We start from the raw sequence: 54300 nt of genomic DNA, 5'->3' as shown, positions 1-54300 counted from the left end.
GAATGCCCCGCCTACGTACTGTGCGAGCTGGCGCACCGTGAGTTTGTCACTCCGCGCCATGTCGACCAGCTTCTGGCGCGAGGTGTGGCTCGCGTTGGTCGGCGGCAGGTCGTCCGGCAGCGGGCCGTCGAGGTCGAGCTTTGACACGTCAAAACCCAGCTGAACCGACAGCGTGCCGATGCCGCTGGCGGGGTTGACCAGGCTGTCGAGCTTCATTTTTTTGGCGCGCGCCTCGGCGGCGGTGTCACCGACCACCACGAACGCGCCCGGCATGATCACCAGGTGATCCGGATTGCGGCCCGCGTCCTGCGCGCGGCCCTTGATGTCGGCGTACACCCGCTGCGCCGTTTCAAGATCGCTCACGCCCGAGAACACCATCTCGGCGGTCTCGGCGGCGAGCTGCCGGCCGGCGTCGGACTGGCCGGCCTGCACGATCACCGGCCAGCCCTGCACCGGCCGGGCGACGTTGAGCGGCCCGCGGCTCTCGAAGAACTCGCCGTGGAAGTCGAGCACGTGCATCTTGTCGGGGTCCGAGAACACGCCGCTGTCCACGTCGCGGATGAAGGCGTCGTCGGCCCAGCTGTCCCACAGGCCGGTCACCACCTCGTAGAACTCGCGCGCGCGGCGGTAACGCAGGTCGTGTTCGAGGTGCTCCTTGATGCCGAAGTTGAGGGCTTCGTTGGGGTTGGTGGAGGTGACGATGTTCCAGGCCGCGCGCCCGCCGCTCAGGTGATCCAGGGACGCGAACAACCGCGCCACGTGGTAGGGCGCGTTGTAGGTCGTCGACATGGTGGCGATCAGACCAATGCGCTCGGTGACGGCGGCCAGCGCCGGCAGCAGCGTCATCGGCGCGAACGACGTGACCGTGGCGCTACGCTTGAGCGCGTCCGGCGGCATGTTCGGCACGGCAAGATGGTCGGCCATGAAGAACGCGTCGAACTTGCCGTGTTCGAGCTTCTGCGTGAGGCGCTTCAGCAGCGGCCAGTTGAAGTTGCCGTCCGGCGTGCCGCCCGGGTAGCGCCAGGCGGCGGTGTGGATGCTGATCGGGCGCATGAAGGCGCCGAGGTGCAACTGACGCGATGCGCTCATGACCGTCTCCGTCAGGGTGTAGGCGCCGCCGGCGCCAACGTGACGCCGGCAGCGAGCTGCGCCAGCGCGGCGAGATAAATGCTCATGCCACGGCGCAGGTCCGCGACGGCGAGTTTTTCGTTGTCCGCGTGCGCCAGCATCGGCCCGCCTGGAAAGCCCATGCCAAACGCGACGAAGTTGGGGAAGGCCTTGGCATAGGTCGTCCCGCCGATGGCGAGCGGGGCGGTGTCGTCGTCAGTGAACTGCCGGTAGATGCCGAGCAGCGTCTGCACCAGCGGCGTCGCGGGATCGACCCACAGCGCCTCCTTGCCTTCCACAAGCTTGATGCGGCCCTGGTAGGGCGCCGCGGCATCAGCCAGGCGCGTCTGCTGGGTGGCCAGATCGAGCCCCGGCGGCACGCGCACGTTGAGCTGCGCCCGAAGGCCGGTGTCGGTCGGTAGCAGCAGGCCAAGATTCACGGTGGACGGCTCGAAGCCCGGCGCGGTGTGGCGCAGGCCGAGCGTGGCGCCGTCTGTTTCGAGCCCGATGCGCTCGGCGATGAAGGCGATGGTCCGACCTTGTGCCGAGTCTGCATCGATGCCGAGCGCCCCCCGTGCACCGAACAGCAACTGTGCGAGATGCGTCACCGCATTGATGCCGGCCTGCGGACGGGCGCCGTGCGCGGCCTTGCCGCGGGCGGTGATCTCGACGCCATCGGCGGTGCGGTTGAGGGTGAACGTTGAAGGGTTCGAGCCGCCGTCATACGCGGCGATGGCGGGCTGCAACGTCGTGGTGAGCGCGTTCGGGTCACCAACCAGCGTCGCGGTGGCCGACTCCGGTACGGCATTGGGCACAACGCCGCCGCCGAATGCGCGCAGCATGGGATCGGCCGTCCCGTCGAACAGCACGGACACGTCGAGATAGCTCTTCTCGGCGTGGATGACCGGGAAACCCGCGTCGGCCGCCCAGCCTTCGGTCGGCACAAGACCGGCTTGCCGGACGGCGTCGAGCTCCCGCCAGTCCATGTTCTCTTCACTGCTGCCGACGATCAGCCGCACCGGGCGCGTCAACGGCAGGCCGGCGTCGTTCAGCGCCGCCATCGCGTACAGACTCGCCACCAGCGGCCCCTTGTCGTCGAGGCTGCCGCGACCCCAAACGGCGCCGTCTACGAGGTCGCCGCTGAACGGTGGGTGCGTCCAGCGGGTGGCGTCGCCCGGCGGCACGACGTCCCCATGCACCAGGATGCCGAGCACGTTGTCGCCGCGGCCGAGGTCCACGACCGCCACCTGCTCGCCGGGAAGCAACCGCGCGGTGAGACCGAGCGCCTTGGCGCGCGCCACCACCGCCCGCAGCAGCGCCGTCTTGTCGGCGCGGTGCGGGTCGCCTTCGGCAGTGATGGAGGGGATGCGCACCCAGGCCTGCACGTCGGTCACGGCGGCATCGATACGCTCGGCAACGGCGGCGTCGATGGCCGCGCGATCGAAGGCGGCCTGGGCGAAAGCCCACCTCGGCGCCGCCGCGATCAGCAGCAGCGCGGCGGCGAGTAGCGGCTTACACCACGATTTGCAGTTCATCGCGGGCCGTCGCCGCACGCAGCTGTTTGGCGCCGTCGCTGCGCGCCTGGCCGATGTGTTCGAGGTAGGGCTGGTCCACGTCGCCGGTCACGTACAGCCCATCGAAGCATGAGGCGTCAAACTCGCGGATGTCGGGGTTGCCCTCGCGGGCGGCGTCCTTCAGATCGTCGAGATCCTGGTAGATCAGCCAGTCGGCGCCGATCGACTCGCAGATTTCCTGCTCGCTGCGGCCGTGCGCGATCAGCTCCTGCGGGTTCGGGATGTCGATGCCGTACACGTTGGCGTAGCGCACCGGCGGCGCCGCCGAGGCGAAGTACACCTTGCGGGCGCCGGCGTCGCGCGCCAGCTGCACGATCTGCTGCGAGGTGGTGCCGCGCACGATGGAGTCGTCCACCAGCAGCACGTTCTTGCCCTCAAACTCGAGCTCGATGGGATTGAGCTTCTGGCGCACCGAGCGCTTGCGCTCGCCCTGGCCCGGCATGATGAAGGTGCGCGCGATGTAGCGGTTCTTGATGAAGCCCTCGCGGTACTTCACGCCGAGTTCGGTCGCCATCTGCATGGCCGCGGTGCGGCTCGTGTCCGGAATCGGGATCACCACGTCGATGTCGTGGTCCGGCCACACGCGGTGCAGCTTGTGCGCCAGCTTCTCGCCAAGGCGCATGCGGCACTTGTGCACCGAGATGTCGTCCAGGATCGAATCCGGGCGCGCGAAGTACACCAGTTCGAACAGGCACGGCGTCAGCTGCGGCGTATCGGCGCACTGGCGCGTGTGCAGCACGCCGGCGCTGTCGATGATCACCGCCTCGCCGGGCGCCACGTCGCGCAGCACCTTGAAGCCGAGGCTCGCCACCGCCACGCTCTCGGAGGCCAGGATGTACTCGTTGCCGAGCAGGTTCTCGCGCACGCCGATCACGAGTGGGCGGATGCCGTAGGGGTCGCGGAAGCCGACCACGCCGTAGTCGGTGATCATCGCCACCACCGCGTAGGCGCCACGGCAGCGGCGGTGCACCGCGCGCACGGCGGCGAACACGTCCTCGTGCGTCACGCGCACCCGGCCGATGCGCTGCAGCTCACCGGCGAACACGTTCAGCAGCACCTCGGAGTCGGAGTCGGTGTTCAGGTGCCGCAGCTCGTCCTCGGTCAGTGCCTGACGCAGCGCGTCGGTGTTGGTGAGGTTGCCGTTATGGGCGAGCGTGATGCCGTAGGGGGAATTCACGTAGAACGGCTGCGATTCGGCCGAGGCGGAGCTGCCGGCGGTCGGGTAGCGCACGTGGCCGATGCCCATGTTGCCGCGCAGGCGCTCCATGTGCTGCTGGCCGAACACGTCGCGCACCATGCCGTTGTCCTTGCGCATGAACAGCCGCCCGTTATCGGCGGTGACCATGCCGGCGGCGTCCTGGCCGCGGTGTTGCAGTACCGTGAGGCCATCGTAGATGGCCTGGTTGACCGGTGTCTGGGCGACGATGCCGATGATTCCGCACATGGCCTTACCTCGCTCAAGCCGCCGTGGGCGCCTGAAATTGCTCCAAACCCCATTCGACCGTGCTTCGCAGCCAATGTGCCGACAGGCGCGCCTGCGGCACCAGCGCCGACCCCTGCCACCACAGCGATTTTTGCAGCGGCGTGGCCTCGACCAGCAGGACGGCAGCGCCGATCAGTACCAGGCCGCGCAGCGCGCCGAACACGGCACCCAGCGCGCGGTCGGTGCCCCGCAGCGGGCTGCGCTTGAGCAGGCTCACCAGCAGGTGCGACAGCAGCGCCAGGCCGATCAGGGCGCCGATGAACACCAGCAGCAGCGCCGCCGCCTGGCGCGCCCCCGGGCTTGCGATCGCGCTGGCAAGCGGCGGCATCAGCAGGCCATGAAAACGCCACGCCACGTAAGCCGCCACCAGCCACGACAGCAGCGACAGCAGCTCGCGCAGCAGCCCACGCCAGACGCCCACCAGCAGCGACACGGCTGCCACCAACACGAACAGCACGTCGACAAGGTTCATGGCGCGCGGTGGGAAACGGTCACGGGTACGCCATCACGATGCCGTCGTGGCCGGTCTCCCGCGCCAGCCGGTCGCGCAGCGCCTGCGCCGCGGCGCGGTCCAGATCGGGGCCGACGCGCACGCGCAGCGCCTTGCCGTGCGGCGTCGCCACCTCTTCGGTGAACGCGCTGTGCCCGGCCTTGCGAAGCCGCTCGCGCAGGTCGATCGCGGTCTTGAGGTTGCCGTAGACACCCAGCTGGACCACCCAGGCCTGCTGCGTGGCGGGGGCGGTCACCGGCGCGGCAGGGGAGGGTGCCGGTGGCTTGGCTGTGGGGCTGGGCGCCGGGGCCGGGGCGCCCGTCGGCGCTGCCTTCACCACGGGGCTGGGCTTGGCCGGGGCCGCCACCGGCGGTTTGGGTGCCGGCACGGGTTTGGCTACCGGGGTGGCTGGGGCGGCAGGCGCGGCCGGTACCGGCTTTGCCGCGGGTGGCGCAGCCGGCTTGGGCGGAGCAGGTTTGGGCAGAACAGCTTTTGGCGTGGGGACCGGCGCGGGCTTGGCGGGTTCCGGATCGGCCGCCGGGGCGGGCGGCTCGGGTGGGCTGAATAGCTCAGCCGGGGCGGCGCCGTCCATGTCCGGCGCGGGGTCTTCCTCGGTGAGCGGCGGCGCCGGCAGCGGTTCCGGCACGTCCTGCGGCTGCGGGGCCACGTCGTGCGGCGTCACTCCATCCGTCGGCACCTGCGCGGTGAGTCCGTCAGCGGGCTCGGCCGGAATATCGATCGCCTGCGGGCCCTGCGGCAGTGGCTGGCGCACGTCGTTCAGGACGGGCACCAGAATGGCCAGCAAGGCCAGCAGCACGACGCCGCCCACGATCCGGTATCTGAGCTTGCCCTGGTCCATCGATGCTCCGGAAAGTCAGCAGCAGACGCGAATTATAGCGTCGCGGGCGGGGCTTCCGCCGGCAGCAGGTGGCTACGCAGCGCCTGCTCGACGGTGTGAAACGAGCCGAACACCAGCACGCGGTCGCCGGCGCCCGCCGACCGCTGCGCCGCGTGGCAGGCGGCGGCGACGTCGTCATGGCTGTGCAGCGCGGTGACACCGAGCGCGGTGAGCGAGGCCGCCAACTGCTGCGCGGTGGCACCCCGTGGGCCGTCAAGGCTGGCCAGGTGCCAGGCATCGATAAGCCTGGCCAGCGGCGCCAGCACGCCGGCAGCGTCCTTGTCGGCCAGCATGCCGAGCACGGCGATGGTGCGGCCGGGCAGGGGATGCGCGCGGAGGTTCTCGGCGAGGTTACGCGCGGCCTCGGGGTTGTGGGCGACGTCGAGCACCCACTCGGGATCGCGGCCGCGGCGCTCGAAGCGCGCGCCGACGCTGGCCTGTCGCACGCCTTGCGCCAACGCCGCGTCGTCGATCGGCAGGCGCGGCGCCAGCAGGCGCGCTGCCAGCACGGCGCTCGCGGCGTTGCGCCGCTGCACCGCGCCGGCCAAGCCGGGCATGGGCAGCGCGAGGTGGGCATCGCCACAGGCCCACGTCCACCCGTCGGTACCGGACGCGGTCGCGGCGTAATCGACGCCATACCGCCACAGCCGCGCCCCGGAGCGGGCGGCGTGATCGACCACGCTCGCCGGCGGGCCGGGATCGGTCACGATCAGCGGCTTTCCGGTGCGCGCGATGGCGGCCTTCTCGGCGCCGATCGCGTCCCGCGTGTCGCCGAGGAACTGCTGGTGGTCGAGATCGACGGACGTCAGGATGGCGACGTCCGCGTCCACGGCGTTGACGGCGTCGAGCCGCCCGCCGAGGCCGACTTCCAGAATCAGCACCTCGCAGCCGGCGGCAGCAAAGACATCGAGCGCCGCGAGCGTGCCCCACTCGAAGTAGGTCAGCGAGACCTCGCCGCGGGCGGCGTCGATGCGCTCGAAGGCCGCGCACAGCGCGTCATCGTCGGCGTCCCGCCCGGCCACGCGCACGCGCTCGTTGTAGTGCAGCAAATGCGGCGAGGTGTACACGCCGGTGCGATAGCCGGCGGCGCGGTAGATGGCGTCGAGAAACGCCACCGTCGAGCCCTTGCCGTTGGTGCCGGCCACCGTGATGACCGGCACGCCGGCGAGCGGCGGGGCGAGTGCCGCGAGCACGTGGCGCACCCGATCCAGGCTGAGATCGATCTTGACCGGGTGGGCCGTCTCCTGCCAGGCGAGCCAGTCGTCGAGGCGGCTGAAACGGGCGCTCACGCGGCGGCGGCGCGCCCTTGCAGCAGGCCCAGCAGCCGGGCCACGTGCTCGCGCATCTGCCGGCGGTCGACGATCTGGTCGATGGCGCCGTGGCTGAGCAGGAACTCGCTGCGCTGGAAGCCCGGCGGCAGCACCTCGCGCACGGTCTGCTCGATGACGCGCGGGCCGGCAAAGCCGATCAGCGCGTTTGGCTCGGCGATGATCACGTCGCCCAGCATGGCCAGACTCGCCGACACCCCGCCGGTGGTGGGGTCGGTCAGCACCGAGATGAACGGCAGGCCGGCCTCGCCCATGCAGGCCAGCATGGCGGACGTCTTGGCCATCTGCAGCAGCGAGAACAGACCCTCCTGCATGCGCGCGCCGCCCGAGGACGAGAAGCACACCAGCGGCAGGTGATGATCGAGACAGGCCTGCGCGCCGCGCGTGAAGCGCTCGCCGACCACCGAGCCCATCGAGCCGCCCATGAAGCGGAACTCGAACGCCGCCGCCACCACGCCGTGGCCCATCAGCGCGCCTTCGATGACCACCAGCGCGTCGCGTTCGCCGGTTTCCTTCTGCGTGGCGAGCAGACGATCGCGGTAGCGCTTGGTGTCCTTGAACTTGTGCACGTCGATGGCTTCGAGCTCGGCGCCGATTTCGGTGCGCGGCTCGGCATCCAGAAACGCGTCGAGCCGCGCCCGCGCGCCAATGCGAAGGTGGTGATTGCAGCGCGGGCAGACCTCCAGGTTGTGTTCGAGCTCGGTGCGGTACAGCACCGCCTTGCACTCCGGGCACTTGGCCCACAGGCCCTCGGGCACCTTCTTGGACGCAGTGCCGGTGCGCGTGCGGATGCGCTCCGGCACCAGCCGGGTCAACCAGTTCATCGCCCTTTCCCTCCCGCAGTCTCGATGCCGGCGCGCAGCGCGCGCACCAGCTCCACGGCACCGCGCAGCGCGTCCGGGCCACTCGTGCCGGCAGCGGTGGCGGCTTCGATCTGTTCGATCACGGCGCTGCCGACCACCACGGCGTCGGCAAAGCCGGCGATCTGCGCCGCCGCCTGGGGCGTGCGCACGCCAAAGCCGACGCCGACCGGCAGCGCGGTGTGCGCTTTCAGCGCCTGCACCTGCGCCTCGACGTCGGCGAGATCGACACTGCCGGCGCCGGTCACGCCGCGCACCGACACGTAGTACAGGAACCCGCTCGCCTGCGCGGCGACGGCGCGCGCCCGTTCGGGGCCGCTGGTCGGCGCCAGCAGGAAGATGCTGTCGAGGCCCGCAGAGCGGAGCGCCGCCGCGTGCGCGGGCTCCTCGTCGAAGGGCAGGTCGACGGTGAGCGCGCCGTCCACGCCGGCCGCCGCGGCGGCATCGGCGAAGCGCTCGACGCCCATCTGCTCGATGGGGTTCAGGTACCCCATCAGCACCACGGGGGTGGTGGTGTCGGTCTGCCGGAACGCGCGTACCTGCTCCAGCACGCGGCGCAGGTCCATGCCCTGCGCCAGCGCGCGCTCGGAGGCACGCTGGATCACCGGCCCGTCGGCCATCGGGTCCGAGAACGGCACGCCGAGCTCCAGCACGTCGGCGCCAGCCGCGACCAGCGCGTGCATGAGGTCGACGGTCTGGTCCGGGTGCGGGTCACCCGCCGTGACGAAGATCACGAGGCCCGCCCGCCGGGCCGCGCGCAGCTCGGCAAATCGCGTCGCCAGGCGGCTCATACGTGGATGCCCTCGATCGTCGCCACGGTATGGATGTCCTTGTCGCCGCGCCCGGACAGGCACACCACGACACTCTGCTCGGGCCGCATGGACGACGCGAGCTTGCCGGCGTAGGCCAGCGCGTGCGAGGACTCGAGCGCCGGGATGATGCCCTCGGTGCGCGTCAGGTGATGAAACGCCGCCAGCGCCTCGTCGTCGCCGACCGTCACGTAGCGCGCGCGGCCGATGTCGTTGAGCCAGGCGTGCTCGGGGCCGACGCCTGGGTAATCCAGACCGGCCGAGATGGAATGCGTGCTGCCGATCTGACCGTCCTCGTCCTGGATCAGGTACGTGCGGTTGCCGTGCAGCACGCCGGGTTTGCCGGCGCTGATGGAGGCCGCGTGGCGACCGGTGGCCAGACCATACCCGGCCGCCTCGACGCCATATAGCGCAACGTCGGCATCGCCGATGAACGGGTGGAACATGCCGATCGCGTTCGAGCCACCGCCCACGCAGGCCACCACCGCATCCGGCAGTCGGCCCGTGCGCTCCAGCATCTGGGCGCGCGTCTCGCGGCCGATGATGGCCTGAAAGTCGCGCACCATCTGCGGGTACGGGTGCGGTCCGGCCACGGTGCCGATGATGTAGAAGGTGTTGTCGACGTTGGCCACCCAGTCGCGCAGCGCCTCGTTCAGCGCGTCCTTCAGCGTGCGGGAACCGCTTTCCACCGCCCGCACCTCGGCGCCCAGCAGGCGCATGCGGTACACGTTGGCGGTCTGGCGCTGGATGTCCTCGGCGCCCATGTACACCACGCACTCCACGCCCAGGCGCGCCGCCACGGTGGCGGTGGCCACGCCGTGCTGGCCGGCGCCGGTCTCGGCGATGACGCGCGTCTTGCCCATGCGCCGCGCCAGCAGGATCTGCCCGACGGTGTTGTTGATCTTGTGCGCGCCGGTGTGGTTCAGGTCCTCGCGCTTGAGGTAGATGCGCGCACCGCCCGCCTCGCGCGTCCAGCGCTCGGCCAGATACAGCGCCGACGGCCGGCCGACGTAGTCGCGAAGGTCCTGATCGAGCTCGGCCTGGAAGGCCGGGTCGGTCTGCGCGTGGCGATACGCGGCTTCGAGCTCCTGCAGCGGCTGCATCAGCGTTTCGGCCACGAAACGCCCGCCGTAGCGCCCGAAATACCCGTGCGCATCCGGCAAGGGCGCGCTGCTGTCCACCTCAACCCTGCTCATCGTCCACCTGTCGCACCGCCTGCATGAAAGCTTCAATCCGCCCCGCATCCTTGATGCCGGGCGCCGACTCGACCCCGCTGCTCACGTCCACCGCCCACGGCCGCACGCGCCGGAGCGCCGCCGCCACGTTGCCGGCGTCGAGCCCGCCCGCCAGCAGCAGCGGCCGCGGCAGACCGGCCGGCACGGCAGCCCAGTCGAACGTGCGCCCGCTGCCCCCCGGCACACCGGGCACGAAGGCATCCAGCAGCAGCCCGGCGGCATCGTGATATGCGGCCGCCTGTGCGGCCAGGTCCACGCCGTCCCGCACGTGCAGCGCCTTCAGGTACCGCCGGCCGTAGCCGCGGCATTCGCCTGCCGGTTCTGCGCCGTGGAACTGGATGACATCCAGCGGTACTTGCGCCAGCACATCGGCGATCTGCTCCCGCCCGGCGTCCACGAACAGGCCGACCACGCTCACCAGCGGCGGCAGCGCCGCCACGATGACCTGCGCCTGCGCCACGCTGACGTAGCGGGAACTTGCGGGATGGAACACGAGCCCGATGGCGTGCGCGCCGGCCCGTGCTGCCGCCAGCCCGTCCTCGGGACGTGTGATGCCGCAGATTTTAACGCGCGTGGGCATGGCTCAGACCGGCAACAGCGGCGGCGGCGGCTCGACGCCGTAATGGGGCGGGTACTGTACCGCCGTCAGATAGAGCCCCGCCGCCGGCGCGGTGCGGCCGGCCTGCGTGCGATCGCGCCCGGCGAGCAGCTGGCTGGCCCACTCGACCGGCTGATCGCCGGTGCCGATGTCGAGCAGCGTGCCGACCAGGTTGCGCACCATGTGGTGCAGGAAGGCGTTGGCTTTCGCGTCGATCACCAGCCACGGCCCGTGGCGGCGCACGTCGAGCTGCACGAGGTTCCGCCACGGCGAGCGCGACTGGCAGGCGGCGGCGCGAAAGGCGCTGAAATCGTGCTCGCCGAGCAGGCTTTGCGCGGCCGCGTGCATGGCCTGCGCATCGAGCGGGCGCGGCTCCCAGGCAACGCGCGCGTGGCCCACCGCGGGCGCCTGCGGGCGGTTCAGGATCAGGTACCGGTAGGCGCGCGACAGGGCGCTGAAACGGGCGTGGAAATCGTCCGCCACCGGCTGCGCGGCGACGATGCGCACGTCGCCCGGCAGCCGCGTGTTGGCGCCGCGCAGCCAGGCGCGCTGCGGGCGCTCGGCGGTGGTATCGAAGTGCACCACCTGCCCCAGCGCGTGCACGCCGGTGTCGGTGCGCCCCGCGGCCACCACGCGGATGGGTTCGCAGGCAATGCCGGCCAGCGCCTGCTCCAGCACCGCCTGCACCGACGGGCTGTGCGCCTGGAGCTGCCAGCCGCAGTAGGCGCTGCCGTCGTATTCGACGCTAAGGGCGATCCGCAAAACGCTGGCTGGCGCCCGCCCTCACGCGTCCAGACGCGCCAGCAGGGCCGCGGCCTGCGCCTTCTGCGCGGCGTTGCCGGTGCGCTGGATCTCGTCGTGAATCTGCCGCGCCGAGGGGCCGTCGGCCATGCCGACGTAAGCGGTCAGCAGATCAATCTGCGTGTCCACGGGGTCGCCGAAGCCGTCGTTCGTAGTCGCCAAAGGCGCCGCCGCCACGGTGGGTGCGGCCGTCCGGTCGGGCCTGTGCGCTGCCGCCGGAGCGGGCTCCGGAACCGTCTCGTGCCACTCGGCTTGAGCGACCTGGACCTCGGCTTCCGGCAGCGCAAGGCTTGATGCCTCCCGACGCCGCCTTGCCCATAGCACCAGCCCGGCCAGTCCGGCGCCGGCTGCAGCCGCCAGCACATAAACCCGTGACCCGGAGCTCGGCTCGTCAGGCTGCTGCTGCTCTGCGGCGGGCTGAGTCGGGGGTGGCGTGGGCGCGGCCGCCGTCGGGACGGCCGGCGTGGTCTCGGCGGGGGGCGCAGGCGTGGCCTCGGCAGGGGCCGCAGGCGCCGTTTCGGGCATTGCTTCGGCCGGCGCCGCTTCGGCCACGGCGGCATCCGCCGGCGCGGCTGCGCCTTCGACCGGCGATGCTCCCGAGGCACTGCCCTTGGCAAGCTCGGTCAGGGTACGGATCTGCTCCTCAAGCGCCTTCAGCCGCACGTCGAGTGATGCGTTTTGTTGCTGCGCGGCGTCGAGGGCTTCCTCAAGCAACTGAATGCGGTTTTCGGCCGCGCCCCCCGGCGCCGTCCCTGGCTGGGATGCGGCGGCAGCGTCTTCGCCGCGCAGCACGCGCACTTCGCCTTCCGGCGGGGCGCTTTCGGTCTTGGCTTGTTCAGTCGCGGCGGGCGCGCTCGCCGTGGCCGCGGGCGCGGGCGCGGCTTCGGCTGCCGGCGCTTCGGCGCGCGTGGGTGTGGGCGTGCCCGACGGGGGCACCTCGGACGGTGCGGGCGCGTTGTCGACCGGTGCCGGCTCGGCGGGGGAGGGTGCGCCCGGGGGCGGCGCGCGCAGGGCATCGGCCTGCGGGATGCTCAGGCGGCTGCCGGCCAGCAGCCGCGCCGGATCGCCATTGATGAAGGCCTCGGGATTCGCGCGTTGAATGGCGGACATCACGTCGTCAAGATCGGCGCCGCTTGGCTGCACCCGTCGGGCGATCGACCACAGCGTGGCGCCGGGTGGCACCGGCCCCCAGGTGGCGCCGGCTTTGGGCGCGCCAACGTTTGCAAAGGGATTGGCGCGCGCACGTGGCGCGGCGTGTGCGGGCGGCGTCATCGTCACGACGGGCGTGGCCCATTGGCCGGCCGGTGTCGCCGTGGCGGGCGCACCGATCGGGTCCAGCAAGACGGTGTAGTGGCGCGCCACCTGTCCGGTCGGGCTGAGTGCCTCGACGATGAACTCGATGTACGGCTCGCGCACCGGTTGGTAGGACGTAACGGACACGTACGGATGCCCGTCGCCACCGACCTTGACTTCGAAATGCAGCGTGACCCCGCCGAGGGTGCTGCCCACGCCCATGCGCTGGTGCGCCTCGGCGGAGGCAAGGCTGATGGTCGCGATCTCTGCCTCGGCGGCGGTGGCTCCGACCAGGTCAATGCGGGCGCTGAGCGGTTGCCCAAGAGCCGAACTCACGCGCAGATTGCCCAGCCCGAGCGCCTGGGCGCCGAGCGGCGCCATGCCGAGTGACATCAGCAAGGCGGGTGCCACCACCTGCCCAAGACGCGTGCGTTTAGCCACCTAAACCCTCCCGTGTGTATGCCCGCGCAGCGAATCGCGGCGTGAGGTTAGCGCAGTGCGCGCGCCCCCACAAACGGTGCCGTCAGGCGCCCAGATACTCCGCGATCAGCCGCTCGGCGATCTGCACGCTGTTGGTGGCGGCGCCCTTGCGGATGTTGTCCGACACCACCCACAGGTTCAGGCCGCAGGGGTGCGAGATGTCGTCCCGGATGCGCCCGACGTAGACCCAGTCGTGGCCGGCCGCCTCGACCGCCGTGGGGTAGCCGCCCGGCGCCCGCTCGTCCACCACCTGCACGCCCGGCGCGGCGGCGAGCAGCGCGCGCGCCTCGTCGGCACCCAGCGGGCGCTCGAACTCGATGTGCACCGCCTCGGAGTGGCCGTAGAACACCGGGATGCGCACGCAGGTGGGGTTCACGTCGATGTCGGCGTCGCCGAGGATCTTGCGCGTCTCCCACACCATCTTCATTTCTTCGCGCGTGTAGCCGTTGTCCTGAAAGGTGTCGATCTGCGGCAGCGCGTTGAAGGCGATCTGCTTCGGGTACACCTTGGGCTCGATCGGCTGGCCGTTCAGCAGCGCCGCGGTCTGGCCGGCGAGTTCCTCGATGGCCTTCTTGCCGGTGCCGGACACCGACTGGTAGGTCGCGACGTTGATGCGGCGGATGCGCGCGGCGTCGTGCAGCGGTTTCAGCGCCACCACCATCTGGATGGTGGAGCAGTTGGGGTTCGCGATGATGCCGCGGTTGCGGTAGTCGGCGATGTCGTGCGGGTTCACTTCCGGCACCACCAGCGGGATGTCCGGCTCGTTCCGGAAGTGCGAGGTGTTGTCGATCACGACGCAGCCGGCCTCGGCGGCGCGCGGCGCGTACTCGGCGGAAATCGACCCGCCGGCCGAGAAAAGTCCAATCTCGGCCTTCGAGAAATCGAACGTGGCCAGGTCCTGCACCTTGACGCGCCGGTCGCCGCAGCGCACCGGCTTGCCGACCGACCGCTCGCTGGCGAGCGCGTACAGCTCGCCGATCGGGAACTGCCGCTCGGCCAGCACGTCCAGCATGGTCTCGCCGACCGCGCCGGTTGCCCCGACCACGGCCACGTTGTACGTCCGACTCATCTCATCTTCCCTTTCAAACACCGCCGCGCAATGCGGCGACCACGGCATCACCCATCTGCGCGGTGCCGAGCACCCGCTCGCCGGGCAGCGCGATATCGCCCGTGCGCAGGCCCTGTTGCAGCACGCTCGCCACGGCCTGTTCGACCGCATCGGCGGCCGCCGCCTCGCCCAGCGTATAGCGCAGCAGCATGGCCACCGACAGCAGCGTCGCGAGTGGATTCGCCTTCTGCTGGCCGGCGATATCCGGCGCCGAGCCGTGCACCGGCTCGTACAGGCCAAAGCCGGTCTCGTTCAGCGACGCCGACGGCAGCATGCCGATGGAGCCGGTCAGCATGGCGGCGCAGTCGGACAGGATGTCGCCGAACAGGTTCTCGGTGACCACCACGTCGAACTGCTTCGGTGCCCGCACCAGCTGCATGGCGGCGTTGTCCACGTACATGTGGCTGAGCTCGACGTCCGGGTAGTCGGCCGCGATGCGCACCATGACCTCGCGCCACAGCTGGCTGGTTTCCAGTACGTTGGCCTTGTCCACCGAGCACAGACGCCGGCCGCGCCGACGCGCGATGTCAAAGCCGGTGCGCCCGATGCGCTCGATCTCGGCCTCGGTGTAGACCATGGTGTTGCACCCGATGCGGGTGCCGTCTGTCAGCGTCTCGACGCCGCGCGGCTCGCCGAAGTAAATGCCGCCGGTCAGCTCGCGGATGATGACGATGTCGAGCCCGGCAACCACGTCGGATTTCAGCGTCGAGGCGCCGACGAGCTGCGGGAACAGCAGCGCCGGGCGCAGGTTGGCGTACAGGCCGAGCGCCTTGCGGATGCCGAGCAGGCCGCGCTCCGGGCGCAGGTGCGCGGGGCCGCGGTCCCATTTCTCGCCGCCGACCGCGCCCAGCAGCACGGCGTCGGCCGCCCGCGCCAGCGCGACGGTCTCATCCGGCAGCGGCACGCCGCTGGCATCGATGGCGCTGCCGCCGATGAGGCCGCGCGTGAAGCTGAAATCGAGGCCGAACTTGTCGCCTGCCGCCAGCAGCAGCTTCTCGGCCTCGGCAACGATCTCGGGGCCGATGCCGTCGCCCGGCAGCAGCAGGATCTTGTAGGTCATGAGCACGCTCCAGCCCGATCCGGGAACAGCCACGGCGCCTCGGCCACACGGCGCGCCTCGTAGGCGCTGATGGCGTCGGCGTGCTGCAAAGTGAGCCCGATGTCGTCGAGGCCGTTCAGCAGGCGATGCCGGCGGTCGGCGTCGATCGAGAACGCAAACCGCTCGCCCGACGGCGTGCGCACCGCAAGCGCTTCGAGATCCACCGTGAGCCGGTAGCCCGCGGTCGCCGCCACCTCGGCGAACAGCCGATCGATGACGTCTTCCGGCAGCGTCACCGGCAGCAGGCCGTTCTTGAAGCTGTTGTTGTAGAAGATCTCGGCAAAGCTCGGCGCGATCACGGCGCGGATGCCGTAGCCGACCAGCGCCCACACGGCGTGCTCGCGGCTGGACCCGCAGCCGAAGTTGCGCCGCGCGAGCAATACCTCGGCCCCCGCGTAGCGCGGCTGGTTCAGCACGAAATCCGGGTTCAGCGGCCGGCCCGAGCAGTCCTGCCCCGGCTCGCCGTGGTCCAGATAGCGCCACTCGTCGAACAGGTTCGGCCCGAAGCCGCTGCGCTTGACCGACTTCAGGAACTGTTTCGGGATGATGGCGTCGGTGTCGATGTTGGCGCGGTCGACCGGCAGCACCACGCCGTCGACAGTAGTGAATTTATCCATGGCGTCTCGATGTCAGCGATCGGGCTCAGTTCGTCGACTTCTGGATGGCCTCACCACCGCGCTGAATGTCCTTGCCGATCCCGTTGATGGTGTTGCAGGCGCCGAGCGTCAGCAGCACGCCGGCGGCGATGAGCAGTTTCACAGCACGCATGGTTTCAACCTCCCAGTTGACGCACGTCGACGAAATGTCCCGCCACCGCGGCCGCAGCCGCCATGGCCGGACTGACCAGATGGGTACGCCCGCCCTGGCCCTGGCGGCCCTCGAAGTTGCGGTTGGACGTGGACGCGCAGCGCTCGCCGGGCTCCAGGCGATCGGCATTCATGGCCAGGCACATCGAGCAGCCGGCCTCGCGCCACTCGAAGCCGGCGGCGCGGAAAATCGCGTCCAGCCCCTCGGCCTCGGCCTGCTGCTTGACCAGGCCCGAGCCCGGCACGGCGAGCGCAAGCCGCACGTTGTCCGCTACCTTGCGGCCCTTGAGCACCGCCGCCGCGGCGCGGAAATCCTCGATGCGGCCATTGGTGCACGAGCCGATGAACACCTTGTCGATGGCCACGTCGGCCAGCGGCGTGCCGGGCGCGAGATCCATATAGGCGAGCGCCCGGCGCATGCCCTCGGCGCGGGCGGCGTCGGCCTCGGCGACCGGGTCGGGCACGCGGCCGTCGACCGGCAGCACCATCTCGGGCGAGGTGCCCCAGGTCACCTGCGGCACGAGACGCGCGGCGTCGATCTCGACCACGCGGTCGAACGGCGCGTCGGCGTCCGAAACCAGCTCCCGCCAGGCCACCGCGGCGCGCTCGAACAGCTCGCCCTGCGGCGCGAACGGCCGGCCGCGCACGTAGTCGACGGTGGTGTCGTCCACCGCCACCAGGCCCACGCGCGCGCCGGCCTCGATGGCCATGTTGCACAGCGTCATGCGGCCTTCCATGGACAGCGCACGCACCGCCTCGCCGCCGAACTCGATCGCGTAGCCGGTGCCGCCCGCGGTGCCGATGGCGCCGATGATGGCCAGGATCAGATCCTTGGCGTACACGCCCGCCGGCAGGCGGCCGGTGGCGCGGATCAGCATGTTCTTCGACTTGCGCTGCGGCAGCGTCTGGGTGGCGAGCGTGTGCTCGACTTCCGACGTACCGATGCCATACGCCAGCGCCGCGAAGGCGCCGTGCGTGGCGGTGTGCGAGTCGCCGCACACCACCGTCATGCCGGGCAGCGTTGCGCCCTGCTCGGGGCCGATGATGTGCACCACGCCCTGGCGCGGGTCATTCATCCGGAACTCGGTGATGCCGAACTCGGCGCAGTTGCGGTCGAGCGTCTCGACCTGCTCGCGCGACACCGGATCGGCGATGCCGACGCTGCGGTCGGTGGTCGGCACGTTGTGGTCGGCCACGGCGAGGTTTGCCACCGTGCGCCACGGCCGGCGGCCGGACAGGGACAGGCCCTCGAAGGCCTGCGGCGAGGTCACCTCGTGGATCAGGTGGCGGTCGATGTAGAGCAGCACCGAGCCGTCGGGCTCGGTGTGCACGACGTGGGCATCCCACAGCTTGTCGTAGAGCGTCTTGCCGGCCATTGCATGCACCGTGTGAACGTGAGTCGAAATCCGTTTCAGCCGCCAGCGGGTCTGTGCCGGTCGCCGGCTCGACAAGGGCGGAAAACGGCTTTAACAATAGCGCCGCCTGGGGATTGCCCCGGGGGATTCCCCACACCGCCAAACCCCGACATGACCTTTCGCGAACTGGCCATCCGGCTCGAAAATCACCTCGGCACCTGTCACCTGCCGGTGAACCGTGACGCCAAGGAACCGGCCGACCTGCTGCTGGCCACAGGACTGCACGACAGGCTGCTGAAAGAGTTGTTGCGGGCGGTCTACAAAGCCAATCGATGCTACCACATCCGGGCTCCGCTCCTGGCCGAAAACACGCTCGCGGCGCTACAGCCGCTGCGCGAAAAGGTGCTCGAAGAACCCGCCACGGACCTGCACACGGTGCGACTGATGGATGCCATCGACCGGGCCGTGCGCGCCGCGTTCGCGCTGCCGTTGGCGCCGCCGGCCGCGGCCCGGACGACCGTAGGTCAGGTCATCCCGTTGCCGGGTTTGCGTCGCTTGCGCCGGGCCGGCTGAGCAGCCCCCACAGGCACGCGCCGACCAGCGCCGTGACCGCCGCGAGTTCGAACACCCGCGCCGCACCGGCCGCGTCCCACAGATAGCCGCTCGCCACGCCGCCGAGCGCCCCGCCGCCGCCCATGCACAGGCCGCTGTAGAGCGCCTGCCCCCGACCCTGCAGCGCCGCTGGAAAGAACCGCTGCACCTGGGCCAGCGCCGCCACGTGAAACGCGCCAAACGTCGCCGCGTGCAGCACCTGCGCCGCGAGTAGCCACGGCATGCTGGCCGCGCCGTGGCCGATGATCAGCCAGCGCAGCGCCGCCAGCAGCAGACTCGCGAGGAACACCCGCGCGGCGCCGATGCGCGGCAGCAATCGGGCGAGCGCGAGAAAGATGCCTACCTCCGCCACCACGCCGAGCGCCCACAGCGCACCCACGGTGCTGCGCGTGTAGCCGAGGTCTTCGAGCAGGATCGAGAAGAAGCCGTAGTACGGCCCGTGACTTGCCTGCATCAGGAACGCGGCAGCGAGAAACCCGACCGCGGCCGGGCTGCGCAGCGCCCCGCGCAGCGAGGCCCTGGCCTGCACCGCGGGCGGCGCCGGGCGGTCCGGCACCACCAGACTGGCGAGCAGCGTGCCGGTCATGGTCACCACCAGCACCGCCAACAGCAGGTCGATGCCGGCGCGCTCCAGCAGCCAGCCGCCGCCGAGCACCACGCCGATGAAACCGACCGAGCCCCACAGGCGGATGCGCCCGTACAGGTTCCCGGCGCCGCCGAGGTGGCGCAGCGTGACGATCTCGAACTGCGGCAGCGCGGCGTTCCAGAAGAACCCGAACGCCGCCGTGACCAGCGCCACCGGCCAGAAGCCGCGCGCCACGAACATGCCGCAGAAGATCACCGTCATCAGCAGTGCGCACACGCGCACTACCACGATGCGTCGCGGCACCCGGTCGCCCACCCAGGCACTGGCCCACGGCGCGAGGATGCGCGTCAACGTGCCGACTGCCATCAGCTGGCCGATTTCGAGCGCGCTCATGCCGCGCGCACGCAGGAATACCGTCCAGTACGGCACCATGGCGCCGAGGATGGCGAAGTAGCTGAGGTAAAAGGCCGACAGGCGCCAGTAGGGCAGCCGCGGCGCGGCGTCAGTCGTCAACGGCGCCGGGGATGACGGGCGTGACGGGATCGATGCCGCTGTTCTGCGCCTGCTGGCGCAGCAGGTGATCCATCAGCACCAGCGCCAGCATGGCCTCGGCGATGGGCACCGCGCGGATGCCCACGCACGGGTCGTGGCGGCCGGTGGTCACGATATCCGTGTCGGCGCCGTGCACGTCCACCGTGCGGCCCGGCAGGCGGATGCTGGAGGTGGGCTTCAGTGCCAGGCTGACGACGACGTCCTGCCCGCTCGAGATGCCGCCCAGCACGCCGCCAGCGCGGTTCGACAGGAAGCCGGCCGACGTGATTTCGTCGCGGTGCTCGCTGCCTTTCTGCGTCACCACGCTGAAACCGGCGCCGATCTCGACGCCCTTGACGGCGTTGATACCCATCATGGCGTGCGCGATGTCGGCATCCAGGCGATCGAACACGGGCTCGCCGAGCCCCGGCGGCACGCCATGCGCGAGCACGGTGACGCGTGCGCCGACCGAGTCGCCGTCGCGTCGCAATTGCGTGATGAGCGCTTCGAGTTCCGGCACGCGGGCGGGGTCTGGGCAGAAGAACGGGTTCACGTGCACCGCCGCCCAGTCCCGAAGCTCAAGCGCGACGTCGCCCATCTGCGCCAGATAGCCGCGGATCACGACCCCGCGCGTGGCAAGGAACTTGCGCGCCACCGCGCCGGCCGCCACGCGCGCCGCCGTCTCGCGCGCCGACGACCGCCCGCCGCCGCGGTAATCACGCCGGCCGAATTTGTGCTGGTAGGTGTAGTCGGCGTGGCCGGGGCGAAACTTGTCCTTGATGGCCGCGTAGTCGCGCGAGCGCTGGTCGGTGTTGCGGATCAGAAGGCCAATCGGCGTGCCGGTGGTCACGCCCTCGAACACGCCGGACAGGATCTCCACCTCGTCGGCTTCCTGGCGCTGCGTGGTGTAGCGGGAGGTGCCCGGCCGGCGGCGGTCGAGATCGGGCTGGATGTCGGCCTCGGTCAGCGGCAGGCCGGGCGGGCAGCCGTCGATGACGGCGCCGAGCGCCGCGCCGTGGCTCTCGCCGAACGTGGTGACCGTGAACAGGCGACCGAAGGTGTTGCCGGACATGGGCGGCTCGGTGTCAGGTGACGAAATGCACGGCGACGTCCGCCACGTTCGGCACGCGTAGCGTCGCCTCGCGCAGGCGCGCGGCCAGCGAGTTCGCGTCGGCTGCGTCCTGAGCCGCCGCCAGCGGCAGGTGCAGCTCGACGCCGATGCGGTCGGCATCGTAGTGCAGCAGCACGCGCTGCACCGCCTGCGCACCCGCAAGGCCGACCAGCTCGCCGCGAATCCGCGCCTCGACGTCGGCGCGCAGCGGCAGCGTGCGCCCGCGCTCGAAGTTCTGGTCATCCTCGGTGTCGATGTGCACCAGGACGTCGCTGACCTCGTCGAGGTCATGGATCAGGCGCTCGCGGATGTGCTCGGCGATGCGGTGGCCCTCGGACACGCTGATGTGCGGGTTCACCTGCACGTGCACGTCGACCAGCGCGTCCGGGCCGGCCTGACGCGTGCGCAGCAGGTGCAGGTCGCGCACGCCCTCGATGCCGCGAATCGCCTTGCGGATGGCCGCCACGCGCTCGCGCGACAGCGAGGCGTCGGTCAGCTCCGACACCGACTGCCACAGCAGTTCCCAGCCGACGCGGGCGATCAGCACCGACACGCCGATCGCCGCCACCGGGTCAAGGTACGGCATGCCGAGCAGGCTGCCGCCGACGCCGAGCAGCACCACGAGCGAGGAGATCGAATCCGTGCGCTGGTGCCAGGCGTTTGCCTCCAGCATGCGCGAGCGCGTCTCGCGCCCCACGCGCAGCGTGTAGCGGTAGATCCACTCCTTGAGCGCAATGGCAATCACCGCCACCGCGAGCGCCGCCGGCGCCGGCGGCAGGATGGGTGCGGGGTCCAGCAGGCGCTGAGCGGCGCGCAGGCTGATGCCGGCGGCGGTCGCCAGCAGAACGGTGCCGAGAAACACCGACACCAGCGTCTCCACGCGGCCGTGGCCGTAGGGGTGCTTGGTGTCTGGCGCGCGGCTGCCCTGGCGGGCGCCGTACAGCACCGCCATGTCGCTGAACAGGTCGGAAGTCGAGTCGATGGCGTCGGCGATCAGCGCCTGCGAGTGCGCGAACACGCCGCCCGCGAACTTGATCACCGCCAGGAACAGGTTGATGCCGGCCGCGATCAGCGTGACGCGGCGGCCCGCCTGATAGCGGCTCCCGCCCTCAGCCGGCGCGTTGGCTGTCGGCATCGCCGCCCACCTCCAGAATGATGGTCACCACGCCGTCACGCTCGTAGCTGTCGATGTGCCGGTGGCCGTTGATACGGCACCAGGCCGGGATGTCCGCCAGCACGCCATGATCCGTGCACTGCACCTCCAGCACGTCGCCGGGCGCCAGATCGCGGATTCTTGCCTGAGTGCGCAGCACCGGCAGCGGACACAGGAGGTAGCGGGCGTCGAGCGTATGATGGGACATCGTTGTGGAGGGCTGTGTTGCGCGGCTGCGCGCCGGCCGCCTCCCGCGGTGCGCGAAGACAGCGCAACAGGATAGCGCGACGGTTCATGCACGGTCACCCCGCAACGCACTCGGCGCACCGGCGCACGCTTACCGGTCTCATCCTGGCCGGTGGCCGTGGCAGCCGCCTTGGCGGCATCGACAAGGGCCTGCTCGACGTTCGCGGCACGCCGTTGGTGCAGCAGGTCGCCGCACGTCTTGCGGGCCAGGTGGACGCGCTGCTGCTGAGCGCGAACCGGTCCCTCGATCGCTACCGCGCGCTCGGCTTCGACCCCCTGACCGACGGCCCTTACGTGGACGCGGGACCGCTGGCCGGCATACGCGCCGGCCTCGCCGCCTGCGCCACCGACTGGCTGCTCGCGGTGCCGTGCGACATGCCGTTCGTACCGCTCGATCTTCGCGCACGGCTGCTCGGCGCGGCGCCGCAGGACGATTGCCGGGCACGCGTGCCGTTCGACGGCGAGCACCATCACTACGCGTGCGTGCTGCTGCCGGGCACGGCGCTCGGGGCGGTCACCGCGGCGCTCGACGCCGGGCGGCGCAGCCTGCGGGGCCTGCTCGACGACATTGGCTGGCTCGGCGTGGATTTTGCTGCCGACCGTCACGCTTTCACGAATCTGAACACGCCGGCCGACGTCGCCGGCGCCCTGTCCGCGGAGTCGTCATGACGCATCAACGCCAAACCCGCATCGTCGCCACGCTGGGCCCGGCCACAGACCCCCCCGGCGTCCTGCACGAGCTGTTGAGCGCAGGCCTCAACGTGGCCCGCATCAATTTCTCGCACGGCAAGCGCGAGGACCACGAGCGGCGCATCGCCGCGCTGCGCGCCGCGGCGGCGGATCTCGGCCACGACGTGGCCGTGCTGGCCGATCTGTCCGGCCCCAAGGTGCGCGTGCGCAGTTTTCGCAGCGGGCCGGTGCTGCTCGAAACCGGTGCGCGGTTCTGCATCGACGGCGCGCTTGGCGAACACGACGGCACGCAAGACGCGGTCGGCACCGACTACCCGGAACTGGCAAAAGACGTGCAGCCCGGCGACCGCCTGCTGCTGAACGACGGCCTCATCCAGCTCCGCGTACTGGACGTGCAGGGCGAGGCGGTGCACTGCGAGGTGGAGGCGGGAGGCGAACTGTCGAACCACAAGGGCATCAACAAACAGGGCGGCGGGCTGTCGGCCGGCGCGCTGACCGCCAAGGACCGCGAGGACATCGTCACGGCGGCGGCGCTGGAGGTGGACTACCTCGCCGTGTCGTTCGTGCGCCGGGCGCTCGACATCGAGCTCACGCGCGAGCTGCTGCGCGGCGCCGGCGGCCACGCGCGCATCGTCGCCAAGATCGAGCGCACCGAGGCCGTGGCCGCGCTCGACAGCATCGTCGAGGCGGCCGACGCCGTGATGGTGGCGCGCGGTGATCTGGGCGTCGAGATTGGCGATGCGCAGCTGCCCGGCGTGCAGAAACGCATCATCGCCGCCGCCCGCGAGCTGAACCGGCCCTGCATCACGGCCACGCAGATGATGGAATCGATGATCGAGAACCCGGTGCCGACGCGCGCCGAGGTGCTCGACGTCGCCAACGCCGTCATGGACGGCACCGACGCGGTGATGCTGTCGGCCGAAACGTCGGTCGGCGCCCACCCGGTGCGGGTGGTGGAGACCGTCGCGCGCATCTGCCTCGGGGCCGAGCGCTATCCGGTGACCGAGCGCTCGGCGGAGCGCATGTCGAGCCACTTCGATCGCTCCGACGAGACCATCGCCATGGCCGCCATGTACGTGGCGCGCAACGCGCAGATCAGCGCCGCCGTGGCGCTGACCGATTCCGGCCACACGGCGCTGCTGCTGTCGCGGTTGCTGCACGGTGTGCCGATCTTTGCGATGACCGAGCAGCCGCGCACGCGCCGCCGCCTGGCACTGGCGCGCGGCGTGACGGCAGTGGAGTTCGACCGCGGCGCGCTGCCCTACGATCAGGTCGCCCGCGACGCCCTGGCGCGGCTCAAGGAACGCGGCCTGCTGGATAAAGGCCAGCGCGTGCTGGTGACCAAGGGCGATCGCCCGGGAACCGGGCACACCAACACCATGATGGTGTTGGACGTGCCTTGACCGGCTGACGGCGGCCTCGGCAAAGCGCCGGGAACCGCAGGCGCACCTATCGGCGTGTCAACGCGCTGATCAGATCCGCCGCGCTGCCAAGGCCGCCTTGCCCCACCTGGCCCTGCGGCGTCAGGCGGTCGACGATCTGCGGCAGCAGCTGCGTCAACTGGCCCAGCAGGTCGCCTTGCGAGGATCCGAGCTGCTGCGCGAGCTGGCTGACGGTGTCGCCGCCGAGCACGTTCTGCAACTGGCTTGCGGACACCGGCGCGTTCTGTCCGGTGGAAATCCAGGACGCGATTGCGTCGCCAAGGCCGCCCTGCTGGAACTTCGACACAAGATTGCCGAGGCCCCCGCCCGGGGCGTCGTTGGCCAACATGCCGACCACAGCGTTCAGCAGGGCAGCATTCCCGCCACCGCCGGCCGCGCCGCCACCCAACAAGCCACCCACCAACGAATCGAGCAAGCCCATACGCACCTCCTGGCCTTGAAGGCACTGCCTCAGACGATTCCGAGTTCCTGCATCCGTCCGCGGATCCACTCGCGCTTGTCGGGCGCCACCTGACGGATGGGCGAGCGCATCACGCCGCCGGCCATGCCGAGCGCCTCGTAGCAGACCTTGAGGTTGCCGAGCGTGGTGGCGTAGGTGAAGTTGCCGGACAGCGGCGCGAACATGATCTGGTCGTAGAAATCTCGCAGCGGCTGCAGTTGCTCGGAGACGGCATACGCCTTTTCCCACTCGCCGGCACGCGCCAGCGCCGTGTACTGCTCCAGCAGGCCGCGCTTCTTGCCGTACAGGATGTGCGCGAAGGCGCCGTAGATCACCTGCCCGCCGTGGCGCAGGTCGTTCAGCCAGTGGTTCTCGAACGGGTCCGACACGATGAAGTCGTCGCCCACCATGCGCCGCAGCTTGAGGCTGTCGTCGTGGTTGAGGCTGCCCTGCTTCATGCCGACGTAGGACGGGATTTCGGACAGGCGCCGCGACAGATCGAGGCTGATCAGGTGTCCCGCCACCATCGAGCGGTAGAACAGCAGCGCGAGATTCGAGTGGTCGGCCAGGTACTTGAAGTAGTCGTAGATTTCCTGGTCCGAGCGCAGCTGCACGATGGGCGTGATCACCTCCGCCGCCACGTAGCCGAGCTTCTCGACGTAGTTCAGCTTCTCCATCGCCTGATGGACGCTCTGGTCGAAGATGATGGTGTGCAGCGGCACGCGCCCGGCGGCGGCCTCGGCCACCACCTCGTGGTAGCGCATCCATTCGGTGACGGACATGTTCCAGCACTCGGCGACGAAGCCGCCCATCACAAGGCCGCTCTCGCCGATCTCGACGAAGTGCTCGACGTTACGCCGCAGGCCGTCCTCGTCGAGGCTGTCGTCCGCCTTGAACGGCGTGCATGGGCAGTCGTACCAGTCGCGGATGGTCGCCTTGGCCCAGGCCTTGGCTTCGGATTTGGTGAACGGAATCTTGCTGGCCATGGTTGGGTTCCTCCGTGGGGTGATGTGGCTAAGGAAGCGCTGAGGTATTCAGCGCTTCCTGCCCGGGGCAGGATGCCCCGGCGTGAAGCAAGGTCGTACGACATTGATTCACGGAGCGCTGCGCGGGCATGTTCCGCGCAGCAGCGAGCTGAAAAATTCCAGGGACGGAATTTTTCAGCATTCCGTTACACGGCGTCGATGAGGATCAGGCTCATCTGTGCGGCCTGATCGCGGATTTGCTTCAGCGGCTGGTAGTCGGGGTCGGCGAGCCACGCGTCGACCGCGGCGCGGTCCGGGAAACGGAACACCACCACCGAGTCCACCGCCTCGCCGTGCAGCGTGTCCGGCGCGTTGCTGCGCCCGAGCAGCTCGCCGCCGTGGCGGCGCACGATGGGGCCGGCGCCCTTGCGGTACTCGGCGAGCAGGTCCCAGTCCTTCACGTGCTGGGTGGAGATCATGATCACGGCCACGGGTGGGCTCCTTGTGTGTTGCGGCTGGTTCCTGCGGAACACGCCTTATTCGAGAAGAACCGCGAGCTTCGCCAGCACGTCGTCCATCACGCGCGCCGGCACGCTTTCTAGCTTGCGGCCGCGGCGGGCGCCGATGTCTAGCGCACGCGGCTGATCGCAGCGCACCACGCCTGTGGTTTGTGTGCCGGCGCCCATCAGCGACACGGCAAAACCCGCCGTGCGCGCGAAATTGCCACCAGTCGTGATCGGCAGCACCACCGGCGTCTTGGTCAATCGGTTGAAGGCACCGGGCGACACGATCAACACCGGCCGCGTCCCCTGTTGCTCATGGCCGGAGGTGGGGTCGAGCGACACGAGGTAAACGTCGCCGCGCTCCATCACGGCAGCTCATGGCCCACCGGCTCGACGTCCAGCCACTGCCGATCTTGTTCGCCAGGCTCGGCCGACGCGTCGCACTGCGCCAGCAGTTCGTCCAGCGTGTAGCGCGGCCGGGTCTGCGGCTCCACCACCAGACGGCCGTTCTCGACCGCGAGACCCACGGTGCTGCCGGCGGACAGGTGCAGCGCATCCAGCATGCCCCGCGGCACCGCGAGCATGACCGAGCCGCCGACTTTGCGCAGATTGGCAGTGTGCATGGCATTACCTCGAAAGTTATACATAAATATAACCTTCTCTGGGCTAGCGTTCAGCGCGCCGCATCACGCCGCCACCGCCCGCCCAGCCAGCAGCCCGTACACCCGCTCGGCGCTCACCGGCAGTTGCATGACGGGGGCCCCGATGGCATCCGCCACGGCATTGGCTATGGCCGCCGGCGCCGGCACGTTGGCGGCCTCGGCGATCGGGCCACAGTTGAACGGGCCGGGGCCTTCCGGGCGCTCCAGCAGCACCGTTTTCAGTTCCGGGATGTCGGCGATGCACGGGATCTTGTAGTCGCCCAGATGCAGCGCCAGCGGCTGGCCATCTTCCATACGGTGCTCGGACATGAGCGCGAAGCCGAGGCCCATCAGCATGGCGCCCTCGATCTGGCCCTGATGGCCGACCGGGTTCACGATGGTGCCGACGTCGTGTGCGCTCGTGATGCGGCGCACGGTGACCTGCCCGGTTTCAGGATCGACTGCCACTTCCGCCACCTGCGCGGTGAAATTGGTGTCCGGCTGCTCCGGGAACAGCCCGATCTTCTGATACACCTGCGCGCGCACCGGCTCGCCGGCCAGTTTGGCAAGCTCCGCCAGCGTGAGTGCCCGCCCGCCCGCGCTCACTTGCCCGCCCTCCCAGGCCAGCACGTCCGGCGCGCAGCCGAGCGCCTGCGCGGCGACCGGTGCGAGCTTTTCGCGCAGCGCGGCAATGGCGTTCATTACCGTCTGGCCGACGGCGTAGGTGGTGCGGCAGCCACCGACCCCGAAGTCGAACGGCAGCTCGTCGGTGTCGGCAATGCGGATGCGCACCTCGGCGGGCGGCATGTCGAGCGCCTCGCCGACGAACTGCTGCACGGCGGTAAACGTGCCCTGGCCGGGGTCGCCGATGGGCAGCACCACCGTCAGTTGGCCGTCGGTTGCAAGCTCCAGCGCGCAGCTCGAATCGCCGCCCACCACGCCGCGCTCGTACATGGCGATGCCGAAGCCGACGTTCGGCTCCTTGCCGCGGCGCTCGAAATAGCCCGACTCGCGCAGCGCCGCCTCCAGCGTCTCGGCCGCGCGCACGGTGGGCCACTGCACGCCGGTCGCCGAGGCATCGCCCGGCTGCAGCACGTTGCGGCGGCGGAATTCGGCCGGGTCCATGCCGAGCGCGCGGGCGATGATGTCGAACTGCGCCTCCACCGCGAACATGGTTTGCGGGCAGCCGGGGCTGCGCATGTGCCCGCCGGGGATGGTGTTGGTGTAGACGACCGTGCTGTGGATGTCGATGGCCGGCACGCGGTAGCAGCTCGCCGCCTGGTCGGCGCCGTGCAGGTTCAGGTTCGGCATCGGCTTGTAGGCGCCGTAGGCACCGCCGTTGAACTTGAGGTCGACGTGCATGGCGGTGATGGTGCCGTCGCGCTTGACGCCGGTCCGGATGTCGATGCGCGCGGCGTGGCGGGCGTTGGCGGCCATCAGCTCTTCCGTGTAGCTCATCACGAGCTTCACCGGCCGGCCGGCCTCGCGCGACAGCAGATACGCCACCGGCGCTTCCATCTGCGAGCCCTTGCCGCCGAAGTCGCCGCCGATGTGCAGGTTGTGCAGCTTGATGCCGGCGCCCTCCACGCCAAAGCAGGCAGCGAGCTGCGCGCGCAGCATGTACGGGCTCTTGTTGGACGCCCACACCTCGCCGCGGCCGTCCGGCTTCACGTCCGCCAGCACGGCGTGCGGCTCGATGTAGCCGTGATGCTCGGTCGGCGTGTGGAAGGTGTGCTCGAACACCTGATCCGCCGCCGCGAAGCCGGCGTCGAGCTCGCCGTGCTGCCAGCGCATGTAGCCGCACACGTTGGGCAGCGCGGGCTCCGCCGGGTGCGTGAAGGCGCCGGCGTAGGACTTGGGCTCCGCGTGCACCAGCGGCGCACCGGGCGCCAGCGCGGCGTCCACGTCGAACACCGCCGGCAGCTCCTCGTACTCGACCTCGATCAGCGACAGCGCCTCTTCGGCGAGATCGCGCGTGGCCGCCGCCACGGCGGCGACGCGATCGCCGACGAAACGCACCGTGTCCACCGCCAGCACCGCGTGGTCGCGGATGGCGCGGCCGGTGTAGTAGGGGTGTTCCTTGCCGGTCAGCACCGCGTACACGCCGGGCAGCGCCTTGGCCGCCGAGGTGTCGATGCTCACGATGCGCGCATGCGCGTAGGGGCTGCGCAGGATGCGGCCCCAGGCCATGCCGGGCAGCACGTAGTCGGCGGCGTAACGGGCGGCGCCGGTCACCTTGTCCGGCCCTTCCATGCGGGCCGTGGGCCGGCCGACGAATTTGTGCGCCATCGGTTCGCTCCTCGCTCTTTATTCGGTTCATGGGCTGCGCTGGCACATTATCATGGCCAAAACGGCAACCAAACGAACGGCAAGGAGGAGGCCAATGTCCGACGCCACGGTGACGCTGTCACTGCATATCAACGGCGAGCCCTGGCAGGGCGAGGTGCCCGCCAACCGACTGCTGGTGGACTTTCTGCGCTACGACGTCGGCCTCACCGGCACCAAGGAAGGGTGCAGCGTGGGCGTGTGCGGCGCCTGCACGGTGCGCCTCGACGGCCGGCTGGTGAGCTCGTGCCTCACGCTCGCCGCCATGGCCAACGGTGCGCAGGTCGTCACGGTCGAAGGCCTCGCCGGGCGCGAGGATCTGAAACCCATCCAGCGCGCCTTCATCGATCACGGCGGCTTTCAGTGCGGCATGTGCACGCCGGGCCAGCTCATGGCCGCGCAGACGCTGCTCGAACACAACCCGCACCCCGACGAGGCCGCCATCAAGGGCTGGATGATGAGCAACCTGTGCCGCTGCACGGGCTACTACGGCATCGTGCGGTCCATTCAGGCCGTGGCCGGAGACGCGCCATGAGGGGCTTCGACTTCAAGGCGCCGGACAGTCTCGACGGCGTGTGCGCGCTGCTGGCCGAATACGGAAGCGACGCCAAGCTGCTGGCGGGCGGCACCGGTCTGCTGAACCTCATGAAGCAGGAGCTTGTCCAGCCGGCGGTGCTGATCAGCCTGCAACACGTGCCGGGGCTGGACGGCCTTGCCGTGGACGGCAACGGCATCCGCGCCGGCGCCTTCGTGCGCCACCGCCGCATGGAAACCGACCCCGCCGTGCAGCGCGCCCAGCCGCTGCTGGCCGCGGCTTACGGCCATGTGGCCACGGTGCGCATCCGCATGTCCGCCACCGTCGGCGGCGGCCTCGCCCACGCCGATCCGGCCATGGACGCGCCGGCGGTGTGGAAGCTGCTGGGCGCCACCGTGCACGCCCGCTCGGCGCGCGGCACGCGGCAGATCGCGGCGGCGGAGTTCTTCGAGGACTTCTACACCACGGGTCTGGGGCCGGACGAAGTGCTCACCGAGGTCACCGCCCCGCTGCCGCCGGCCGGCGCCGGCTGGTCGTACCAGAAGTTCCTGCCGCGCAGCGCGGACGACTACGCCGCCGTGTCCGTGGCCGCGCTGGTCGCGCTGGATGGCAGCGGCAAGGTCGCGCAGGCGCGCGTCGGCATCGGTTCGGCGGCGCCCATTCCCGTGCTGGCTGATGCCGTCGGCGCCGCGCTGGTCGGCGAGATGCCGACACCGCAGGCCATCGCCGCCGCGGCGCAGCTCGCCCGCGACGCCGTCGACCCGCTCGATGACCTTCGCGGCAGCGCCGCCTACAAGCGCGACATGGCGGTCGTGTTCACCCGCCGCGCGCTTGCCGAAGCCGCCGCCCGCGCCACGCGCGCCTGATCCTCACGGACCCACATGGAATTCGAATTTCGCTCCACACTGCCCGCCACGGTCGACACGGTATGGGCTGCTCTAGAAAACATTGAAACCGTTGCCTTGTGCATCCCCGGCGTAGTGCGCGTAGCGCGCGAGGAAGAAGACCGCTACGCCGGCGCGCTGCGCATCAAGGTCGGGCCGATCGCGCTTGAACTCGGCGGCCTCGTCACCGTGGAATTGCTAGACGCCGCCACGCGCACGCTGCGGTTTCTGGGCGAGGCCAAGGACCGCCGCGTGCCGGGGCAGATCAAGAGCCGCGCCACGCTCATCGTGACCGAGCATGCGGACGGCAGCGAGCTGTACCTGCACAGCGACACGCACATCCTGGGCAAGCTCGGCGAGTTCGGGCAGCCCGTGGTGCGCAAGAAGACCGAGCAGGTGCTGCGCGAGTTCACCGAGAACCTCGGCCGCCAGTTGACCGGAGACGACACCGCCGCCTGACACGGAGCGTCGGCACCACCCGGAGGAGCCCCGCATGAACCAGCCCGCCCGCATCATCGATGGCGACGGCCACGTGTTCGACGACATCGCCGGCATCGTGCGCCGCATGCCGGGGCGCTTGCGCGAGAGCGCCTTCGTGCGCCTGCTGGGGCCCTTTCCGCAGCTGGACCACCTGCACCACGGCGCCTGGGTCAGCCTGGAAGGCTCGTTTCAGGACCCGGGCGTGCAGGGCTGGCGGGCGTTTCTGGACCGCGCCGGCTTTGCGGCAGCGGTGATGTTCCCCACCATCGCGCTGGCCTACGGCCGGCTCACCGATCCGGATCTGGCCATCGGCGCCTGCCAGGCCTACAACGACTGGATCGCCGAGGACTACATGGCCGCCGACCGGCGCCTGCACGGCATGGCGCTGATCCCGCTGCAGGATCCGGCCGCCGCCGCGCGCGAGCTTGAACGCGCCGTCACCAAACTCGGCATGAAGGGCGCCATGCTGCCGCCGACCGGCCTGCCGCAGTTGCTCGGCTCCAGCGTCTACGCGCCGGTGTACGAGGTGGCGGACGCGCTCGGCTGCGCGCTCGCCGTGCACGGCGGCGCGCACCCGGACCTGGGCCTCAATCATCAGCAGGTGTTCGCCGGCACGCACGCGCTGGGGCACCCGTTCGCCATCACCATCCAGGCCGTGGACATGGTCCTGCACGGCGTGCTGGATCGTTATCCGCGGGCGCGCTTCGGCTACATGGAAGGCGGCCTCGCCTGGCTGCTGCTGATGATGGAGCGCCTGCCGGGCTCGTTTTCCGCCTTCACGCCGTACGACCCGCAAGGCCGCTACGTGCAGGTCAAGGACGGCCGCGCGCTGCGGGCACGCCTGCGCGAGTACCTCGCCGGCGGGCGCATGTTCGTGGGCGTGGAGGGCGACGAGGCGACGCTGGCGTATGCCATCGACGCCTACGGGCCGGACGCGTTCGTGTTTTCGAGCGACTTCCCGCACGAGGTCAACGAAGACTCCATCCGCGAGGAAATCGACGAACTGCTCGGCAACCCCGCCATCGACGACGCCGCCAAGGCCGCCGTGCTGGGCGGCAACGCCGCGCGCTTTTACGATCTCGCCTGACGGATCATCCGCCGGGCCCACCTTCTCACACAGCCACTGATCGGGAGACGACGATGCGAGTTTGCGTGCTGGGCGCGGGCGGATTGGGTTCGGTATTCGGCGCCGCGCTGGCGCTGGCCGGAGAGGAAGTCACGCTCATCGCCCGCCCGGCGCATGCGGACACCATCCGCCGGAACGGTCTGAAGCTCACCGGCATCCGCGGCGAGCACATCATCCGCGCGCCGCTCACCGCCGTGGCCGATCCCAAGGACGCCGAGGGCGAGTTCGACTACCTGATCCTCGGCGTCAAGGGCAAGGACACCGACGCCGCGCTCGAAGGCGCCAACTGCCTCAAGGACCGCATCAAGACCGCGCTGTCCTTCCAGAACAACGTGGTGAAGGAAGAGATTCTGACCAAGTGGCTCGGCGACCCCGCCCGCGTGATCGGCTTTTCCACCATCGAGGCCGGCCACCTGGTCGAGCCCGGCCACGTGCACAACGGCCTGACCATCCCCACCACCAACTACGTCGGCGAGATGGACGGCACGCTCACGCCGCGCGTCGAGGCGCTGGCCGACGCCTTCAACCGCGCCGGCATGGGGACAAAAGCGGTCACCAACATCCGCCAGGTGCTGTGGGAAAAACTCACGCAGATCTGCGGCGCCGCGGCGTGGTCCGTGAGCTGCCTTGCCGGCGGCAAGGACCTCGCCTACCCGGATGGTCTCGTGGTGCCCGAAGGCGCTGCCCATTACGTGCAGGTGGGCCGCGACGCGCTCGCCGTATACAAGGCCATGGGCTACACGCCCCAGAACTTCTACGCGCCGGTCTCCAAGCTCAAGGAGCTCGACGCCGTCGAGGACTTCGACGCCGCCGTCGAGATGATGATGGAACTCGGCCGCGGCATGCAGGCCCAGGGCTACCGCGGCACCACCTCCATGCACGAAGACGTCCGCCGCGGCAAGAAGACCGAAGTCGACTGGATCATCAAACCACTGATCGACAAGGGCAAGGAACTCAACGTGCCGGTGCCGACCCTGACGGCGGCGTATCGGATCATCAAGACGTTGGATACGTATTTGAGTTGATGCCGCGCCCGCCGGCAGGGCGGGCAAAGCGCAGCGTGCCCACGCGGAATGGACGTAACACCTTGGCCTTGCGTTCGAAGGATTGGTCACCTCGTGGGCACGGCCCTGCGGCCTTTGCCCACGCTACGCTTGCTGGTGTACATATCTCATTAGGTCGCGGGAGGGCCAATGTCGGACGACGTATTCTCAGGGATCGTGATCGGTGCTGTCGGCGGTGCCGCGGCAGGGCTTGTGCTTTGGCTCATTGAGCGCTTGAATCAGTATGAGATTGCCTGGAGAGAAAAGCGCCGGATCTTTTCTTGGCTTGACAAGGTAACTTCTCAAGGCGGATCAAATGTCTGGCGGAGTACACGCGCTATAGCTAGTTACACCGATCTCACTGAAGATCGTGTCCGCCATCTGTGTAGCATCCACACAAAGATCGTCCTGTCCTCTGGAGACAACGAGGTTTGGGGCATCAAACGACGGGCGCGTGACGGTCAATGAGTCTACAGTCTATAAATTCCCTCAGGCCGATAACTTTTCGCGGGGCTTCTTCATTCAGGCGTTATGCTTTTACGGCGTTAGGCACTATGAAAAAAATTGCACTGGCCTTCTCTCTTTTAGTAGTAGCTTCGATAGCCAATTCATCAGAGTTAGATTCATTTAAATCGCAGCAGGCTTCAATATTAGACTTGGGGCTGCTTGCGCTTGAGAGGCACTTTTCAGAACCCATAAATATTAACTTTAGCCTTTACAGGGAAGGGTTCATTAGCAGCCAAGATGGGGCTCAATATCTATCGATGGTCCATATTGCGTATGGAGACCTATCTGTCGAAAAAGAGAAAATCGTCATACATATAACCGCCCCCTACTTTAATTCAGAATTCATGGATAAAATGAAGGGCGTAAGCCGAAACGGCGCTGTTCGTCTAGCGACGGCATACTTCAATGCGGTAAGAGAAAAACTTGGTGTTAGGTTCAAAGAAGATGGTTCTGTTGAGGACGATATAACTTCAATGTATCTTGGTAAGTGGTTTTCCCCTAGAGGCTCTAGTCTCAATGCCCTGCAAGAGAACGCTGCCAAAATTGGTAGAAATATATCTCTTAGAACAACTCTTCTAGACGTTGGTCAGGTTGGTTTTCTAAGCTGCGAAGCAAATGGCTTACTGGGCAAAACAAATTGCAAAGCATTTGGTGAGTGAGGCAAACATAACCAAGCCCGCGGTAGGATGCGGTGAGGCACGAACCGCATCGATCGAGAAACAAACGCCTGCCGGAGTGAGACCCCATGACCGACTATCGCCGAGCCCGTGTGGCGGGGGGCACCTGGTTTTTCACGGTCGGGTTGGCCGAGCGGCGAGGTGCGGACTTGCTAGTTGCGAGGATTGACGCGCTTGGGGAGGCGTTTCGCACCGTGCATGCGCGGCATCCTTTCCACATGGATGCCGTGGTGGCATTGCCGGACCACCTGCATTGCGTCTGGTCCTTGCCGGACGGTGACTCCGATTACTCGATGCGCTGGGGCTTGATCAAGGCCACGTTCTCGCGGGCCATCAAGCCCGGTGAGCGGCGTTCGGCAAGCCGGATCAAACGCGGTGAACGCGGCATCTGGCAACGGCGGTTTTGGGAGCATTGCATTCGTGACGATGCAGACTATGCGCGTCACGTGGATTACATCCACTGGAATCCGGTGAAGCACGGTTACGTGCCCCGCGTGGCGGATTGGCCGCATTCCAGCTTTCACCGGCACGTGGTGATGGGTGTTTATCCGTCGGATTGGGGCGGCGGTAAACCGATTGTGATTGCGGGTGCGGAGTGAGATCGCCGGCTCGACCGATGCGGTTCGTGCCTCACCGCATCCTACCCCGCGCTCGCCCTCGGGCCGAAGTGCGTTGTCGATTCGCGGCGAGGGCGCCGCTCCCACAGGTAGACTCGCGGCGCGTCGGCTTCGGTCAAGGACAATCGCGACGCGTAGTCTGCCTTTCGATTCTTTCGATCCACATCTGTGCTGGTGCCAACCGTCCATCCAACGGAGTCATCGCCAATGACCAGTCGCTACCTTGGCAATCGGCTGTTTCGCATTGGCCTGTTTCTGGTACTGATCGGCTGGACGCCGCTGTGGGGCATTGTGCTGCTCGCGGCGATCGGCCTGTGGCCGGACCCGAATCCGAACCCGATCGGCCCCGGACTGCTGTTTTTCTTCACCGCGTGGCCGGCCATCATTTGTCTTGCGATTGGCTTTTTCCAGGCGCGGCGCGGCCCGCGATAACGCACGGTTGTTTCACGCCTTGACGTGCGCGGTGCACGCGGTGCGGAGCGGGTGACAGCGGCCGGCCGCGCGACCAGGCGCTGTGCAACGACCGGTCTCGGGCGCGGGTTCTGACGTTGCACGCGGGGGAGGCGGGCGCCCTGTGCGGCCGCTGTCCGGCGCCAGTTATGATGCGGCGGCGCTGCGGCGAGGGCCGGCGCAGACACACATAAATGCAAGGGCAAGGAGGGGAGATGACTGGCACCGACCAGGCGATGGCCGACGGCGTGCGGCGCAAGATCAGCCTGCGGCTGATTCCGCTGCTGATCGTGATCTACATCCTGGCGCACCTGGACCGGGTGAACGTCAGCTTCGCGGCACTGACGATGAACGAGGATCTCGGGTTCTCGAACGCCGTGTACGGTCTCGGCGCCGGGTTGTTTTTTTTCGGCTACTTCTTGTTCGAGGTGCCGGCCAACAAGCTGCTGGAGCGTGTCGGCGCGCGGCGGCTGATCGGCAGCATCATGCTGATCTGGGGCGCGGTGTCGGCGGCGATGGCGGCCATCACGTCGCCCACGCAGTTCTACGTGATGCGTTTCGTGCTGGGCGTGGCCGAGTCGGGCCTGTACCCGGGCATCATCCTTTACCTGACGTACTGGTTTCGCAGCGCCGACCGGGCCACGGCAATCGGGCAGTTCGCCCTGGCGCTGGCCGTGGCAGGCCTGCTGGGCAGCCCGCTGTCCGGCGCCATCATGGACAACATGAACGGCCTCGCGGGCCTCGCCGGCTGGAAGTGGCTGTTCATCGTGGAGGGGCTGCCGACGGTGCTGCTCGGCCTGGTGGTGCTGATGACGCTGCCGGACCGGCCGGCCGAGGCGCGCTGGCTGGCCGCGGACGAACGGCGCTGGATAGAAGGCGCGCTGGCGGCGGACCGCGCGGCGGCGCCGGCCGTGGCGCACGGCACGCTACGTCAGATGTTCCATCCCACCGTGCTGTTGCTGGGGTTGGCGTATTTCATGTTCCTCGGCGCGTTCACCGGAGTAATTTTCTGGGCTCCGAAACTTGCCCACGCGCTCGATGCGCAGATGAGCGCCACCGCGGTCGGCTGGCTGGTGGGGGCGCCATACCTGCTGTTCGGCGCGGCGCTGATCCTGTGGGGGCGGCATTCGGATCGCACCGCCGAGCGGCACTGGCATGTGTCGCTGGGCGCGCTGGTGGCGGCGGCCGGCTACGTCGGCATGGCGTATTCCAGCACCACCGGGCAACTGCTGATGGCGATGTTCGTGGCGCTGCTCGGCGCCGGGGCGGCGTTCAGCTGCTTCTGGGGTCTGGTCACGGCAACCATCCCGCCGGCCATGGCGGCGGTCGGGATTGCGGTGGTGAACTCAGCCGGCGCGCTCGGCGCGTTCGTCACCGTGTCGGCACTCGGCCGCCTGCTGGAACTCACGCACAGCTACCGGCCGGGCGTGCTGCTGTTCAGCGGGGCGGCGGTGCTGGCGGCGGTTGCCGTGCAGATGGTGCCCCGGCCCCGGCTGCGGCCGGCTCAGGCCTTGGCGGGGTGATGCCGCACGGTCAGCACCGGGCACGGCGCGTCGCGCACCACCCGCTCGGCGGTGCTGCCGAGCAGCAGGTGTTTCAGGCCCGAGAAACCGTGCGTGCCGATCACGATCAACTCGACGTGCTCGTCCCGCGCGGTGCTGACGATCTCCGCATCAGCAACGCCGCTGCGCACCACGCAGCGCGCGCGCGGGTAGTCGCCCAGGTGCTGTTGGCGGAGTTTTTCGAGCTCGCCGAGCGCGCGTTCGGCAAGATCCGCGTCGAGGTTGACGACGACGCCGAGCTCGGCCGGGTAGGCAACCGGCTCGATCACGTACAGCAGCAGCAGCTCCGCATTGCTCGGCGCGGCGAACCGGCGGGCATACTGGATGGCCTGTTGCGACGGGTCGGAGAAATCGAGCGGCACCAGCACCTTGTGGACGTTCAGCGGGTCGGTGGGCATGACGGCAACTCCCGGGCGGCGGTTAAGATGGCCCGCATGGTAGCAAGCCGGCCCTGAGGCGGCGCGCCGCCGCACTTGATCAGAATCCACAAGCGGTTGAATCGGATTTAGAATCCTGCGCCGTACCGCGTGGCGGTAGGCCCCCGAACAATCAAGAGCCATTCCGCAGTGGTCCGCTCCCAACTTATCGAATTGCTGTCCCAGGAACTCGAAGGCCTGTCGCCGAAGGACATGGAGCTGGCGGTCAAGCTGCTGCAGGAGCAGATGATCGACGCCCTGGCGCACGGCGGCCGCATCGAGATTCGCGGCTTCGGCAGCTTCAGCCTGCATTACCGGCGTCCCAAGCTGGCACGCAATCCGAAGACCGGCGCCGCGGTGCCGCTCGGCGAGCGGCACGTGGTGCACTTCAAGCCAGGCAAGGAGCTGCGGGAGCTCGTCGACAACGACGCGCCGCTGGTGGACAACGACGACGACTGAACGATACGAACCAACCCGGAGGAGACAACGATGGAATACCAGTACAACAAGGTCGCCAACTACGCCGACATGGGCAATGGCAACCGCCTGCACTACCACGACATCGGCAAGGGCGAGCCGGTGATCTTTCTGCATGGCGGCGGGCAGGGCGCTGGCGGCTGGACCAACTGGCAGCACAACCTTCAGGTGTTCGCGGATGCCGGCTACCGCGCCATCGCGCCGGATGCCTTCGGCTACGGCCTGTCGTCCAAGCCCACCGACGGGAATTTCGATTTCGAAACGCTGATGGAGTGCCTGAACAAGCTGTTCGACCACCTGGGCCTCGACAAGGTGACGCTGGTCGGCAATTCCATGGGCGGCGCCATGTCGATCCGCTTCTCGCAGGACAACCCGCAGCGCGTGAAGAAGCTGGTGGTCATGGGCCCGGGCGGCATTGGCCCGATGGAGCGCTATCTCGCCATGCCGGCCATCCAGAAGCTGAAGGAGCTCGGCCAGGAAGAGGGCGGCTTCAGCAAGGACAAGCTCAAGCGGTTCCTGGAGTACATGGCGTACTCCAAGGATGACGTGACCGAGCAGCTGGTCAACGAGCGCTACGAGGTGGCCTGCACGCAGCCGGCGCGGGTGTTCCAGACGCTGTCGATCGGCGACCTGCGCCCGCGCCTGCCGATCCTGAAGAATCTGCCGATGATGGTGCTGTGGGGTCGCGACGACCGCGCCTGCCCGGTCGAATCCGGCATGGAGATCATGAAGGAGTGCGACAACGCGCGCCTGATCGTGTTCTCGCAGTGCGGCCACTGGGTGCAGTACGAGAAGGCCACGCTGTTCAACAAGCTGTGCCTGGACTTCCTCAAGGAGTGAGGTGTCGGGTCCGCGCCGTCGTCGCCCGGCCGCCGCGCCGCGCGCCGACGGTGGCCTTCGGCGGCTGATGCAGTGACCGCGGCCGCGCACTCAAGGTTTCGTCAGCTCCTGTCCGGGCTGCGCTTTCTCGCCCGACGTCTGTCGCAGGAACGCATCACGCAGGCGGCTGCCAGCCTTACCTTCACTACCGTCATTTCGCTGGTGCCGCTGCTGGCGGTGATGCTGGCGCTGTTCACTGCCTTTCCGGCCTTCGATCGATTGCAGGGCCAGTTGCAGGCGTGGTTTGCCGAGGCGTTGTTGCCACCCAACATCGCCCGTACCGTCTTCGATTACCTGAACCAGTTTGCCGAGAAGGCGGCCGGGCTCGGGGCCGCGGGCGTGATTGGTCTGCTGGTCACCGCCACGCTGCTGCTGCTCACCATCGACCGCTCCCTGAACATGATCTGGCGCACGCCACGGTCGCGGCCGCTGGCGCAGCGGGTGATGCTGTTCTGGGCCTGGCTCACTGCGGGGCCGCTGCTGGTGGCCTTCGCGCTCGGGCAGTTGTCGCTGGCGGCCGCCGTGTCGTCGGGGTGGCTCGGCGTCATTCCGGGTGCCACGGCGGCGCTCGGGACGCTGGTGTCCTGGCTGCTCATGGGTGCCTTGTTCGGGGTGGTCTACCGGGTGATCCCGAACACCGAGGTGCTGTGGCGCGACGCGCTCGCCGGCGGGCTGCTGGCCGCCGTGGCCTTCAACGTGGCGAGCCGCGGCTTTGCCTGGTACATCGGTCGCCTGCCGACTTATGAGGCCGTCTACGGGGCGTTTGCCACGCTGCCACTGGCGCTGATCTGGATTTACTGGAGCTGGCTTGTGGTATTGGGTGGGGCGCTGGTGTCGGCGTGGTTGCCCGCGTTGCGCGCCGGCGGGCTCGGGCCCGAGCCGGGCGCGGGCGGCGATTTTCTGCTGGCGGTGCAGGTGGCGCGGCGCCTGGCGGCCCACCGCGCGCAGCCGCCCTGTGGGCTGGGCATGGCGCAGCTGGTGCGGGGCCTCGGTGCGGACCCGCGACGCATGGACGTGGTGCTGGAGCTGCTACAGCGGATCGGCTGGGTCGGTCTGGTGGACGCGTCCAGAGGAGGGCGGCGCTGGGCGCTGCTGGTCGACCCGCAGGCCGTGACGCTGGCGCCCCTGATCGATGCGCTGTTGCTGGATGAGGCCGCCGCCTCGCGGGCGGGTTTCGCCCCCGGCGAGCTGATTCGCCGCGAGGCGATCGCGCAGCCGCTGCTGGCGGTGCCGCAGAACGAGACGGGCTGAGCTGCGGGCGCGCGCGCCATGGACTCAGTGCGATGGCAGCCAGCTACCCGGCGTAGCCAGGAACTGCGCGAGGTCGGCGAGCAACTGCGCCGCCGGCACGCCGTCCGTCACGCGGTGGTCGAAGGTCAGACTGGCCGTGAAGCACTGTCGCCAGGCGATGCCGGCGCCGTCCCGTGCCGCCACCTCGCGCACGCGGCCGAGGCCCAGAATCGCCACCTGCGGCGGATTCACGATGGGCGTGAAGGCGTCGATGCCGTGCCCGCCGAGGTTCGACACGGTGAACGTGCCGCCGTCGACGTCGCCGGGTTGAAGGGTGCCGCTGCGGGCGCGGGCCGTGAGTTCTGCGGCGCGCCGGGTGAAGTCCGCCAGCGACAGGGCGTCCGCGTTGCGTATCACGGGCGTGACGAGCCGGTCGTCGAGCGCGACCGCGAAGCCGAGATGCACCGCGCTGGATGGCCGGACCAGATCTCCCTGAACGGTGGCGTTAAGGCGCAGGTGGCGCGGCAGCACGCGGCCTAGCGCCCAGCCGATGAGGTCGCCCCAGCCCGGCTTGGGTGTTGCCTGCGCACGAAACAGGGCGAGTTCGGTAACGTCGATGTCGCGCGTCAGCGTGAGCTGCGCCGTCTCGCGCAGGCTGGTGAGCAGGCGCTCGGCGATGCGGCCGCGGCGCTGGCGCAGGGAGTAGGGCGGCGGCCCGTCGGTGTCGAGCAAGGCCTCGACGTCGGTCTCCACGATGCGCCCGCCAGGGCCGCTGCCGCGCACGGCGGCAAGATCGATGCCGTGGTCCATTGCCAGCTTGCGGGCGCGGGGCGTGATCTGCGCCTGCGCGGCCAGCGGCGGGGCAGGGGGCTTGTCCGTGCTGGATGCGCTCGGCGCTGGCGCTGCCGCCGGCCGGGCGGGCGCTTCGCCCGTCAGCTCGTCGGCGGTGCCGATCAGGCACAGCGCGGTGCGCACCGGCACCAGCTCATCGACCGCCACCAGCGCGCGCAGGAACACGCCGTCGCGGTCGGCGAGCAGTTCGCTCGCCACCTTGGACGACTCGACCTCGGCGATCACCTCGCCGTCGGCCACGGTGTCGCCGGGCTGTTTCAGCCAGCGCGTGATCTGGCCGTCCTGCATGCCCATGGACCACTGCGGCAGCAGCACCTCGTGCGCCACGGCGATCAGCCCTGCACGAGGTCGCGCGCGGCGGCCACGATGTCGGCGGCCTGCGGGTAGAAGCCCTTTTCGAGCGCGGGCGAGAACGGAATCTGCATGTCGGGCGCGGTCAGGCGCTTCAAGGGCGCGCGCAGCGACCAGAAGCCGTCCTCGGCGATGCTGGCGAGGATCTCGCCGGCCACGCCGCAGCTTCGGTGGCCGACGTCCACCACCAGCGCGCGGCCGGTTTTCGCGACCGATTCCAGAATCGTCGTCCGGTCGAGCGGCACCAGCGTGCGCGGGTCGATGACTTCGAGCGAGATGCCCTCGCCGGCCAGCGTGTCGGCGGCGGCAAGCGCCTCGCGCACGCGCGAGCCGATCGCGACCACCGTCACGTCGCTGCCCTCGCGCCGCACGGCGGCCTGCCCGAAGGGCGTGAGGTAATCGTCCTGCGGCACCGGGCCACGGGCGCCCCACAGCGCGCCGTCCTCGAACACCAGCACCGGGTCGTCGTCGCGGACGGCGGACTTCAGCAAGCCCTTGGCGTCGTGCGGGCTGCTCGGCACGGCGATCTTCAGCCCCGGCACCTGCATGAACATGGCGTAGTTGCGGTCCGAGTGCTGTGCCGCAAGACCGCCGTTGTAGAACAGCGCGGCGCGGAACACCGCCGGCACGTGCGCCTGCCCGCCGTACATGTAGGCCGTTTTGGCGGCCATGCTGACCAGCGGATCCATGGCCAGATACATGAACGACGCGATGGTGAAATCGACGATCGGCCGCATGCCAACCAGCGCCGCGCCGACCGCCACGCCGGCAAAGCCGGCCTCGCTGATCGGCGTGTCGCGCACGCGATCCAGGCCAAAACGTGTCGCAAGGCCACCGGTCGAGCCGTACACGTTGAAGGACACGTCCTCGCCCAGGATGAACACGCGCGGGTCGCGTGCCATCTCCTGCTCCTGCGCCTCGCGGATGGCTTCCAGAAACGTCAGCTCACGCATGGCCGGCTCCGATCGGCGTGCGGTAGAGGCCCCGATGCGCCTCGGCCGGGTCCGGCCACGGGCTTTGCTCGGCGAATTCAAGCGCGGCGGCCACCTCGGCGGTGACGTCCGCCTCGATGGCGGCGATCGCGGCGGCGTCAGCGACACCGGTTTCGAGGAGCCGCGCGGCGAACAGCGGCAGCGGGTCGCGCTCCCGCCAGGCGGCGAGCTCGCCCGGATCGCGGTAGGGGATGCCGTCGTACAGCGGGCCTTCGGAGTGGTGCGGGTAGCGGTAGGTCTTGGCCTCGATCAGCGCGGGGCCGCCGCCGGCGCGGGCGCGGGCCACGGCCGCGCTCACCGCCGCGTGTACGGCGAGTGCATCCTGGCCGTCGACGATATCGCCCGGCATGTCGTAGGCCGCCGCGCGGCGTGCCACGTCCGTGTTGCGGCTGACGCGACCGAACGCCGTGGTCACGCCGTAGCCGTTGTTCTCGCACAGGAACACCACCGGCACTTGCCAGGCCGACGCGATGTTGAGCGCCTCGTGGAAGTAGCCCTCGTTCGACGCACCGTCGCCGAAAAAGCACAGGCACACCCGGTCGCTGCCCTGCATTTGCAGGCCGAGTGCGGCGCCCACCGCCACCGGCAGGCCGGAGCCGACGATGCTGCTCTCGCCAAGACTGCCTACCGAGAAATCGGCCAGATGCATCGACCCGCCCTTGCCGCCGTTGACGCCGGTCGCCTTGCCCAGAATCTCCGCCAGCAGCGGACCCAGCGCCGCGCCCTTGCCGATGGGATGACCGTGCGAGCGGTGGTTACCGACCATGGTGTCGTCACCGCGCAGCGCCATGCAGGCGCCGACCACCTCGGCCTCCTGGCCGATCGACAGGTGCACCGAGCCCGGAATGCGGCCGCGGTCGAACAGGGTTTTGACGGTCTCGTCGAAGCGGCGGATGCGCAGCATGCGCCGGTACATGTCGAGCTGCGTGGCGGGGTTTGGCGTGGGCATGGGCGATGCCTGCAGGGTGGGTGGCGAAGCGATTGGCGGAGGCTTTGCGGCGGGGGCGCCGCTCCCACACTCGAAGCGGATGTGGGAGGCCCGCCCTCGGGCCGAATGGTCGGCTGGAGATTTCGCGCCGGGGGCGGCGCTCCCACAGTCTCTATTCGCGTGGGAGGCCAGCCTCAGGTCGAATCACCGACTCAATGCACTCCCATACCGCCGTCGCAGTTGATGGTCTGCGCGGTGATGAAGTCGCTCGCTGGCGAGCACAGGAAGACCACCGTGCCGACCAGGTCCGCCGGCTGCTCGCGGCGCTTGAAGCACTGCGCGGCGAGGATGCCGGTCCACATGTCGCCGGCGATGGGCGCCTCGGCCACGCCGGGCGTCTCGGTGAGGCCGGGCGCGATCACGTTGACGTTGATGTTGAACTCGCCTAGCTCGCGCGCCAGCGAGCGCGTCATGCCGATCACCGCGCCCTTGGTGGCGACGTAGGCGCTGAGCATCGGCGGCGGGGTGTGGAAGGTGGCGGAGGTGATGTTCACGATCTTGCCGCCGCGGCGGGCCTTCATATCCGGCACCACGGCGCGGATGCAGTGAAAGCTGCCGAACACGTTGATGCGGAAGATGCGCTCCAGGAACGCGGCGTCCGTCTGCTCGATGGGGCCGAAGGGGTAGATGCCGGCGTTGTTGACCAGCCCGTCGATGGGGCCAAGCTGGGCCTTGATGTCGGCCGCGCAGCGCAGCACGGCGGCTTCGTCGGTCACGTCGCACACAAAGCCCGCCGCCTTGCCGCCGGCCGCGCGGATGGCCGCGACCGCCTCGTCCGTGCCGGCGATGTCGCTCACCGCCACCACGGCGCCTTCCGCCGCCAGGCCCTCGGCATAGGCCCGGCCAAGACCACGCCCGGCGCCGGTGACCCAGATGACCTTGCCGTCGAGTTGTCCGCTCATCGTTCTCCTCCCTGAATGAATGATCGATTGGGCGGCGGCGACTGTGACACCGCGGGCGGAGTGAGTCAAAGCGGCTGCAGGCCCTCTCCCCCGGCCCCTCTCCCGCAAGCGGGAGAGGGGAGAAACGACGGGTCGATGACGACATTTACCCCTCTCCCGCCTGCGGGAGAGGGTGGCCGCAGGCCGGGAGAGGGCGCCTACACCCCCGCCGCCGCGTGCTCGCGCGCAGCCAGCACCAGGTTCAGGCAGTTCACGTAGGCCTTGGCGGACGCGATCACGATGTCGGTGTCGGCGCCGGCGCCGTTCACGGCCATGCCGTCGCGGGACAGGCGCACGCTGACCTCGCCCTGCGCGTCGGTGCCGGCGGTGATGCTCTGCACCGAGTAGAGCTGGAGTTCCGCGCCTGAGTGCACGATGGACTCGATGGCCTTGAAGGTGGCGTCCACCGAGCCGTCGCCGTCGGCGGTCGCGGTGTGCTCCTTGCCGTCGAGGCTCAGCGTCACGGTCGCCTGCGGCGTCTCGCCCATCTCGGCGCAGACCTTCATGCCGATCAGGCGCACGCGCTCGTTGGCCTGCGTCAGGTCCATGTCGGTGACCAGCGCCATGAGGTCTTCGTCGTAGATCTCGCGCTTCTTGTCGGCCAGTTCCTTGAAGCGGCGGAAGGCTTCCGTCAGCTCCTCCTGGGTGGCGAACTCGAAGCCGAGCGCTGCCATGCGTTGTTTGAACGCGTTGCGGCCCGAGAGCTTGCCGAGCGTGAGGCGGTTGTCCTGCCAGCCGACGTCCTGCGCGCGCATGATCTCGTAGGTCTCGCGGCTCTTGAGTACGCCGTCCTGGTGGATGCCGGACTCGTGCGCGAAGGCATTCAGGCCCACGATGGCCTTGTTCGGCTGCACGTGAAAACCGGTGGTGGCCGCCACCAGCTTGGAGCAGGCGAGCAGATGGCGGGTGTCGATGCCGACGTCGCACGGGAACAAGTCCTGGCGCGTGCGCACGGCCATGACGATTTCTTCCAGCGCCGCGTTGCCGGCCCGCTCGCCCAGACCATTGATGGCGCACTCCACCTGCCGCGCACCGGCCAGCACGGCGGCCAGCGAGTTGGCGACGGCGAGACCGAGATCGTTGTGGCAGTGGGCGGAGAAGATGGCCTTGTCGGAATTCGGGATGTTCTCGATAAGGTAGCGGAACTTCTCGCCGAGCACGTGTGGCAGGTTGTAGCCGACCGTGTCCGGCACGTTGATGGTGGTGGCACCGGCGTCGATCACCGCCTCGAAGATGCGGCACAGGAATTCGAGATCCGACCGCCCGGCGTCCTCGGCCGAGAACTCCACGTCGTCCGTGTACTGGCGGGCGCGTTTCACGGCCCGCACGGCGGCGGTGACGACCTCGTCCGGCGTCATCCGCAGCTTCTTTTCCATGTGCAGCGGCGAGGTGGCGATGAAGGTGTGGATGCGCGGCGCCACGGCGGGCTTGAGCGCCTCGCCGGCGCGGTCGATGTCGGCATCGCCGGTGCGGGCGAGTGCGCACACGCGCGAGTCCTTCACGATCTCGGCCACCGCCTGCACGGCGGCGAAGTCGCCCGGGCTCGACGCCGGAAAGCCGGCCTCGATCACGTCCACCTTCAGGCGTTCGAGAGCCTTGGCAATGCGCAGCTTGTCCTCACGGCTCATGGCGGCGCCGGGGCTTTGCTCGCCGTCGCGCATGGTGGTGTCGAAAATGATCAGCTTGTCCTTGCTCATGACCGGTCTCCGGACGGGTTACGGGCGGCCGCCGCCGTGGGGCAGCAGTGCTTCAGGTTTGAATCGGGATTGCGTTGTCGGTGGCCCTCGCCAGGGCGTGGCTGCGTGTGTCTGCCTTACGGCAGTCGCAGCGCGAGTAGCAGGAGGCCAGGGCGGCCAGGCAGGGACACGGACGCGCGCAGCACGGCGCCGCGCGGGGCGCGGTCGTTGAGCAAGCTGTCAAGCTGGCGGTTGCGGGTCATGTGATTTGCATTCGCGATGAGCGCCGGCACTATAGCACCCCGTTTTTCCGCCGCGCACGCGCATTTCCCCACCTGGATCAAGCCGATGACCGACGCCGCCCGCTTCGTGGTCCACGCCCGCTGGGTGATTCCGGTGGAGCCGGCCGGGCGGGTGCTGCACCACCACGCGGTGGTGGTCGAGGACGGGCGCATCGTCGCCGTGCTCCCGGATGCCGCCGCGCGCGAGCAGTTCGCCGACTGGCCGCAGGTGGAGCGGCCGTATCACGCGCTGATTCCGGGCCTCGTCAACGCCCACACGCACGCCGCCATGACCTTGCTGCGCGGTCTTGCCGACGACCTGCCGCTGATGCCCTGGCTCCAGCAGCACATCTGGCCGGCCGAGCAGCGCTTCGTGGGGCGCGAGTTCGTGCGCGACGGCACGGCGCTGGCCATTGCCGAGATGCTGCGGGCCGGCATCACGTGTTTCGCGGACATGTACTTCTTCGGTGAGGACACGGCCGAGGCGGCCGCCGCTGCCGGCATGCGGGCGGTGGTGGGCCTGATCGCGATCGACTTTCCGACCGCCTACGCCACCGACGCCGACGACTACCTGCGGCGCGGGCTCGCGCTGCGCGACGCCTGGCGCGGGCACCCGCTGATCCGCACCGCGTTTGCGCCGCACGCGCCGTACACGGTGAGCGACGCGCCGCTGAAGCACATCGCCGTGCTGGCGGAGGAACTCGACCTGCCGGTGCACATCCACCTGCATGAGACCGCGCACGAGGTGACCGAGAGCGAATCCCGCCACGGCGTGCGGCCGCTCGAGCGCCTGGCGGGTCTGGGTCTGCTCACGCCGCACCTGGTCGGCGTGCACGCCACGCAGTTGCTGCCGGGCGAGATCGCGAGCCTCGCCGCGGCCGGCGCCAGCATCGTGCACTGCCCGGAATCGAACATGAAGCTCGCGTCCGGCACCTGCCCGCTGCCGGCGCTGCTGGCGGCGGGCGTGAACGTCGCCATCGGCAGCGACGGCGCGGCCTCCAACAACGACCTCGACGTGCTGGGTGAGCTCAAGACCGCCGGCCTGCTCGCCAAGCTCGCCACCGGCGACGCGGCCGTGGCGCCGGCGCCGCTGCTGCTGCGCATGGCGACGCTTGGCGGTGCAAAGGCGTTCGGGCTTGACGACGACATCGGCTCGCTGGTGCCCGGCAAGGCCGCGGATCTGGTGGCGGTTGATTTGTCCGCGCCGCACTGCCAGCCGGTGCACGATCCGATCTCGCAGCTCATCTACGCCGCCGGGCGCGACGCCGTGAGCGACGTGTGGGTGGCCGGCCGGCAGTTGCTCAAGGACCGCCAGCTCGCCACGCTTGACCTCGACACCATCCTCGCCCGCGCCGCCGACTGGGGCGCGCGCATTGCGGCGGCCGATCATTCGGACGCCTGACGCCTGATCCATCCCGAAAACTGTTCCAAGGACTGCCATGCCTCACGCGCTCCCGCCGGGCCCACTGGTCATCGGCCTGCCCGGCCCGCGGCTCACGCCGGCCGACCGCGGCCTGCTGCTCGAACCCGCCATCGGCGGCGTCATCCTGTTCGAGCGCAATTTCGAGGACGCCGCGCAGCTCGCGGCGCTGTGTGCCGACATTCACGAGCTGCGTGAGCCGCGCCTGCTGATCGCGGTCGATCAGGAGGGCGGGCGGGTGCAGCGTCTCAAGCCCGGCTTCACCGTGTTGCCGCCGGCCGCCGCCTACGGTCGCGCGCACGATCGCGACGCCGCGCTGGGCCTCGCGCTCGCCCGCGCCGGGGGGCTCGTGATGGCGGCGGAGCTCACGGCACTCGGCGTCGATCTGAGCTTCGCGCCGGTGCTCGATCTCGACTACGGCGTCAGCGACATCATCGGCGCGCGGGCGTTTCATGCGGATGCCGCGACTGCCGCGGCGCTCGCCGGCGCCTTCATGGCCGGGATGGGCGAGGCCGGCATGGCCGCCTGCGGCAAGCACTTCCCCGGGCACGGCGCGGTGGCGGCGGACACGCATCTGACGCAGGTGATCGACGAGCGCCCGCGCGAGGCCATCGACACTGATCTGCTGCCGTACCGGCGCCTGTTTGCCGAGGGCCTCCAGTCGGTGATGATGGCGCACGTGCTGTTCCCGGCCGTGGACGCGCAGCCGGCCGGTTTCTCGCGGCGGTGGGTCGAGGACATCCTGCGCGGCGAGCTCGGCTTCGACGGCGCCGTGTTCAGCGACGACCTCGGCATGGCGGGCGCGGCGGGGGCGGGCGACTTCGCGGCCCGCACGCGGCGCGCGCTCGATGCCGGCTGCGACTACGTGCTGATCTGCAACGACCCGGATGCGGTGCGGATCGCGCTGCCGGTGGCGGCGGGGCGCCCGGCGCCGCAGCGTCGTCACCGGGCGTTGCTGGCCCACCCCGCGGCGGCGCAAGCGCAGCTCGCCAGCGCGCGGGACGTGCTCGCCGCGCGCAGCACGTGATGATCCGCTCCCCGCGCCGCCGCTTACCGAGGTCCGCATGCGCAGAGTGCTGAAAATCGTCGCCAGCACGGTCGGTGTCCTCGCGCTGCTGCTGGCGCTCGGCCTGTGGTACCTCACTTCTCAGGTCACGGTGCGCGGCCCGGTGCTGCACGCGATCGCCGGCATCGGCGGCGCGAAGGCGACAGCGGAGAACCTCGCCGGGCTGCGTCTGGCGCCCGGGTTCACGCTGGGTGTGTACGCGCAGGGGCTCGGCCCGGCGCGGGTGCTGCGCTTCACCGCAACCGGCGATTTGCTGGTCAGCGTCACGCGCGCCGGCAAGGTGCTGCTGCTGGAGCGCGATGCCGACGGCGACGGCAGCGCCGACGGCGTGCGCACGCTGCTGGAGGGCCTGGACCGGCCGCACGGCATCGACCTTGCCGACGGCTGGCTGTACGTCGCCGAAACCGGCGCCGTGCGGCGCGTGCGCTTCGATGCCGCGGCGCGCACGATCAACGGGCCGCTGGAACAGGTCGCCGCGCTAGCAGGCGGCGGCATGCACTTCACGCGCACGCTGCGCGTTGGCCCGGACGGGGCTCTGTACGTAACCGCGGGCTCGTCCTGCAACGTGTGCATCGAAACCACGCCGCGCGCGGCGATGCTGCGCGTCGATCCCGCCACGGGTGCCGTCACGCCCTACGCCGAGGGCTTGCGCAACACGGTCGGCTTCGACTGGCAGCCCGGCACGGGCGAGCTCTACAGCGTCGACAACGGCCGCGACCTGCTCGGCGACGACTACCCGCCGGACGAGCTGAACCGCATCGTGGCCGGCGGCTTCTACGGCTGGCCGTTCTGGCACGCGGACAACGTGCCGGATCCCGAATTCGGCAGTCATCCGGCCGCGGCCGGCCGCCAGCCCATCGCGCCTGCCTACGCGTTCGGTGCCCATGTGGCGGCGTTATCCGTCAACTTCTTTGCCGCCGATCGCGCCCCACCGGGCTTCGAGCGCGCGGCGCTGGTCGGCCAGCACGGGTCGTGGAACCGCAGCGCGCTGTCCGGCTACCGCGTGTCGTCGCTGCACTGGGCGGCCGACGGCGCCATCACCGAGCGCGATTTTCTGGTCGGGTTTACGCAGGGTGGCACGGTGACAGGCCGGCCGGTGGACGCGCTGCCCGGGCCGGACGGTGCGGTGTACGTGTCCGACGACTACGCGGGCGCGGTCTATCGGATCACCTGGGATCCGGCGCGCGCGGCGCCGGGGGCGCCGTTTGCGCCGCCGCGCGCGTCGGGCACGGCCGTGCCTGCCGTGGACCGCGCGCCTGCGCCGTCCGCGCTGGACAGGCTCAGCGCACCGCAGCGGGCCGATGCCACGCTGGCGCGGGGTGCCGAGCTGTTCGATCGGCTGGCCTGCGCCAGCTGCCACCGGCCGGGCGCGCCCGGCATGGTGCTGAATGCCCTCGGCGCCCGCTATGCGCAGGCGGATCTGGTGGCCCTGCTGAAGGCGCCGCCGGCCTCCATGCCGGCCCCGGCCATCGCCGACACCGACCGCGCCGCACTGGCGGCCTACCTGCGGGCGGCGCATCCGTAGGCCGGCCGTCCATGGAGGAATCGCACCACCCTCACGCCCACGGCCCATTGGCTGACGGCCGCCTCGCGTGGGCAATTGCGATCAACGTGCTGCTCACGGTGGTGCAGGTGGCGGCCGGCGTGCTGTCGGGTTCGCTCGGCCTGATCGCGGACGCGCTGCACAACCTGTCCGATGCGGCGTCGATGGGCATCGCGCTGCTGGCGCAACGCATTGCCCGTCGCCCGGCGGACCGGCTGATGACCTTCGGCTACCAGCGCGCCGAGCTGGTGGCGACGCTGATCAACGTGACCGCGCTGCTGCTGGTGGGCGGTTACCTGCTGGTGGAGGCGATCACGCGCTTCGTGTCGCCGCAGCCGGTGCAGGGCTGGCCGGTGGTGATCGTGGCCGGCGTGGCGCTGCTGATCGACACGCTGACGGCGCTGATCATCGCCCGCGGCGCGGCGCACAGCCTCAACATCCGCGCGGCCTTCCTGCACAACGTGACCGACGCGCTGGCGTCGCTCGGCGTCATCGTTGCCGGCACGCTGATCCTGCTGTACGACCTCACCGTCGCCGACCTGCTGGTGACGGTGGCGATTTCCGCCTACGTGATCTGGCAGGCGCTGGGGCTGCTGCCGCGCACGGTGCGCCTGCTGATGGGCGCGATGCCGGACGACCTGGAGTACGACGCGATCGCCGCGGCGCTGCGCGCGACGCCGGGCGTGCGCGACGTGCACCACCTGCACGTGTGGAGCCTCGACGAGCACCGGCGGGCGCTGGAGGCGCACCTGGTGCCGGAGGCGGACGATCTGGCGGCGTTCGAGCTGATCAAGCGGCGCGTGCGCGCCGTGTTGCAGGAGCGGTTCCGGGTGGAGCACGCCACGCTCGAACCGTGCGTGGCGGACCGCGAGGCAGTGCCCATCGTGCGGATGGCGCGCCCGCCACCGCAGCCCGGCGACGACCGGCACGCGGCCAGACACCAGCACTGAAGGCAGTGCTGCGGCGCGAGCCACACCGCCACTGCGGCACAATCGCCGCGCCGCCGGTCGGGTCCGACCGGCCTTCAGGGAGGAGGAGACATGGAGTCGCTGATCGCCGCCACGGCGCTGTTCCTTGGCATGCACTGGATCGTCTCCGGCAGTCCGCTGCGGGGCGTCATCGTCGCCCGGACGGGCGAAGGGCCGTTCAAGGCCGCCTTCGCGCTCACCATCACGGTGAGCATCGTGTGGATGGGCTGGGCCTACGCCCACGCGCCAAACCTGCCGACCTGGGGCACTGCCGGGAATCTGAAGCCCCTGAGCTGGGTGCTGATGGCACTCGCATTCGTGATGTTCGGCGCGAGCGCCACCGACAAGAACCCGACCACGCTCGGTCGCGTGCCGCCGGATCAGGTCGAGGCGCGCGGCATGGTGCGCATCACCCGCCACGCGGGCCTGTTCGGGCTCGGCCTGTGGGGGCTCGCGCACTTCATCGTCAACGGCGACTGGGCCTCGCACCTGCTGTTCGGCAGCTTCGCGTTTCAGGGCCTGATCGCGCCGCTGAACCTCGACCGCAAGTACCGCCGCCGTTACGGCGCGGCCTGGGAGGTGTTCGCGCGGCAGACCTCCTACCTGCCGTTCGTCGCCATCGCGCAGGGCCGCAATCGTCTCGTGCTCGGCGAGATCAACTGGATCGCCGTGGTGGTGGCGCTGGGTCTGTACGCACTCACGTTCGCGTACCACCGGGCGTGGTTCGGCGCCTCGCCCTGGTAGGGGCGAGGCAGTCAGTTCATTGAAAAAGGGCGTCCTGCCCTTTTTCAACTGGCCGCGCCCGGCACCTGTCCGGGCGTGGCTCCGACAAATCAAATACAGCCGTATTTGATTTGCGCGCGAGGCATCCTGCCTCGCCATCTCACGCTGATTTCAACCGCCCGTCAGTTCTTCACGCCCTGGGCGTCGCGTTCCTTGAACACCTCTTCCAGCACCTTGATGCCGTTGATGGCGGTCGGAAAGCCGACGTAGACCGCCTGCTGCGAGACTGCCTCGACCACCTGCTCGCGCGTGCAGCCGACGTTCAGCGCCACGTGCGTGTGGAGTTTCAGCTCCAGCGCGGCGCCGATGGCGGTGAGCACGGCCACGTTCAGCAGTTCACGCGTTTTCGGATCCAGACCCGGCCGCGACAGCACGTCGCCGAGCACGAACTCCATCGCCTGGCGCGCCATGTGCGGCGCCACGTTGTTCAGCGTGTCCATCACCGTGCCGGTGACGCTGGGGCCGTTCGAGAACTCGGCGATCTTCGCCTTGCCCATCTGGTAGCGGACTTCGTTGACGTAGTTGGTGTTGTCGGACATGGGTTTCTCCTCGGTGTTGTCGATTGGCTTGAGTGCACCGCGTGGGCACCGGCACACTGTGACACGAAGGGTCCCCGCATGTCCGCGCGGGCCACCAGGACTTACCCAAATCGCATGCGGCCGCGTTTTCTGTGGTGTTTTCTCGTGACCTGCGCCGGCCTGGCGCAGGCCGCCCCGCCCGCCTTGCCGCGACCGGCGGCACTCGAACCTGCGGTGCAGTTCTGGAGCCGCGTGTTTACCGAGGTCGACACGCGTGGCGGCTTCCTGCACGACGACCGCCAGCTCGGCGTGGTGTACGAGACCATCGGCTGGTCCGGGGAGCTTGATCGGCGCACCCGGCAGGCGCGGGTCGAGCCGCGTCGGCTGGCCATCCGGCGCATCCTGCTGGCGCTGGCCGATGGCAGCGCCGACCACTCGGACCCGCAAGTGCGGCGCGTGCAGGCGCTGTGGCAGGGGGCGTCATCCGCCGAGCTGCGCGCCGCCGCCGAGCGGGTGCGGTTTCAGTTGGGGCAATCGGACCGCTTCACGGCGGCGCTGCGCCGCGCCGGTACCTGGGAGCCGCATATCCGCAGCACGCTGCGCCAGCACGGCGTGCCGCAGGAAATCGGCGCGCTGCCGTATGTGGAATCCGGCTTCGACCCGATGGCGGGGTCGCACGTCGGGGCGGCGGGTTTGTGGCAGTTCATGGCGAGCACGGGGCGGTTATTTCTGCGTATCGACCAGTTCGTCGACGAGCGCTACGACCCGCACGCCGCCACGGTTGCCGCGGCCAGGTTGCTGCGTGGCAACTACGACGCGCTCGGCACCTGGCCGCTGGCGCTGACCGCCTACAACCACGGTCGCGGTGGCATGCGCCGGGCCGTCAACACCATGGGCACCGACGACATCGCGGTGCTGATCGAGCGCTACGACGGGCCGGCGTTCGGCTTCGCGTCGCGCAATTTCTACCCCACGTTTCTGGCCGCGCAGGCGCTGTCCGCGGACCCCGAGCCGCACTTCGGGCCGATTGCCAAGGCGCCGCCGGCAAAGATGCAGGAAGTCTCGCTACCCGCGTATCTGCCGCTGCGCGCGGTCGAAACGCAGCTCGGCATCGATCGCGCGCAGTTGCGGGCGCTGAACCCGGCGCTGCGGCGCGGCGTGTGGGAACAGACCCAGTTGCTGCCGAAGGGCTACGACCTGCGTCTGCCGGCGGACACGGCCAACGCCGACACGCGCATCGCGAGCCTGAGCCGCCAGGTGGGGCGCGCCTCGCTGCCGCCGACCGAGGTCCGCTACACCGTCCGCCGTGGCGACACGCTGGGTGGCGTGGCCGCCCGCCACCGCCTGCGGGTGAGCCAGCTCGCCGCGCGCAACGGCTTGAAGCCCACCGCGCATCTGCGCATCGGCCAGGTGCTGAAGGTGCCGGTCAAGACGACCACGGCGCTCAAATGAACACGTGCAGGTTCTTGTCGAGCACCACGCGCTGGTCGAGCAGGATGGTGCGCTCGGCGAGCCTCCAGCCGGCGCCCGTCAGGCGCAGCCGGTCCTCGCGGCAGCCGACCAGCCAGGCCTCGTCGCGTTGGCGGCGGTTGCGGTAGACCAGAAACGTCGAATACACGTCCACCTCGTCCTCACGCGCCGACCACTCGGCGTCGATGTTGGTGATCAGCCGGCGGGCGGTGCTTTTCGGGTCCTCGAACCACACCAGGCCCGTGTCCATGCGCCGGACGCGCATTTCGAGCAAGCGGTAGTCGTCGTCGTAGATGTTGGTGCCGGTGGCGCTGCCGATGGGCTTTTGGTCCTTGCGGTAGCGGATTTCCTGCACCGGCAGGCGGTAGCGGATGTCCGGCGTCAGCAGCGCGAGCCACTCGTGCAGGCGCTCCTGATCCAGCAGGCGCGCCTCGCGGATCAGAAACCGCTCGATGGCGAAATGCGTGTCGCGGTCCACCGGCTCGCCGGCGCGCGCGTTCTGCTGCGGTGCGTGGGCGGTGCTCATGCTCACACGCTCCGCAGGCGCGCCAGTGGCGCCGTCGCCGCGACGTCCACGTCCTGCCAGGGCGTGCCGCGCATCATGCGTGCCCAGCTGCGGTAGAAGTTGCGGATGCCAGTTTCCGCCATCAGCACCTCGCTCACCACGCCCGGCATGTCGGCGCGCGGGCCCTCGTGGCCCACGCCCATGCCGGTGTAGTAGTAGTCCTGGCGCGTCATGTAGCCGCGGTTGGTCTGCGTGCACTCCTCGAAGTTCTCGCCGTCGTCGCTCTCCAGCATGCCGGCGGTGCCGAATGCCGCGATGTTGCTGCGGTGCAGGATGTCCTTCAGCGCCTGCGGCATTTCCTTCTCCACCAGCGTCCAGGTGTAGACCTCAAGCTGGCGCGGCCCGCGCGGCTGCCACACCTTGAAGGTGCTGGTGCCGTACAGAAAACTGCAATTCGGAAAGAACGACGCGTTCCAGTGGCCGTTGTACAGGCGC

General features: G+C 69.5%; 59 protein-coding genes (2 of these 59 running past the window's edge). 22 read left to right on the top strand and 37 right to left on the bottom strand.

The features are described 5' to 3' along the window. From AB7F93_RS00575 to leuC, 17 genes are all read right to left on the bottom strand, one after another. Positions 1–1089, bottom strand: the 5' portion of a protein-coding gene (locus AB7F93_RS00575; RefSeq protein WP_428300924.1) for an LLM class flavin-dependent oxidoreductase. 240 nt of this gene lie to the left of the window's left edge; 1089 of the gene's 1329 nt are visible here — the first part of the coding sequence; the start codon lies at positions 1087–1089; its stop codon lies off the left edge, out of view. A gap of 11 nt (positions 1090–1100) precedes the next feature. Then, a complete protein-coding gene (locus AB7F93_RS00570) occupies positions 1101–2642 on the bottom strand; it encodes a Sapep family Mn(2+)-dependent dipeptidase (protein WP_428300923.1) in 1542 nt (513 codons plus the stop codon). Next, positions 2620–4125, bottom strand: coding sequence for an amidophosphoribosyltransferase (gene purF / locus AB7F93_RS00565; RefSeq protein ID WP_428300922.1), 1506 nt, complete (start codon positions 4123–4125; stop codon positions 2620–2622). Before purF ends, AB7F93_RS00570 begins: the two co-directional genes overlap by 23 nt. Positions 4126–4138: 13 nt before the next feature. Beyond that, the gene (locus AB7F93_RS00560; RefSeq protein ID WP_428300921.1) at positions 4139–4636 is read right to left on the bottom strand and encodes a CvpA family protein; all 498 of its coding nucleotides are present in this window, start codon (positions 4634–4636) and stop codon (positions 4139–4141) included. A 19-nt stretch (positions 4637–4655) separates the two neighbouring features. Continuing rightward, on the bottom strand, positions 4656–5513 hold the full coding sequence (locus AB7F93_RS00555; RefSeq protein WP_428300920.1) for an SPOR domain-containing protein: 858 nt from the start codon (positions 5511–5513) through the stop codon (positions 4656–4658). A 32-nt stretch (positions 5514–5545) separates the two neighbouring features. Beyond that, a complete protein-coding gene (gene folC / locus AB7F93_RS00550) occupies positions 5546–6841 on the bottom strand; it encodes a bifunctional tetrahydrofolate synthase/dihydrofolate synthase (protein WP_428300919.1) in 1296 nt (431 codons plus the stop codon). Then, positions 6838–7704 (bottom strand): acetyl-CoA carboxylase, carboxyltransferase subunit beta, encoded by an 867-nt coding sequence (gene accD / locus AB7F93_RS00545; RefSeq protein ID WP_428300918.1) that lies wholly within the window; start codon positions 7702–7704, stop codon positions 6838–6840. The genes folC and accD overlap by 4 nt, the downstream gene beginning before the upstream one ends. Beyond that, a complete protein-coding gene (gene trpA / locus AB7F93_RS00540) occupies positions 7701–8531 on the bottom strand; it encodes a tryptophan synthase subunit alpha (protein WP_428300917.1) in 831 nt (276 codons plus the stop codon). The genes accD and trpA overlap by 4 nt, the downstream gene beginning before the upstream one ends. Beyond that, positions 8528–9745 (bottom strand): tryptophan synthase subunit beta, encoded by a 1218-nt coding sequence (gene trpB / locus AB7F93_RS00535; protein ID WP_428300916.1) that lies wholly within the window; start codon positions 9743–9745, stop codon positions 8528–8530. Before trpB ends, trpA begins: the two co-directional genes overlap by 4 nt. Then, on the bottom strand, positions 9732–10364 hold the full coding sequence (locus tag AB7F93_RS00530; RefSeq protein ID WP_428300915.1) for a phosphoribosylanthranilate isomerase: 633 nt from the start codon (positions 10362–10364) through the stop codon (positions 9732–9734). The genes trpB and AB7F93_RS00530 overlap by 14 nt, the downstream gene beginning before the upstream one ends. 3 nt (positions 10365–10367) lie before the next feature. Then, complete coding sequence (gene truA, locus AB7F93_RS00525; RefSeq protein WP_428300914.1) at positions 10368–11144, bottom strand: tRNA pseudouridine(38-40) synthase TruA; 777 nt, start codon at positions 11142–11144, stop codon at positions 10368–10370. Positions 11145–11165: 21 nt separating this feature from the next. Next, complete coding sequence (locus AB7F93_RS00520) at positions 11166–12917, bottom strand: type IV pilus assembly protein FimV (protein WP_428300913.1); 1752 nt, start codon at positions 12915–12917, stop codon at positions 11166–11168. Between the two features lie 82 nt (positions 12918–12999). After that, entirely contained in the window at positions 13000–14025 is a 1026-nt protein-coding gene (locus AB7F93_RS00515; RefSeq protein WP_428300912.1) for an aspartate-semialdehyde dehydrogenase, read from the bottom strand. 13 nt (positions 14026–14038) lie between these two features. Further along, positions 14039–15124, bottom strand: a complete 1086-nt coding sequence (gene leuB, locus AB7F93_RS00510) for a 3-isopropylmalate dehydrogenase (RefSeq protein WP_428300911.1) — start codon at positions 15122–15124, stop codon at positions 14039–14041. Further along, a complete protein-coding gene (leuD, locus tag AB7F93_RS00505) occupies positions 15121–15780 on the bottom strand; it encodes a 3-isopropylmalate dehydratase small subunit (protein WP_428300910.1) in 660 nt (219 codons plus the stop codon). Before leuD ends, leuB begins: the two co-directional genes overlap by 4 nt. A 25-nt stretch (positions 15781–15805) precedes the next feature. Next, positions 15806–15931 carry an entericidin A/B family lipoprotein gene (locus AB7F93_RS00500; RefSeq protein WP_428300909.1) on the bottom strand — a complete coding sequence of 42 codons (126 nt, stop codon included), beginning with the start codon at positions 15929–15931 and terminating at the stop codon, positions 15806–15808. 4 nt (positions 15932–15935) lie between these two features. Continuing rightward, positions 15936–17345 (bottom strand): 3-isopropylmalate dehydratase large subunit, encoded by a 1410-nt coding sequence (gene leuC / locus AB7F93_RS00495; RefSeq protein ID WP_428300908.1) that lies wholly within the window; start codon positions 17343–17345, stop codon positions 15936–15938. A 150-nt stretch (positions 17346–17495) separates the two neighbouring features. Here leuC and AB7F93_RS00490 point away from each other — a divergent pair, with 150 nt between their 5' ends. Next, on the top strand, positions 17496–17897 hold the full coding sequence (locus tag AB7F93_RS00490; protein WP_428300907.1) for a hypothetical protein: 402 nt from the start codon (positions 17496–17498) through the stop codon (positions 17895–17897). Here the strand turns inward: AB7F93_RS00490 and AB7F93_RS00485 are convergent. The 4 genes from AB7F93_RS00485 to AB7F93_RS00470 are packed head-to-tail and all read right to left on the bottom strand — an operon-like array spanning position 17854 to position 21525. Beyond that, entirely contained in the window at positions 17854–19035 is a 1182-nt protein-coding gene (locus AB7F93_RS00485) for an MFS transporter (RefSeq protein ID WP_428300906.1), read from the bottom strand. The two genes, AB7F93_RS00490 and AB7F93_RS00485, sit on opposite strands and share 44 nt — an antisense overlap. Then, on the bottom strand, positions 19025–20125 hold the full coding sequence (gene aroC / locus AB7F93_RS00480; protein WP_428300905.1) for a chorismate synthase: 1101 nt from the start codon (positions 20123–20125) through the stop codon (positions 19025–19027). Before aroC ends, AB7F93_RS00485 begins: the two co-directional genes overlap by 11 nt. Positions 20126–20138: 13 nt before the next feature. After that, positions 20139–21299: a cation diffusion facilitator family transporter gene (locus tag AB7F93_RS00475; RefSeq protein ID WP_428300904.1), complete on the bottom strand. Its 1161-nt coding sequence runs from the start codon at positions 21297–21299 to the stop codon at positions 20139–20141. Continuing rightward, on the bottom strand, positions 21274–21525 hold the full coding sequence (locus AB7F93_RS00470; protein WP_428300903.1) for a sulfurtransferase TusA family protein: 252 nt from the start codon (positions 21523–21525) through the stop codon (positions 21274–21276). The genes AB7F93_RS00475 and AB7F93_RS00470 overlap by 26 nt, the downstream gene beginning before the upstream one ends. An 86-nt stretch (positions 21526–21611) precedes the next feature. Between AB7F93_RS00470 and mobA the strand changes: the two genes are divergently transcribed. Both mobA and pyk read left to right on the top strand, forming a co-directional pair. Beyond that, positions 21612–22232: a molybdenum cofactor guanylyltransferase MobA gene (mobA, locus tag AB7F93_RS00465; RefSeq protein WP_428300902.1), complete on the top strand. Its 621-nt coding sequence runs from the start codon at positions 21612–21614 to the stop codon at positions 22230–22232. Beyond that, a complete protein-coding gene (pyk, locus tag AB7F93_RS00460) occupies positions 22229–23656 on the top strand; it encodes a pyruvate kinase (RefSeq protein WP_428300901.1) in 1428 nt (475 codons plus the stop codon). The genes mobA and pyk overlap by 4 nt, the downstream gene beginning before the upstream one ends. Positions 23657–23702: 46 nt before the next feature. On the opposite strand, the gene AB7F93_RS00455 is transcribed toward pyk, so the two are convergent. The 6 genes from AB7F93_RS00455 to AB7F93_RS00430 form a co-directional block, all read right to left on the bottom strand. Then, positions 23703–24116 (bottom strand): YidB family protein, encoded by a 414-nt coding sequence (locus AB7F93_RS00455; RefSeq protein ID WP_428300900.1) that lies wholly within the window; start codon positions 24114–24116, stop codon positions 23703–23705. Between the two features lie 29 nt (positions 24117–24145). Then, a complete protein-coding gene (locus AB7F93_RS00450) occupies positions 24146–25120 on the bottom strand; it encodes a dihydrodipicolinate synthase family protein (RefSeq protein WP_428300899.1) in 975 nt (324 codons plus the stop codon). 185 nt (positions 25121–25305) lie between these two features. Further along, positions 25306–25590: a DUF1330 domain-containing protein gene (locus tag AB7F93_RS00445; protein WP_428300898.1), complete on the bottom strand. Its 285-nt coding sequence runs from the start codon at positions 25588–25590 to the stop codon at positions 25306–25308. A 45-nt stretch (positions 25591–25635) separates the two neighbouring features. Further along, a complete protein-coding gene (locus AB7F93_RS00440) occupies positions 25636–25968 on the bottom strand; it encodes a type II toxin-antitoxin system PemK/MazF family toxin (RefSeq protein ID WP_428300897.1) in 333 nt (110 codons plus the stop codon). Next, positions 25968–26225, bottom strand: a complete 258-nt coding sequence (locus tag AB7F93_RS00435) for an AbrB/MazE/SpoVT family DNA-binding domain-containing protein (protein ID WP_428300896.1) — start codon at positions 26223–26225, stop codon at positions 25968–25970. The genes AB7F93_RS00440 and AB7F93_RS00435 overlap by 1 nt, the downstream gene beginning before the upstream one ends. Before the next feature lie 63 nt (positions 26226–26288). Then, positions 26289–28532: a xanthine dehydrogenase family protein molybdopterin-binding subunit gene (locus tag AB7F93_RS00430; RefSeq protein WP_428300895.1), complete on the bottom strand. Its 2244-nt coding sequence runs from the start codon at positions 28530–28532 to the stop codon at positions 26289–26291. A 94-nt stretch (positions 28533–28626) separates the two neighbouring features. Here AB7F93_RS00430 and AB7F93_RS00425 point away from each other — a divergent pair, with 94 nt between their 5' ends. The 10 genes from AB7F93_RS00425 (at position 28627) to AB7F93_RS00380 (ending at position 36410) form a co-directional block, all read left to right on the top strand. Further along, entirely contained in the window at positions 28627–29103 is a 477-nt protein-coding gene (locus AB7F93_RS00425; protein ID WP_428300894.1) for a (2Fe-2S)-binding protein, read from the top strand. After that, positions 29100–29969 carry an FAD binding domain-containing protein gene (locus AB7F93_RS00420; protein WP_428300893.1) on the top strand — a complete coding sequence of 290 codons (870 nt, stop codon included), beginning with the start codon at positions 29100–29102 and terminating at the stop codon, positions 29967–29969. The genes AB7F93_RS00425 and AB7F93_RS00420 overlap by 4 nt, the downstream gene beginning before the upstream one ends. 15 nt (positions 29970–29984) lie before the next feature. After that, complete coding sequence (locus AB7F93_RS00415) at positions 29985–30446, top strand: SRPBCC family protein (protein ID WP_428300892.1); 462 nt, start codon at positions 29985–29987, stop codon at positions 30444–30446. 34 nt (positions 30447–30480) lie between these two features. Then, positions 30481–31554, top strand: coding sequence for an amidohydrolase family protein (locus AB7F93_RS00410; protein WP_428300891.1), 1074 nt, complete (start codon positions 30481–30483; stop codon positions 31552–31554). Between the two features lie 53 nt (positions 31555–31607). Then, positions 31608–32618, top strand: a complete 1011-nt coding sequence (locus AB7F93_RS00405; protein ID WP_428300890.1) for a ketopantoate reductase family protein — start codon at positions 31608–31610, stop codon at positions 32616–32618. 168 nt (positions 32619–32786) lie between these two features. After that, complete coding sequence (locus AB7F93_RS00400) at positions 32787–33104, top strand: hypothetical protein (RefSeq protein ID WP_428300889.1); 318 nt, start codon at positions 32787–32789, stop codon at positions 33102–33104. An 86-nt stretch (positions 33105–33190) separates the two neighbouring features. Beyond that, positions 33191–33802 (top strand): hypothetical protein, encoded by a 612-nt coding sequence (locus AB7F93_RS00395; RefSeq protein WP_428300888.1) that lies wholly within the window; start codon positions 33191–33193, stop codon positions 33800–33802. A gap of 86 nt (positions 33803–33888) precedes the next feature. Continuing rightward, on the top strand, positions 33889–34419 hold the full coding sequence (locus AB7F93_RS00390; protein ID WP_428300887.1) for an REP-associated tyrosine transposase: 531 nt from the start codon (positions 33889–33891) through the stop codon (positions 34417–34419). A 225-nt stretch (positions 34420–34644) separates the two neighbouring features. Further along, a complete protein-coding gene (locus tag AB7F93_RS00385; protein WP_428300886.1) occupies positions 34645–34869 on the top strand; it encodes a hypothetical protein in 225 nt (74 codons plus the stop codon). Between the two features lie 233 nt (positions 34870–35102). Next, positions 35103–36410, top strand: coding sequence for an MFS transporter (locus tag AB7F93_RS00380; RefSeq protein ID WP_428300885.1), 1308 nt, complete (start codon positions 35103–35105; stop codon positions 36408–36410). Here AB7F93_RS00380 and AB7F93_RS00375 read toward each other — a convergent pair. Continuing rightward, positions 36392–36847, bottom strand: a complete 456-nt coding sequence (locus AB7F93_RS00375) for a universal stress protein (protein WP_428300884.1) — start codon at positions 36845–36847, stop codon at positions 36392–36394. The two genes, AB7F93_RS00380 and AB7F93_RS00375, sit on opposite strands and share 19 nt — an antisense overlap. A 168-nt stretch (positions 36848–37015) precedes the next feature. Here AB7F93_RS00375 and AB7F93_RS00370 point away from each other — a divergent pair, with 168 nt between their 5' ends. The 3 genes from AB7F93_RS00370 to AB7F93_RS00360 all read left to right on the top strand — a co-directional run bounded on the left by AB7F93_RS00370 (position 37016) and on the right by AB7F93_RS00360 (position 39472). Next, positions 37016–37324, top strand: a complete 309-nt coding sequence (locus tag AB7F93_RS00370) for an HU family DNA-binding protein (protein ID WP_428300883.1) — start codon at positions 37016–37018, stop codon at positions 37322–37324. Positions 37325–37354: 30 nt separating this feature from the next. Next, positions 37355–38182 carry an alpha/beta fold hydrolase gene (locus AB7F93_RS00365; protein ID WP_428300882.1) on the top strand — a complete coding sequence of 276 codons (828 nt, stop codon included), beginning with the start codon at positions 37355–37357 and terminating at the stop codon, positions 38180–38182. Between the two features lie 72 nt (positions 38183–38254). Next, a complete protein-coding gene (locus AB7F93_RS00360; protein WP_428300881.1) occupies positions 38255–39472 on the top strand; it encodes a YihY family inner membrane protein in 1218 nt (405 codons plus the stop codon). A 24-nt stretch (positions 39473–39496) separates the two neighbouring features. Here AB7F93_RS00360 and AB7F93_RS00355 read toward each other — a convergent pair whose 3' ends face one another. From AB7F93_RS00355 to AB7F93_RS00330, 6 genes are all read right to left on the bottom strand, one after another. Beyond that, complete coding sequence (locus AB7F93_RS00355; RefSeq protein WP_428300880.1) at positions 39497–40630, bottom strand: dihydrolipoamide acetyltransferase family protein; 1134 nt, start codon at positions 40628–40630, stop codon at positions 39497–39499. Positions 40631–40635: 5 nt separating this feature from the next. Further along, positions 40636–41607, bottom strand: a complete 972-nt coding sequence (locus AB7F93_RS00350) for an alpha-ketoacid dehydrogenase subunit beta (protein WP_428300879.1) — start codon at positions 41605–41607, stop codon at positions 40636–40638. Then, the gene (locus AB7F93_RS00345; RefSeq protein WP_428300878.1) at positions 41600–42595 is read right to left on the bottom strand and encodes a thiamine pyrophosphate-dependent dehydrogenase E1 component subunit alpha; all 996 of its coding nucleotides are present in this window, start codon (positions 42593–42595) and stop codon (positions 41600–41602) included. The genes AB7F93_RS00350 and AB7F93_RS00345 overlap by 8 nt, the downstream gene beginning before the upstream one ends. Before the next feature lie 191 nt (positions 42596–42786). Further along, complete coding sequence (locus AB7F93_RS00340; protein ID WP_428300877.1) at positions 42787–43536, bottom strand: SDR family NAD(P)-dependent oxidoreductase; 750 nt, start codon at positions 43534–43536, stop codon at positions 42787–42789. Between the two features lie 197 nt (positions 43537–43733). Next, positions 43734–45272, bottom strand: coding sequence for a 2-isopropylmalate synthase (locus AB7F93_RS00335; RefSeq protein ID WP_428300876.1), 1539 nt, complete (start codon positions 45270–45272; stop codon positions 43734–43736). Between the two features lie 116 nt (positions 45273–45388). Beyond that, positions 45389–45514, bottom strand: a complete 126-nt coding sequence (locus tag AB7F93_RS00330) for a hypothetical protein (protein WP_428300875.1) — start codon at positions 45512–45514, stop codon at positions 45389–45391. 85 nt (positions 45515–45599) lie between these two features. On the opposite strand from AB7F93_RS00330, the gene AB7F93_RS00325 reads away from it, so the two are divergent. From AB7F93_RS00325 to AB7F93_RS00305, 5 genes are all read left to right on the top strand, one after another. Then, entirely contained in the window at positions 45600–46934 is a 1335-nt protein-coding gene (locus AB7F93_RS00325; protein ID WP_428300874.1) for a TRZ/ATZ family hydrolase, read from the top strand. Between the two features lie 37 nt (positions 46935–46971). Further along, positions 46972–47979 carry a beta-N-acetylhexosaminidase gene (gene nagZ / locus AB7F93_RS00320; RefSeq protein ID WP_428300873.1) on the top strand — a complete coding sequence of 336 codons (1008 nt, stop codon included), beginning with the start codon at positions 46972–46974 and terminating at the stop codon, positions 47977–47979. Between the two features lie 37 nt (positions 47980–48016). Continuing rightward, the gene (locus AB7F93_RS00315) at positions 48017–49543 is read left to right on the top strand and encodes a PQQ-dependent sugar dehydrogenase (RefSeq protein ID WP_428300872.1); all 1527 of its coding nucleotides are present in this window, start codon (positions 48017–48019) and stop codon (positions 49541–49543) included. An 11-nt stretch (positions 49544–49554) separates the two neighbouring features. Further along, entirely contained in the window at positions 49555–50511 is a 957-nt protein-coding gene (locus AB7F93_RS00310; protein WP_428300871.1) for a cation diffusion facilitator family transporter, read from the top strand. Positions 50512–50601: 90 nt separating this feature from the next. Next, entirely contained in the window at positions 50602–51273 is a 672-nt protein-coding gene (locus tag AB7F93_RS00305; protein ID WP_428300870.1) for an NnrU family protein, read from the top strand. Between the two features lie 161 nt (positions 51274–51434). Here the strand turns inward: AB7F93_RS00305 and AB7F93_RS00300 are convergent, their stop codons facing one another. After that, on the bottom strand, positions 51435–51851 hold the full coding sequence (locus AB7F93_RS00300) for a carboxymuconolactone decarboxylase family protein (RefSeq protein ID WP_428300869.1): 417 nt from the start codon (positions 51849–51851) through the stop codon (positions 51435–51437). A 114-nt stretch (positions 51852–51965) separates the two neighbouring features. On the opposite strand from AB7F93_RS00300, the gene AB7F93_RS00295 reads away from it, so the two are divergent. Next, positions 51966–53282, top strand: coding sequence for a transglycosylase SLT domain-containing protein (locus AB7F93_RS00295; protein WP_428300868.1), 1317 nt, complete (start codon positions 51966–51968; stop codon positions 53280–53282). Here the strand turns inward: AB7F93_RS00295 and AB7F93_RS00290 are convergent. Both AB7F93_RS00290 and AB7F93_RS00285 read right to left on the bottom strand, forming a co-directional pair. Continuing rightward, positions 53275–53826 (bottom strand): aromatic-ring-hydroxylating dioxygenase subunit beta, encoded by a 552-nt coding sequence (locus AB7F93_RS00290; RefSeq protein ID WP_428300867.1) that lies wholly within the window; start codon positions 53824–53826, stop codon positions 53275–53277. The genes AB7F93_RS00295 and AB7F93_RS00290 overlap by 8 nt on opposite strands. A 2-nt stretch (positions 53827–53828) precedes the next feature. Further along, positions 53829–54300, bottom strand: the end of a protein-coding gene (locus AB7F93_RS00285) for an aromatic ring-hydroxylating oxygenase subunit alpha (protein WP_428300866.1). It continues 863 nt past the right edge of the window; 472 of the gene's 1335 nt are visible here — the last part of the coding sequence; its start codon lies beyond the right edge, outside the window — the gene reads right to left on this strand; its stop codon occupies positions 53829–53831.

It is taken from the genome of Immundisolibacter sp., assembly GCF_050250495.1.
Classification (GTDB): Bacteria; Pseudomonadota; Gammaproteobacteria; order Immundisolibacterales; family Immundisolibacteraceae; genus Immundisolibacter.
Note: the sequence above shows the minus strand (reverse complement) of the source record. Positions and strands in the feature narration are given on the sequence as shown.

What these genes read in the sequence shown, in the direction of transcription:
- AB7F93_RS00570 (WP_428300923.1), bottom strand. Translation starts at nt 2,642, where the DNA reads ATGAACTGCAAATCGTGGTGTAAGCCGCTACTCGCCGCCGCGCTGCTG.
- purF (WP_428300922.1), bottom strand. Translation starts at nt 4,125, where the DNA reads ATGTGCGGAATCATCGGCATCGTCGCCCAGACACCGGTCAACCAGGCC.
- AB7F93_RS00560 (WP_428300921.1), bottom strand. Translation starts at nt 4,636, where the DNA reads ATGAACCTTGTCGACGTGCTGTTCGTGTTGGTGGCAGCCGTGTCGCTG.
- AB7F93_RS00555 (WP_428300920.1), bottom strand. Translation starts at nt 5,513, where the DNA reads ATGGACCAGGGCAAGCTCAGATACCGGATCGTGGGCGGCGTCGTGCTG.
- accD (WP_428300918.1), bottom strand. Translation starts at nt 7,704, where the DNA reads ATGAACTGGTTGACCCGGCTGGTGCCGGAGCGCATCCGCACGCGCACC.
- trpA (WP_428300917.1), bottom strand. Translation starts at nt 8,531, where the DNA reads ATGAGCCGCCTGGCGACGCGATTTGCCGAGCTGCGCGCGGCCCGGCGG.
- trpB (WP_428300916.1), bottom strand. Translation starts at nt 9,745, where the DNA reads ATGAGCAGGGTTGAGGTGGACAGCAGCGCGCCCTTGCCGGATGCGCAC.
- AB7F93_RS00530 (WP_428300915.1), bottom strand. Translation starts at nt 10,364, where the DNA reads ATGCCCACGCGCGTTAAAATCTGCGGCATCACACGTCCCGAGGACGGG.
- AB7F93_RS00515 (WP_428300912.1), bottom strand. Translation starts at nt 14,025, where the DNA reads ATGAGTCGGACGTACAACGTGGCCGTGGTCGGGGCAACCGGCGCGGTC.
- leuB (WP_428300911.1), bottom strand. Translation starts at nt 15,124, where the DNA reads ATGACCTACAAGATCCTGCTGCTGCCGGGCGACGGCATCGGCCCCGAG.
- leuD (WP_428300910.1), bottom strand. Translation starts at nt 15,780, where the DNA reads ATGGATAAATTCACTACTGTCGACGGCGTGGTGCTGCCGGTCGACCGC.
- AB7F93_RS00500 (WP_428300909.1), bottom strand. Translation starts at nt 15,931, where the DNA reads ATGCGTGCTGTGAAACTGCTCATCGCCGCCGGCGTGCTGCTGACGCTC.
- leuC (WP_428300908.1), bottom strand. Translation starts at nt 17,345, where the DNA reads ATGGCCGGCAAGACGCTCTACGACAAGCTGTGGGATGCCCACGTCGTG.
- AB7F93_RS00490 (WP_428300907.1), top strand. Translation starts at nt 17,496, where the DNA reads ATGACCTTTCGCGAACTGGCCATCCGGCTCGAAAATCACCTCGGCACC.
- aroC (WP_428300905.1), bottom strand. Translation starts at nt 20,125, where the DNA reads ATGTCCGGCAACACCTTCGGTCGCCTGTTCACGGTCACCACGTTCGGC.
- AB7F93_RS00475 (WP_428300904.1), bottom strand. Translation starts at nt 21,299, where the DNA reads ATGCCGACAGCCAACGCGCCGGCTGAGGGCGGGAGCCGCTATCAGGCG.
- AB7F93_RS00470 (WP_428300903.1), bottom strand. Translation starts at nt 21,525, where the DNA reads ATGTCCCATCATACGCTCGACGCCCGCTACCTCCTGTGTCCGCTGCCG.
- mobA (WP_428300902.1), top strand. Translation starts at nt 21,612, where the DNA reads ATGCACGGTCACCCCGCAACGCACTCGGCGCACCGGCGCACGCTTACC.
- pyk (WP_428300901.1), top strand. Translation starts at nt 22,229, where the DNA reads ATGACGCATCAACGCCAAACCCGCATCGTCGCCACGCTGGGCCCGGCC.
- AB7F93_RS00455 (WP_428300900.1), bottom strand. Translation starts at nt 24,116, where the DNA reads ATGGGCTTGCTCGATTCGTTGGTGGGTGGCTTGTTGGGTGGCGGCGCG.
- AB7F93_RS00450 (WP_428300899.1), bottom strand. Translation starts at nt 25,120, where the DNA reads ATGGCCAGCAAGATTCCGTTCACCAAATCCGAAGCCAAGGCCTGGGCC.
- AB7F93_RS00440 (WP_428300897.1), bottom strand. Translation starts at nt 25,968, where the DNA reads ATGGAGCGCGGCGACGTTTACCTCGTGTCGCTCGACCCCACCTCCGGC.
- AB7F93_RS00435 (WP_428300896.1), bottom strand. Translation starts at nt 26,225, where the DNA reads ATGCACACTGCCAATCTGCGCAAAGTCGGCGGCTCGGTCATGCTCGCG.
- AB7F93_RS00430 (WP_428300895.1), bottom strand. Translation starts at nt 28,532, where the DNA reads ATGGCGCACAAATTCGTCGGCCGGCCCACGGCCCGCATGGAAGGGCCG.
- AB7F93_RS00425 (WP_428300894.1), top strand. Translation starts at nt 28,627, where the DNA reads ATGTCCGACGCCACGGTGACGCTGTCACTGCATATCAACGGCGAGCCC.
- AB7F93_RS00420 (WP_428300893.1), top strand. Translation starts at nt 29,100, where the DNA reads ATGAGGGGCTTCGACTTCAAGGCGCCGGACAGTCTCGACGGCGTGTGC.
- AB7F93_RS00415 (WP_428300892.1), top strand. Translation starts at nt 29,985, where the DNA reads ATGGAATTCGAATTTCGCTCCACACTGCCCGCCACGGTCGACACGGTA.
- AB7F93_RS00410 (WP_428300891.1), top strand. Translation starts at nt 30,481, where the DNA reads ATGAACCAGCCCGCCCGCATCATCGATGGCGACGGCCACGTGTTCGAC.
- AB7F93_RS00405 (WP_428300890.1), top strand. Translation starts at nt 31,608, where the DNA reads ATGCGAGTTTGCGTGCTGGGCGCGGGCGGATTGGGTTCGGTATTCGGC.
- AB7F93_RS00400 (WP_428300889.1), top strand. Translation starts at nt 32,787, where the DNA reads ATGTCGGACGACGTATTCTCAGGGATCGTGATCGGTGCTGTCGGCGGT.
- AB7F93_RS00395 (WP_428300888.1), top strand. Translation starts at nt 33,191, where the DNA reads ATGAAAAAAATTGCACTGGCCTTCTCTCTTTTAGTAGTAGCTTCGATA.
- AB7F93_RS00390 (WP_428300887.1), top strand. Translation starts at nt 33,889, where the DNA reads ATGACCGACTATCGCCGAGCCCGTGTGGCGGGGGGCACCTGGTTTTTC.
- AB7F93_RS00385 (WP_428300886.1), top strand. Translation starts at nt 34,645, where the DNA reads ATGACCAGTCGCTACCTTGGCAATCGGCTGTTTCGCATTGGCCTGTTT.
- AB7F93_RS00380 (WP_428300885.1), top strand. Translation starts at nt 35,103, where the DNA reads ATGACTGGCACCGACCAGGCGATGGCCGACGGCGTGCGGCGCAAGATC.
- AB7F93_RS00375 (WP_428300884.1), bottom strand. Translation starts at nt 36,847, where the DNA reads ATGCCCACCGACCCGCTGAACGTCCACAAGGTGCTGGTGCCGCTCGAT.
- AB7F93_RS00365 (WP_428300882.1), top strand. Translation starts at nt 37,355, where the DNA reads ATGGAATACCAGTACAACAAGGTCGCCAACTACGCCGACATGGGCAAT.
- AB7F93_RS00350 (WP_428300879.1), bottom strand. Translation starts at nt 41,607, where the DNA reads ATGCGTGAGCTGACGTTTCTGGAAGCCATCCGCGAGGCGCAGGAGCAG.
- AB7F93_RS00345 (WP_428300878.1), bottom strand. Translation starts at nt 42,595, where the DNA reads ATGCCCACGCCAAACCCCGCCACGCAGCTCGACATGTACCGGCGCATG.
- AB7F93_RS00340 (WP_428300877.1), bottom strand. Translation starts at nt 43,536, where the DNA reads ATGAGCGGACAACTCGACGGCAAGGTCATCTGGGTCACCGGCGCCGGG.
- AB7F93_RS00335 (WP_428300876.1), bottom strand. Translation starts at nt 45,272, where the DNA reads ATGAGCAAGGACAAGCTGATCATTTTCGACACCACCATGCGCGACGGC.
- AB7F93_RS00330 (WP_428300875.1), bottom strand. Translation starts at nt 45,514, where the DNA reads ATGACCCGCAACCGCCAGCTTGACAGCTTGCTCAACGACCGCGCCCCG.
- AB7F93_RS00325 (WP_428300874.1), top strand. Translation starts at nt 45,600, where the DNA reads ATGACCGACGCCGCCCGCTTCGTGGTCCACGCCCGCTGGGTGATTCCG.
- nagZ (WP_428300873.1), top strand. Translation starts at nt 46,972, where the DNA reads ATGCCTCACGCGCTCCCGCCGGGCCCACTGGTCATCGGCCTGCCCGGC.
- AB7F93_RS00315 (WP_428300872.1), top strand. Translation starts at nt 48,017, where the DNA reads ATGCGCAGAGTGCTGAAAATCGTCGCCAGCACGGTCGGTGTCCTCGCG.
- AB7F93_RS00310 (WP_428300871.1), top strand. Translation starts at nt 49,555, where the DNA reads ATGGAGGAATCGCACCACCCTCACGCCCACGGCCCATTGGCTGACGGC.
- AB7F93_RS00305 (WP_428300870.1), top strand. Translation starts at nt 50,602, where the DNA reads ATGGAGTCGCTGATCGCCGCCACGGCGCTGTTCCTTGGCATGCACTGG.
- AB7F93_RS00300 (WP_428300869.1), bottom strand. Translation starts at nt 51,851, where the DNA reads ATGTCCGACAACACCAACTACGTCAACGAAGTCCGCTACCAGATGGGC.
- AB7F93_RS00295 (WP_428300868.1), top strand. Translation starts at nt 51,966, where the DNA reads ATGCGGCCGCGTTTTCTGTGGTGTTTTCTCGTGACCTGCGCCGGCCTG.
- AB7F93_RS00290 (WP_428300867.1), bottom strand. Translation starts at nt 53,826, where the DNA reads ATGAGCACCGCCCACGCACCGCAGCAGAACGCGCGCGCCGGCGAGCCG.